Source organism: Enterobacter quasihormaechei, from assembly GCF_004331385.1.
Lineage (GTDB): Bacteria > Pseudomonadota > Gammaproteobacteria > Enterobacterales > Enterobacteriaceae > Enterobacter > Enterobacter quasihormaechei.
On the sequence record NZ_SJON01000014.1, the window covers coordinates 56,454 to 107,241 of the forward strand.

49 protein-coding genes and 4 tRNA genes (1 of these 53 running past the window's edge) are annotated in these 50,788 nt (G+C 56.1%); 22 read left to right on the forward strand and 31 right to left on the reverse strand.

From position 1 onward, the window contains the following. The 14 genes from rlmB to nnr form a co-directional block, all read right to left on the reverse strand. Positions 1–590, reverse strand: the 5' portion of a protein-coding gene (gene rlmB / locus E0L16_RS16740; RefSeq protein WP_003856001.1) for a 23S rRNA (guanosine(2251)-2'-O)-methyltransferase RlmB. Its footprint begins 142 nt before the window's first position; the window shows 590 of its 732 coding nt (coding positions 1–590); the start codon lies at positions 588–590; its stop codon lies off the left edge, out of view. 63 nt (positions 591–653) lie between these two features. Beyond that, entirely contained in the window at positions 654–3,095 is a 2,442-nt protein-coding gene (gene rnr / locus E0L16_RS16745) for a ribonuclease R (protein WP_064910249.1), read from the reverse strand. Positions 3,096–3,133: 38 nt separating this feature from the next. Beyond that, positions 3,134–3,559 (reverse strand): nitric oxide-sensing transcriptional repressor NsrR, encoded by a 426-nt coding sequence (gene nsrR, locus E0L16_RS16750; protein ID WP_063450982.1) that lies wholly within the window; start codon positions 3,557–3,559, stop codon positions 3,134–3,136. A 192-nt stretch (positions 3,560–3,751) separates the two neighbouring features. After that, a complete protein-coding gene (locus E0L16_RS16755; RefSeq protein WP_032628076.1) occupies positions 3,752–5,050 on the reverse strand; it encodes an adenylosuccinate synthase in 1,299 nt (432 codons plus the stop codon). Positions 5,051–5,154: 104 nt separating this feature from the next. Further along, positions 5,155–5,352 (reverse strand): DUF2065 domain-containing protein, encoded by a 198-nt coding sequence (locus E0L16_RS16760; RefSeq protein WP_063450929.1) that lies wholly within the window; start codon positions 5,350–5,352, stop codon positions 5,155–5,157. 71 nt (positions 5,353–5,423) lie between these two features. Continuing rightward, complete coding sequence (gene hflC / locus E0L16_RS16765; protein ID WP_063450930.1) at positions 5,424–6,428, reverse strand: protease modulator HflC; 1,005 nt, start codon at positions 6,426–6,428, stop codon at positions 5,424–5,426. A 2-nt stretch (positions 6,429–6,430) separates the two neighbouring features. Further along, positions 6,431–7,690 carry an FtsH protease activity modulator HflK gene (hflK, locus tag E0L16_RS16770; RefSeq protein WP_063450931.1) on the reverse strand — a complete coding sequence of 420 codons (1,260 nt, stop codon included), beginning with the start codon at positions 7,688–7,690 and terminating at the stop codon, positions 6,431–6,433. Positions 7,691–7,745: 55 nt separating this feature from the next. Beyond that, complete coding sequence (gene hflX / locus E0L16_RS16775; protein ID WP_003855991.1) at positions 7,746–9,026, reverse strand: ribosome rescue GTPase HflX; 1,281 nt, start codon at positions 9,024–9,026, stop codon at positions 7,746–7,748. A 74-nt stretch (positions 9,027–9,100) separates the two neighbouring features. Next, positions 9,101–9,412: an RNA chaperone Hfq gene (gene hfq / locus E0L16_RS16780; RefSeq protein WP_006810391.1), complete on the reverse strand. Its 312-nt coding sequence runs from the start codon at positions 9,410–9,412 to the stop codon at positions 9,101–9,103. 85 nt (positions 9,413–9,497) lie between these two features. Next, the gene (gene miaA, locus E0L16_RS16785) at positions 9,498–10,448 is read right to left on the reverse strand and encodes a tRNA (adenosine(37)-N6)-dimethylallyltransferase MiaA (protein WP_131637476.1); all 951 of its coding nucleotides are present in this window, start codon (positions 10,446–10,448) and stop codon (positions 9,498–9,500) included. Next, positions 10,441–12,285 (reverse strand): DNA mismatch repair endonuclease MutL, encoded by a 1,845-nt coding sequence (mutL, locus tag E0L16_RS16790; RefSeq protein WP_131637478.1) that lies wholly within the window; start codon positions 12,283–12,285, stop codon positions 10,441–10,443. The genes miaA and mutL overlap by 8 nt, the downstream gene beginning before the upstream one ends. Positions 12,286–12,294: 9 nt before the next feature. Beyond that, complete coding sequence (gene amiB, locus E0L16_RS16795) at positions 12,295–13,635, reverse strand: N-acetylmuramoyl-L-alanine amidase AmiB (protein WP_102750501.1); 1,341 nt, start codon at positions 13,633–13,635, stop codon at positions 12,295–12,297. A gap of 16 nt (positions 13,636–13,651) precedes the next feature. Continuing rightward, positions 13,652–14,113 (reverse strand): tRNA (adenosine(37)-N6)-threonylcarbamoyltransferase complex ATPase subunit type 1 TsaE, encoded by a 462-nt coding sequence (tsaE, locus tag E0L16_RS16800; protein WP_063450935.1) that lies wholly within the window; start codon positions 14,111–14,113, stop codon positions 13,652–13,654. Then, positions 14,106–15,629: a bifunctional ADP-dependent NAD(P)H-hydrate dehydratase/NAD(P)H-hydrate epimerase gene (gene nnr, locus E0L16_RS16805; RefSeq protein WP_131637480.1), complete on the reverse strand. Its 1,524-nt coding sequence runs from the start codon at positions 15,627–15,629 to the stop codon at positions 14,106–14,108. Before nnr ends, tsaE begins: the two co-directional genes overlap by 8 nt. Here nnr and queG point away from each other — a divergent pair. Then, positions 15,628–16,767 carry a tRNA epoxyqueuosine(34) reductase QueG gene (queG, locus tag E0L16_RS16810; protein WP_131637482.1) on the forward strand — a complete coding sequence of 380 codons (1,140 nt, stop codon included), beginning with the start codon at positions 15,628–15,630 and terminating at the stop codon, positions 16,765–16,767. The genes nnr and queG overlap by 2 nt on opposite strands. Positions 16,768–17,037: 270 nt before the next feature. Here queG and E0L16_RS16815 read toward each other — a convergent pair. From E0L16_RS16815 to orn, 4 genes are all read right to left on the reverse strand, one after another. Then, a tRNA-Gly gene (locus E0L16_RS16815) sits at positions 17,038–17,113 on the reverse strand. 45 nt (positions 17,114–17,158) lie between these two features. Further along, a tRNA-Gly gene (locus tag E0L16_RS16820) sits at positions 17,159–17,234 on the reverse strand. Positions 17,235–17,279: 45 nt separating this feature from the next. Further along, positions 17,280–17,355: transfer RNA gene (locus E0L16_RS16825), tRNA-Gly, on the reverse strand. A gap of 196 nt (positions 17,356–17,551) precedes the next feature. Then, positions 17,552–18,097 (reverse strand): oligoribonuclease, encoded by a 546-nt coding sequence (gene orn / locus E0L16_RS16830; RefSeq protein WP_003855965.1) that lies wholly within the window; start codon positions 18,095–18,097, stop codon positions 17,552–17,554. Between the two features lie 107 nt (positions 18,098–18,204). Here orn and rsgA point away from each other — a divergent pair, with 107 nt between their 5' ends. From rsgA to mscM, 3 genes are all read left to right on the forward strand, one after another. Then, positions 18,205–19,257, forward strand: a complete 1,053-nt coding sequence (gene rsgA, locus E0L16_RS16835; RefSeq protein ID WP_003855964.1) for a small ribosomal subunit biogenesis GTPase RsgA — start codon at positions 18,205–18,207, stop codon at positions 19,255–19,257. Between the two features lie 97 nt (positions 19,258–19,354). Continuing rightward, a complete protein-coding gene (gene asd / locus E0L16_RS16840) occupies positions 19,355–20,323 on the forward strand; it encodes an archaetidylserine decarboxylase (RefSeq protein WP_131637485.1) in 969 nt (322 codons plus the stop codon). A 19-nt stretch (positions 20,324–20,342) separates the two neighbouring features. Then, a complete protein-coding gene (gene mscM / locus E0L16_RS16845; protein ID WP_131637487.1) occupies positions 20,343–23,666 on the forward strand; it encodes a miniconductance mechanosensitive channel MscM in 3,324 nt (1,107 codons plus the stop codon). A 39-nt stretch (positions 23,667–23,705) separates the two neighbouring features. Here mscM and yjeM read toward each other — a convergent pair whose 3' ends face one another. Together yjeM and epmA are read right to left on the reverse strand one after the other, a co-directional pair. Further along, positions 23,706–25,205, reverse strand: a complete 1,500-nt coding sequence (gene yjeM, locus E0L16_RS16850; RefSeq protein ID WP_107534503.1) for a glutamate/gamma-aminobutyrate family transporter YjeM — start codon at positions 25,203–25,205, stop codon at positions 23,706–23,708. A gap of 168 nt (positions 25,206–25,373) precedes the next feature. Further along, entirely contained in the window at positions 25,374–26,351 is a 978-nt protein-coding gene (gene epmA / locus E0L16_RS16855; protein ID WP_063450943.1) for an elongation factor P--(R)-beta-lysine ligase, read from the reverse strand. A 309-nt stretch (positions 26,352–26,660) separates the two neighbouring features. Between epmA and frdA the strand changes: the two genes are divergently transcribed. Genes frdA through frdD form a run of 4 tightly spaced genes read left to right on the forward strand, consistent with a single transcriptional unit; the run spans position 26,661 to position 29,954 of the window. Continuing rightward, positions 26,661–28,451 (forward strand): fumarate reductase (quinol) flavoprotein subunit, encoded by a 1,791-nt coding sequence (frdA, locus tag E0L16_RS16860; RefSeq protein ID WP_131637490.1) that lies wholly within the window; start codon positions 26,661–26,663, stop codon positions 28,449–28,451. Beyond that, the gene (locus E0L16_RS16865) at positions 28,444–29,178 is read left to right on the forward strand and encodes a succinate dehydrogenase/fumarate reductase iron-sulfur subunit (protein ID WP_107534501.1); all 735 of its coding nucleotides are present in this window, start codon (positions 28,444–28,446) and stop codon (positions 29,176–29,178) included. The genes frdA and E0L16_RS16865 overlap by 8 nt, the downstream gene beginning before the upstream one ends. 10 nt (positions 29,179–29,188) lie before the next feature. Beyond that, the gene (frdC, locus tag E0L16_RS16870; protein ID WP_063867117.1) at positions 29,189–29,584 is read left to right on the forward strand and encodes a fumarate reductase subunit FrdC; all 396 of its coding nucleotides are present in this window, start codon (positions 29,189–29,191) and stop codon (positions 29,582–29,584) included. Positions 29,585–29,594: 10 nt separating this feature from the next. Further along, positions 29,595–29,954, forward strand: coding sequence for a fumarate reductase subunit FrdD (gene frdD, locus E0L16_RS16875; RefSeq protein WP_063450947.1), 360 nt, complete (start codon positions 29,595–29,597; stop codon positions 29,952–29,954). A gap of 29 nt (positions 29,955–29,983) precedes the next feature. On the opposite strand, the gene ampR is transcribed toward frdD, so the two are convergent. After that, positions 29,984–30,859, reverse strand: coding sequence for a LysR family transcriptional regulator AmpR (ampR, locus tag E0L16_RS16880; protein WP_063450948.1), 876 nt, complete (start codon positions 30,857–30,859; stop codon positions 29,984–29,986). Between the two features lie 132 nt (positions 30,860–30,991). Between ampR and blaACT the strand changes: the two genes are divergently transcribed. After that, complete coding sequence (gene blaACT, locus E0L16_RS16885) at positions 30,992–32,137, forward strand: ACT family cephalosporin-hydrolyzing class C beta-lactamase (RefSeq protein WP_131637492.1); 1,146 nt, start codon at positions 30,992–30,994, stop codon at positions 32,135–32,137. Positions 32,138–32,245: 108 nt separating this feature from the next. Further along, positions 32,246–32,776, forward strand: coding sequence for a lipocalin family protein (locus E0L16_RS16890; RefSeq protein ID WP_131637494.1), 531 nt, complete (start codon positions 32,246–32,248; stop codon positions 32,774–32,776). On the opposite strand, the gene sugE is transcribed toward E0L16_RS16890, so the two are convergent. Continuing rightward, positions 32,773–33,090 (reverse strand): quaternary ammonium compound efflux SMR transporter SugE, encoded by a 318-nt coding sequence (gene sugE, locus E0L16_RS16895; RefSeq protein WP_063450951.1) that lies wholly within the window; start codon positions 33,088–33,090, stop codon positions 32,773–32,775. The genes E0L16_RS16890 and sugE overlap by 4 nt on opposite strands. A 262-nt stretch (positions 33,091–33,352) precedes the next feature. On the opposite strand from sugE, the gene E0L16_RS16900 reads away from it, so the two are divergent. Next, positions 33,353–33,952 carry a helix-turn-helix transcriptional regulator gene (locus E0L16_RS16900; protein ID WP_063867109.1) on the forward strand — a complete coding sequence of 200 codons (600 nt, stop codon included), beginning with the start codon at positions 33,353–33,355 and terminating at the stop codon, positions 33,950–33,952. A gap of 36 nt (positions 33,953–33,988) precedes the next feature. On the opposite strand, the gene ecnB is transcribed toward E0L16_RS16900, so the two are convergent. The 3 genes from ecnB to efp all read right to left on the reverse strand — a co-directional run bounded on the left by ecnB (position 33,989) and on the right by efp (position 34,999). Continuing rightward, positions 33,989–34,135: a lipoprotein toxin entericidin B gene (gene ecnB, locus E0L16_RS16905; RefSeq protein WP_003855942.1), complete on the reverse strand. Its 147-nt coding sequence runs from the start codon at positions 34,133–34,135 to the stop codon at positions 33,989–33,991. A 108-nt stretch (positions 34,136–34,243) separates the two neighbouring features. Then, entirely contained in the window at positions 34,244–34,375 is a 132-nt protein-coding gene (locus E0L16_RS16910; protein ID WP_063450953.1) for an entericidin A/B family lipoprotein, read from the reverse strand. 57 nt (positions 34,376–34,432) lie between these two features. Further along, complete coding sequence (efp, locus tag E0L16_RS16915; RefSeq protein WP_003855940.1) at positions 34,433–34,999, reverse strand: elongation factor P; 567 nt, start codon at positions 34,997–34,999, stop codon at positions 34,433–34,435. A 40-nt stretch (positions 35,000–35,039) separates the two neighbouring features. On the opposite strand from efp, the gene epmB reads away from it, so the two are divergent. Continuing rightward, positions 35,040–36,068: an EF-P beta-lysylation protein EpmB gene (gene epmB / locus E0L16_RS16920; RefSeq protein ID WP_131637496.1), complete on the forward strand. Its 1,029-nt coding sequence runs from the start codon at positions 35,040–35,042 to the stop codon at positions 36,066–36,068. A gap of 63 nt (positions 36,069–36,131) precedes the next feature. Here the strand turns inward: epmB and E0L16_RS16925 are convergent, their stop codons facing one another. Continuing rightward, a complete protein-coding gene (locus E0L16_RS16925) occupies positions 36,132–36,485 on the reverse strand; it encodes a DUF4156 domain-containing protein (protein WP_003855938.1) in 354 nt (117 codons plus the stop codon). Between the two features lie 233 nt (positions 36,486–36,718). Between E0L16_RS16925 and E0L16_RS16930 the strand changes: the two genes are divergently transcribed. From E0L16_RS16930 to iadA, 3 genes are read left to right on the forward strand one after another with little or no spacing between them, the layout of a single operon-like run. Next, positions 36,719–37,366, forward strand: coding sequence for a nucleoside recognition domain-containing protein (locus E0L16_RS16930; protein WP_063867107.1), 648 nt, complete (start codon positions 36,719–36,721; stop codon positions 37,364–37,366). Further along, on the forward strand, positions 37,363–37,824 hold the full coding sequence (locus E0L16_RS16935; protein WP_107534496.1) for a YjiG family protein: 462 nt from the start codon (positions 37,363–37,365) through the stop codon (positions 37,822–37,824). The genes E0L16_RS16930 and E0L16_RS16935 overlap by 4 nt, the downstream gene beginning before the upstream one ends. Positions 37,825–37,834: 10 nt before the next feature. Beyond that, positions 37,835–38,998 (forward strand): beta-aspartyl-peptidase, encoded by a 1,164-nt coding sequence (gene iadA, locus E0L16_RS16940; protein ID WP_131637498.1) that lies wholly within the window; start codon positions 37,835–37,837, stop codon positions 38,996–38,998. 64 nt (positions 38,999–39,062) lie between these two features. Here iadA and groL read toward each other — a convergent pair whose 3' ends face one another. Then, positions 39,063–40,709, reverse strand: a complete 1,647-nt coding sequence (groL, locus tag E0L16_RS16945) for a chaperonin GroEL (protein WP_015572446.1) — start codon at positions 40,707–40,709, stop codon at positions 39,063–39,065. Positions 40,710–40,748: 39 nt separating this feature from the next. Next, the gene (locus E0L16_RS16950; protein ID WP_003855929.1) at positions 40,749–41,042 is read right to left on the reverse strand and encodes a co-chaperone GroES; all 294 of its coding nucleotides are present in this window, start codon (positions 41,040–41,042) and stop codon (positions 40,749–40,751) included. A 178-nt stretch (positions 41,043–41,220) separates the two neighbouring features. On the opposite strand from E0L16_RS16950, the gene yjeH reads away from it, so the two are divergent. Next, a complete protein-coding gene (gene yjeH / locus E0L16_RS16955; protein ID WP_131637500.1) occupies positions 41,221–42,468 on the forward strand; it encodes an L-methionine/branched-chain amino acid transporter in 1,248 nt (415 codons plus the stop codon). 24 nt (positions 42,469–42,492) lie between these two features. On the opposite strand, the gene E0L16_RS16960 is transcribed toward yjeH, so the two are convergent. Then, complete coding sequence (locus E0L16_RS16960) at positions 42,493–42,957, reverse strand: FxsA family protein (RefSeq protein WP_003855925.1); 465 nt, start codon at positions 42,955–42,957, stop codon at positions 42,493–42,495. 335 nt (positions 42,958–43,292) lie between these two features. Between E0L16_RS16960 and aspA the strand changes: the two genes are divergently transcribed. From aspA to E0L16_RS16985, 5 genes are all read left to right on the forward strand, one after another. Continuing rightward, positions 43,293–44,729 carry an aspartate ammonia-lyase gene (gene aspA, locus E0L16_RS16965; RefSeq protein WP_003855923.1) on the forward strand — a complete coding sequence of 479 codons (1,437 nt, stop codon included), beginning with the start codon at positions 43,293–43,295 and terminating at the stop codon, positions 44,727–44,729. Between the two features lie 116 nt (positions 44,730–44,845). Next, positions 44,846–46,147: an anaerobic C4-dicarboxylate transporter gene (locus E0L16_RS16970; RefSeq protein WP_003855921.1), complete on the forward strand. Its 1,302-nt coding sequence runs from the start codon at positions 44,846–44,848 to the stop codon at positions 46,145–46,147. Positions 46,148–46,260: 113 nt separating this feature from the next. Continuing rightward, positions 46,261–46,584, forward strand: coding sequence for a divalent cation tolerance protein CutA (gene cutA / locus E0L16_RS16975; RefSeq protein ID WP_003855908.1), 324 nt, complete (start codon positions 46,261–46,263; stop codon positions 46,582–46,584). Further along, positions 46,560–48,251 (forward strand): protein-disulfide reductase DsbD, encoded by a 1,692-nt coding sequence (locus tag E0L16_RS16980; protein WP_131637502.1) that lies wholly within the window; start codon positions 46,560–46,562, stop codon positions 48,249–48,251. The genes cutA and E0L16_RS16980 overlap by 25 nt, the downstream gene beginning before the upstream one ends. 49 nt (positions 48,252–48,300) lie before the next feature. After that, complete coding sequence (locus E0L16_RS16985; protein WP_022646797.1) at positions 48,301–48,876, forward strand: transcriptional regulator; 576 nt, start codon at positions 48,301–48,303, stop codon at positions 48,874–48,876. On the opposite strand, the gene E0L16_RS16990 is transcribed toward E0L16_RS16985, so the two are convergent. Together E0L16_RS16990 and E0L16_RS16995 are read right to left on the reverse strand one after the other, a co-directional pair. Beyond that, positions 48,873–49,463: a LysE family translocator gene (locus E0L16_RS16990; RefSeq protein WP_131637504.1), complete on the reverse strand. Its 591-nt coding sequence runs from the start codon at positions 49,461–49,463 to the stop codon at positions 48,873–48,875. The genes E0L16_RS16985 and E0L16_RS16990 overlap by 4 nt on opposite strands. Positions 49,464–49,499: 36 nt before the next feature. Then, a complete protein-coding gene (locus E0L16_RS16995; protein WP_102749857.1) occupies positions 49,500–50,345 on the reverse strand; it encodes an AraC family transcriptional regulator in 846 nt (281 codons plus the stop codon). A gap of 170 nt (positions 50,346–50,515) precedes the next feature. Here E0L16_RS16995 and E0L16_RS17000 point away from each other — a divergent pair. Next, positions 50,516–50,591 (forward strand) — tRNA-Phe (locus E0L16_RS17000). The last annotated feature ends 197 nt before the right edge of the window (positions 50,592–50,788 follow it).

Here is a 50,788-nt window from a genome sequence, read left to right on the forward strand (position 1 = left end):
GCACCCATCACCAGCGCCATGCGGCCGGTCATTTTGCTCTGATACAGGGTGTGATCCGCTTCACCGGCCGTGCCGACGATCCAGATATTCTCTTCCTGCAACAGACGCATGGTGCGCGCCAGGTTAGTCACGCGGATCAGCGGAACGTTTTCCGCCGCGCCGCAGGCCACTTTTTTAGCGGTTGCGTTAAGCTGCGCGGAACGATCTCTTGGCACAATCACCGCATGCACGCCTGCTGCATCGGCGCTACGCAGGCACGCACCCAGGTTGTGCGGGTCGGTTACGCCATCAAGGATCAGGAAGAACGGGTTATCCAGTTCAGCGATCAGATCCGGCAGATCGTTCTCCTGATACTGACGGCCCGGCTTCACGCGCGCGATGATGCCCTGGTGCACCGCGCCTTCGCTTTTCTCATCCAGATACTGGCGGTTCGCCAGCTGGATCACGACGCCCTGCGCTTCCAGCGCGTGGATCAGCGGCATCAGACGTTTGTCTTCGCGCCCTTTCAGAATAAAGACTTCCTGAAAACGCTCCGGTGCGCGCTCCAGCAGGGCCTGCACCGCGTGGATGCCGTAAATCATTTCACTCATTGATGGTTCTCGTAATAAATATTTCCCCTCTCCCGTTGGGGAGAGGGTCAGGGTGAGGGGAAATTACTCCGCCTGCTGTTTCTTCGCCGCGCGCTTCGCTTTGGTCGCGGCCGCTATTTTCTGGGTTTTAGTCGACGGCTTTTTCGCTTTTCGGGCGTCTTTTTTTGCCGCCTTGGGCTTCTGCTTCTTTTCGCCACGGAAGGCGCTGTCTGGCTCAAAGTTTACTCTTTTACCTGCCTGACGTCGCTTGCCGCCCGCTTTACCGTTGCCGCCTTTTTTCGCTTTCTCACGCTCGGTTTTGCCGACGTTACGCGGAGCACGCTCGCTGGAGATGAGGCTGAAGTCGATCTTACGGTCGTCCATATTTACGGCTTCAACCTTCACTTCCACCCGATCGCCCAGACGGTAGGTCTGGCCGCCGGATTCGCCGATCAGACGTTGACCGACCTGATCGAAACGGTAGTAATCATTATCGAGGCTGGAAACGTGCACCAGACCGTCGATAAACAGCTCATCCAGACGCACGAAGAAACCAAAGCCGGTGACGCTGGCAATCACGCCTTTAAAGACGTTACCAACCTGATCCAGCATAAAGTCACACTTCAGCCAGTCCGCCACGTCGCGCGTCGCTTCATCCGCACGGCGCTCGGTCATGGAACAGTGCTGACCCAGTTGCAGCATCTCTTCCATGGAGTAGTGATACCCACCGGTTTCAGTCGTGTTGCCTTTATGGCCCTGCTCGTGCGCCAGCAGATACTTGATCGCACGGTGCAGTGACAGATCCGGATAACGGCGGATCGGCGAGGTAAAGTGCGCGTAAGACTGCAACGCCAGACCAAAGTGGCCCCGATTTTCCGGATCGTAAATCGCCTGCTTCATGGAGCGCAGCAGCATGGTTTGCAGCATTTCCGCGTCAGGACGATCGCTGATGGATTCCAGCAGCTCGGCGTAATCGCGTGGCTCAGGCTTATTGCCGCCAGGCAGCTCCAGGCCGAGCTCAGCCAGCACGGAGCGGAATGAGGTCACGGCTTCCGTGGTTGGCTTGTCGTGGATACGGAACAGCGCAGGCTCTTTGGCTTTCTCAACGAAACGGGCCGCCGAGATGTTCGCCAGGATCATACACTCTTCAATCAGCTTGTGGGCATCGTTACGCTGGGTCTGCTCGATACGCTCGATGCGACGCTCGGCGTTAAAGATGAACTTGGCCTCTTCACTCTCAAACGAGATCCCACCGCGCTCTTCGCGCGCCTGATCCAGCGTTTTGTAGAGGTTGTGCAGTTCTTCAATGTGTTTAACCAGCGGCGCGTACTGTTCGCGCAGATCCTGATCGCCCTGCAACATATGCCAGACCTTGGTGTAGGTCAGGCGCGCATGGGAGCTCATCACCGCTTCGTAGAACTTGTAGCCCGTCAGTCGACCTTTGCTGGAGATGGTCATTTCGCAGACCATACACAGGCGGTCCACCTGCGGGTTGAGGGAACAGAGGCCGTTAGAGAGCACTTCCGGCAGCATCGGTACCACCTGCGACGGGAAGTACACCGACGTACCGCGGCTGCGCGCTTCGTTATCCAGCGGCGTGTGCGGACGCACGTAATAGCTTACGTCAGCGATAGCCACCCACAGACGCCAGCCACCACCGCGTTTTTTCTCACAGTACACGGCGTCATCGAAGTCGCGGGCGTCTTCACCATCAATGGTGACCAGCGGCAGGGAGCGCAGATCGACGCGGCCAGCTTTGGACTCTTCCGGCACTTCTTCACGCAGGTTTTCAATTTGATCTTCAACCGCTTTCGGCCAGACGTACGGAATTTCATGGGTACGCAGCGCCATATCAACGGCCATGCCGGTGCCCATATTATCGCCCAGCACTTCGACGATTTTACCCACCGCTTTGGTGCGACGGGTTGGGCGCTGGGTGAGTTCTACCACCACTACAAAGCCCATGCGCGCGCCCATCACCTCTTCAGGTGGGATCAGAATATCGAAGCTCAGACGGCTGTCATCCGGCACCACAAAGCCGACGCCCGCATCGGTAAAATAGCGGCCTACAATCTGGCTGGTTTTTGGCACCAGTACGCGCACCACGCGCGCTTCGCGGCGGCCTTTACGGTCTGCACCCAGCGGCTGCGCCAGGATCTGGTCGCCGTGGATACACATCTTCATCTGTTCAGATGAGAGGTACAGATCGTCTTTACGGCCTTCCACGCGCAGGAAGCCAAAGCCGTCGCGGTGACCAATAACGGTGCCTTTCAGCAGGTCGAGGCGTTCCGGCAGCGCGTAGCACTGGCGGCGGGTAAAGACCAGCTGGCCGTCGCGCTCCATGGCGCGCAGGCGGCGGCGAAGGGCTTCAATTTGCTCTTCACCTTCAATGTTTAATTCAACGGCAAGTTCTTCACGATTGGCGGGTTTTTCGCGTTTTGTTAAGTGTTCAATGATGAACTCGCGGCTGGGGATAGGATTCGCGTATTTTTCGGCTTCGCGTTCCTGGAAAGGATCTTGTGACATGTCGGTTCCTCCGTTGTCAGCTCCGGTGGAAATTTTCTTCATTCCACCAGCAATAATTTATAAAGCGGTTGATTCTCTTCAACCAAATCGGCCAGCGTGTAGTTATCCAGTTCCATGAGAAAACTTTGCACGGCCTTTGAAAGCGCCTGTTTCAGGCGGCAAGCGGGCGTAATGTGGCAGAACGCGCTGCTACAGTTCACCAGAGATAGTGGCTCCAGTTCACGTACCACATCGCCAATACGGATACTCTGTGCCGGTTTACCGAGACGGATCCCTCCATTCTTCCCGCGGACGGCAGCAACGTATCCGGCACGACTAAGTTGATTGATTATTTTGACCATATGATTACGGGACACACCGTATACCTCTGTGACTTCAGAGATACTGGTCATCTTCCCATCGGGTAACGACGCCATATAAATCAGCGCGCGTAAGCCGTAATCGGTGAAACTTGTTAACTGCACATCAACCTCAGGAAAAAGGGAAAACGCGGTCAAACCGCAGAGATATTCATTAATGATGATAAACCAGCCAGATAGTTAGCGGCTAATTTATTTGACAGACGGGGCGAAAAAGCGGAGATCCAGGAGCGGTCGCCGGATGGCGCTGCGCTTATCCGGCCTACGGGTCTCCCCGCAGGCCAGCAGTCACGAAGATTATGCGTCGAACGGGTCGCGCAGGATCATCGTTTCAGTACGATCCGGGCCGGTAGAAATAATATCGATCGGCACTTCGGTCAGTTCTTCAATACGCTTGATGTAGTCCAGCGCAGCTTTTGGCAGGCCGCTACGCTCTTTCACACCGAAGGTAGTCTCAGACCAGCCCGGCATGGTTTCGTAGATTGGCTCAATGCCTTCCCAGTCGTCAGCGGCCAGCGGCGTGGTGGTCACTTCGCGGCCATCCGGCATACGGTAGCCTACGCAGATTTTCACTTCTTTCAGGCCGTCCAGTACGTCCAGCTTGGTCAGGCAGAAGCCAGACAGGGAGTTGATCTGCACGGCGCGACGCACGGCAACCGCGTCCAGCCAGCCGGTACGACGACGACGACCGGTGGTCGCGCCAAACTCGTTACCCTGCTTGCACAGGAACTCGCCGGTTTCATCAAACAGCTCGGTCGGGAATGGACCCGCACCCACGCGAGTGGAGTACGCTTTGATGATGCCCAGAACGTAATCCACATAACGTGGGCCCAGGCCGGAGCCGGTTGCCACGCCACCCGCGGTGGTGTTAGAGGACGTTACGTACGGATAGGTACCGTGGTCGATGTCCAGCAGCGTACCCTGCGCGCCTTCAAACATGACGAAATCGCCACGCTTGCGCGCCTGGTCCAGCAGATCGGACACATCAACAACCATACCGGTCAGAATGTCTGCGATCGCCATGACGTCATCCAGCACTTTCTGGTAGTCAACAGCGTCAGCTTTGTAGAAGTTCACCAGCTGGAAGTTGTGATATTCCATCACTTCTTTCAGTTTTTCAGCGAAGGTCGCTTTGTCGAAGAGGTCGCCCACGCGCAGACCGCGACGTGCAACTTTGTCTTCGTAAGCCGGGCCGATACCACGACCGGTGGTGCCGATGGCTTTCGCGCCACGCGCTTTTTCACGCGCCACGTCCAGCGCCACATGATAGTCCAGGATCAGCGGGCAGGCTTCGGAGAGCAGCAGACGCTCACGAACAGGGATACCACGGTCTTCCAGACCTTTCATCTCTTTCATCAGCGCAGCGGGAGACAGCACAACGCCGTTACCGATGATGCTGGTGACGTTTTCGCGAAGAATGCCTGATGGAATAAGATGGAGGACGGTTTTTTCACCGTTGATTACGAGAGTATGGCCTGCGTTGTGACCGCCCTGGTAGCGTACAACATATTTAGCCCGTTCAGTCAGAAGATCGACAATCTTCCCTTTACCTTCGTCACCCCATTGGGTGCCCAGTACGACGACGTTGTTACCCATTTTTTTCAAAATCACCGTTTGCTTAAAAATGGATTCTACCATCGCTTTTTCAGATATACAGCACTTTTTGACCCTAAAATATGCCAATTGCGGTTAGTTTTTGATCAGCCAATCGTTTTCCTCAACATGTAGTAGATAACGATACCGGCAACCACAAGACCGCCGCCGAAACGACGCAAAATAGTGTCCGGCAGTTGGCTCATTGTCGCGATCATCCGACGCCAGGCGCGCGGATAGAGCATAGGGCCGAGGCCTTCCAGCACCAAAACCAGAGCCAGCGCGAGCCAGATCGTAGAATTCATTTTTCATCCTCATAAAAGAAAACCACCGCTCCGTGAAGAGCGGTGGTTTGAATACTCAAACGAGCCTGAGTTTATCGCGTTGCGTTGGCCGGCGTCTTCATATAACGGAAGAAATCGCTGTCCGGGCTGAGCACCATCACATCCTGGTTGCTCTTGAAGCTATTCTCGTAAGCACGCAGGCTACGGATGAAGGCGTAGAAGTCTGGATCCTGACTGAATGCATCGGCAAACAGCTTCGCCGCTTCGGCATCACCTTCACCGCGCAGGATACGACCCTGACGCTCAGATTCCGCCAGCGTCTTGGTGACTTCATAGTCCGCTGCCGCGCGCAGTTTTTCCGCTTCTTCCTGACCCTGTGAACGGTGACGACGGGCTACCGCTTCACGCTCGGCGCGCATACGGTTGTAGATCGCCTCGGACACTTCCGCTGGCAGGTTGATCTGCTTGATACGCACGTCAACCACTTCGATACCCAGTGCCGCCATACTGTTCGGGTTGATCACCGGCACTTTACCGTTGGTTTCAGCCTGAACGCGTTCAGCCGCTTTGGCAATCGCATCATCCGCCGCCGGGGTTTCGACTTCATCTTCAGTGCCCGCAGAACCGGAGTTCAGCGCATCACGCACTTCCAGCGTCAGACGACCGCGAGAGTCTGTCACGATGTCTTTCACATCCAGACGACCAATCTCAGAACGCAAACGGTCAGAGAACTTACGCTTCAGCAGCACTTCTGCCTGAGAAACGTCACCACCGCCCGTTGCCAGGAAGTAGCGGCTGAAATCGCTGATGCGCCATTTGATGTAGGAATCAACGATCAGGTCTTTTTTCTCTTTGGTCACGAAACGGTCGGCCTGGTTATCCATGGTCTGGATACGCGCATCAAGCGTTTTCACTGACTGAATGAACGGGATCTTGAAGTGCAGACCCGGCTCATAAATCACCGGACGCTTGTCACCGTCACGCACGACGCTGCTGAACTGGAACTTGATCCCACGCTCGCCCTCTTTCACCACAAAGATTGAGGTGTAGAGCACGACCAGTGCGATAATGATGATCGCAATAACTGACTTACGCATCCTTATTCCCCCTGACGCTGGTAGTCGTTACGCTGCGCGTTAGCGCGGCGTTGGTCCATAATGTCACCATCGTTCGAAGAAGGCGTTGTGTTCGCGCTGGTGCTGCCAGACGAGGCTGGCGGCAGACGCAGCAGGTTGTTCGCACCGCTGTTGTCTTTCGCTGCCGGTGCAGAACCGCCTTTCAGCATCTGATCCAGCGGCAGAACCATCAGGTTTCCGCCCTTGCTGTCGTTAACCAGCACTTTGCGGGTGTGGCTCAGCACTTTTTCCATGGTCTCGATATAGAGACGCTCACGGGTAATTTCCGGAGCCGCTTTATATTCCGGCAGGATGCGCGCGAAGCGAGCCACTTCACCCTGTGCTTCCAGGATGGTCTGGGTCTTATACGCGCGCGCTTCTTCCAGAATACGCTGCGCCTGACCGTTAGCACGCGGCTGAACTTCGTTGGTGTACGCTTCCGCTTCACGGATGTACTGCTGTTCGTTTTCACGTGCGGCAATCGCATCGTCAAACGCGGCCTTCACCTCTTCCGGCGGACGTGCAGCCTGGAAGTTGACGTCCAGCAGAGTAATACCCATGTTGTACGGACGGATGGTCTCTTCCAGCTCGCGCTGGGTATCGCTACGAATAACGGTACGACCTTCGGTCAGAATACGGTCCATGGTGTATTTACCGATAACGCCACGCAGGGCGCTGTCGGTCGCCTGACGCAGGCTGTCATCCGCGCTGGTCACGCTAAACAGATAACGTTCTGGATCGGTCACGCGGTACTGCACGTTCATTTCAACGCGCACCACGTTCTCGTCAGACGTCAGCATCACGCCGGAGGCAGCCAGTTCACGGACGGACTCCACGTTAACCGCGGTCACGTCATCGATGAAGGTCGGCTTCCAGTTCAGGCCCGGCTCAACCAGATGGCTGAACTTACCGAAACGGGTTACCACGCCGCGTTCTGCTTCTTTAATGGTGTAGAACCCGCTGGCTGCCCAGATGATTACCACCGCAGCGGCGACAATGCCCACCACACGGCCACCCATCGGCGGGCGCGGACTCTGAGTGGAATTACCACCCGAGCCAGAACCTTTTCCTCCGCCAAGGCCACCAAGCTTTTTGCTCAGTTTGCGGAAGATATCATCCAGATCCGGCGGCCCCTGCTCGCGACCACCTTTGTTGCCATTTCCCCCAGAGTTGCCGCCTTGATTATTGCTGCTTCCCCACGGGTCGCGGTCTTGTCCGTTATTACCGGGCTGATTCCACGCCATGTATATGCTCCATATTTGTTATGCAAGGGCGAATTTTCAGGCTTCCCCTTTCTGATCAGACGATATAGTCCGCCAGCGCAGGTTCTTGTTTACAGAGGCGACGCCAGTCAACGATCGGCATACGCACCTGCATCCCCACGCTGCCGTCATCCTCCATCCACTCTTTTTCTATCGCCTGAAGCTGATAAAACCGGCTGCGCAGCCTGCCTTCCTGTGGCGGCAGTCGCAGCGTGTGCTGAGCTACCTCACCGGAAAGACGTTCTGTCAAAGCCTGGAAAAGCAGTGGCACACCAATCCCGGCCTGAGCAGACAGCCAGACCCGAATCGGTTTGTTCTCTTCATCACGGTCGATACGCGGCTCGAAATCGTCCAGCATATCGATCTTGTTCATCACCAACAGGGTGGGAATTTCGTGGGCGTCGATCTCTTCGAGCACCACGTTCACCGCGTCGATGTTTTCCTGTACGCGTACGTCAGCCGCATCAATCACGTGCAGCAGCAGGGTCGCCTGACGCGTCTCCTGCAACGTCGCTTTAAACGCCGCAACCAGATCGTGCGGCAGATGGCGGATAAACCCGACGGTATCCGCCAGCACCGTTTCACCGACGTCTGCAACGTCAATACGGCGCAGCGTTGGGTCCAGGGTCGCAAACAGCTGGTCTGCGGCATACACCTGGGCCTCGGTTATCTGGTTAAACAGGGTGGATTTACCGGCGTTGGTATAGCCCACCAGCGACACCGTTGGAATGTCGGCTTTGGTTCGCGCCCGACGCCCCTGCTCGCGCTGTTTCTCTACACGTTCCAGACGTGAAAGGATCTGGGTAATACGCCCACGCAGTAAACGGCGGTCGGTTTCGAGCTGGGTTTCACCCGGGCCGCGCAAACCAATCCCGCCTTTTTGTCTTTCAAGGTGTGTCCAGCCACGCACCAGACGCGTCGCCAGATGGCGCAACTGCGCCAGCTCAACCTGCAACTTACCCTCGTGGGTACGCGCACGCTGAGCAAAAATATCTAAGATCAACCCCGTGCGATCGATAACACGGCATTCGCAGAGAGCTTCCAGGTTACGTTCCTGAGCCGGAGACAGCGCATGATCAAACAGCACAACAGATGCGCCGGTTGCTTTTACGGCATCCGCAATTTCTACTGCTTTACCTTCACCAACAAAATACTTCGGGTGCGGCGCTTTACGGCTACCGGTAATCACCTGCATTGCTTCGACACCGGCGGAAGAGACCAGAGATTCAAACTCCTGGAGGTCTTCCATATCTTTGTCTTGCGAAAAATAGATGTGTACCAGCACCGCCTGCTCACCGGCGTCATAACGGTCAAACAAGCGTAAACCTCTCTAAAAAGATCAGCGGGGAACGCAGGATCCCTGGCTCCCCGTGTGGAAAACAGCCCAAAACCTTATTCGGTTTCTTCGCTGTCCTGCGCAGGAGCAGATGAACCCTGCGCGTTGCTGCCATGATGGTAGTTACTGCCTGTGCCGCCGCCAGCGTTATTGCTGTGATGAGATACCGGACGGGACGGAACAACAGTAGAAATCGCGTGCTTGTAGACCATCTGGCTGACCGTGTTTTTCAACAGGATCACGAACTGATCGAAAGACTCAATCTGACCTTGCAGCTTAATACCATTCACCAAATAAATAGAAACTGGAACACGTTCCCGACGCAATGCGTTCAGGAACGGATCTTGTAAAGATTGCCCCTTAGCCATTCTATCTTTTCCTTATATGCTTGTTTTGTACTTAGAACCTTGCGATTCTGAAAAATTGCGCACGATACGGCTTAATTGTACACATTCAGTCAGCGATATCACCAATAACCTCAATCACTTCGTTTAACGCCTGTTGTGGTTTTTCACTGTCTAACCAGTGAACGCCCTCCCAACCGCGCAACCAGGTGATCTGGCGCTTCGCTAACTGTCTCGTGGCGCAAACACCTCGATAAACCATTTCATCGTATGAAATCTCGCCTTCAAGATAAGACCACATCTGGCGGTATCCCACACAACGAATGGAAGGCATGTCCGTATGCAAATCTCCACGGGCAAAAAGCGCCCGCACTTCTGCTTCAAAATCTGAAGCCAACATCTGATGAAAACGCTGCTCAATTCGTTGATGGAGCAGTTCACGGCTCGCCGGGGCGATGGCGAACTGATGCACCTGATACGGCAGAGCGTCTCCTGACGTTTGCGTCAGTTCCGTTAAAGTTTTACCCGAAATGAAAAAAACTTCCAGTGCCCGGGAAAGCCTTTGCGGATCGTTGGGGTGGATCCGCGCTGCGGCAACCGGGTCAATCTCTTCCAGTTGCTTGTGCAAAACGTCCCACCCCTGCTCAGCCGCCTGCTGCTCAATCTTCGCTCTTACTTCCGGATCGGCCGATGGCAGAGGCGATAACCCCTCCAGCAGCGCCTTGAAGTAGAGCATCGTGCCGCCCACCAGCAGCGGTATGCGTCCCGCAGCGGTAATCTTGGCCATCTCGGCCAGGGCGTCGCGGCGAAAATCTGCTGCGGAATACGCCTGTGCCGGGTCGAGAATATCCAGTAAACGGTGCGGCGCCGCACGCAGTTCTTCTGCGCTGGGCTTCGCCGTGCCGATGTCCATCCCTCGGTAAATGAGGGCTGAATCAACGCTAATCAACTCTACTGGCAAAACTTTACGTAACTCAATGGCTAACGCCGTTTTGCCGGAGGCCGTTGGCCCCATTAAAAAAATCGCCTTTGGCAGGCTCGCCTTACTTACGTCAGTCATGTTTCAGGGCGGTCATCGCCGTTTGTAAATCAACAGGTTGTAACAAACCACCCGGCGGCGCTTTCACCAGCTGCGGGCAGAGGCGTTCTACCTCCGCCAGCACGGTAATCGCCTGCGCCATACTCCACGATGAATGTTCGCTGGCCAAATGGCGGGCGATCCACTGCGCGGTGTCGGCGGCATCAAACGTCGTTTGCTGCGCCAGGTAGCCTATCAGTTCAGGAATCAAGTTTTGTAAATTTTGTTGGCGTAAGGGTAAAGGCACTGCGCGAATTGTCACATGCTGCGCGTCCAGTACGATTTCTATGCCCATTTCAGCCAGCTGAGACTGTACGCGCCACAAAACCCCTGTTTCTTCAGGGGATACTTTCAGGCGCACGGGGATCAGCAGCGGCTGCGCGCAGGCGGCATTGACCCCCGGGGTTAGCTGCGCCTGTTTGAGCCAGCGCTCCGCCACGGAAAGCGCCAGCAGCAGCAGTTTTCCCTCGCGTTCAAGCAGCGCCATGTCGGGAGCAACAATGGTCAGAACCCGACCAAAACTCTGGCTATGTCCATCCAGCGAAGGCGTTGAAACTGTAATGTGCTCTTTATGCTCAACGGACGGGGTATCCAGCAGCTTACGGTACAGCGCCCCCTGCTGTTTTTGATAGCCCGGCTGGGCGTTGGGATAGTTAGCGCCGGTCGGTCGCGGCGCGTTGCCCGTCGAGGCTAAACGCGGGGCAGCCGGCTCGCGCGCTACCGCCGGTTCGGCAAAATGGTTACGTCCCGCCGCCACGCGGTTTTCCGGCAACGGACGCGGCGCGGGCGCTTCTTCTGCCAGCGGCAACGCCGGCTCGCCCCGCTGCTGCAATACCGCAGCAACGCCCTGATAGATAAAATCGTGCACCAGGCGCGACTGGTGGAAGCGCACCTCATGCTTGGCGGGGTGTACGTTCACGTCGACCTGATGCGGGTCGATCTCCAGATAAAGCACAAAGGCGGGCTGCTGATCGGCGCCGAGCTTGTCTTCGCAGGCCTGGCGAATGGCGTGGTTAATCAGGCGGTCGCGCATCATGCGGCCGTTGACGTAGCAATACTGGATCTCAGCAAAGGCGGCGCTGCTGGCGTTCGGATCGGCAACCCAGCCGCGAAGGGCCAGATCGCCATGCTGCCACTCAATGGCCAGCGCTTTTTCCAGGAACGGTGCGCCGCAGATAGCGCCCAGCCGACGCTCCTTTTGCCCGCCTTCCGCCACCGCGCGATACTGGCGCATCACCTTGCCGTTATGGCTAAGGTTGATCGTGACATCAAAGCGCGCCAGCGCGATGCGGCGGATGATCTCGTCGATATGTCCGAATTCGGTCTTCTCGGTTCGCATAAACTTGCGGCGAGCGGGCGTGTTATAGAAGAGATCCAGCACTTCCAGCGTGGTGCCGACCGGGTGCGCCGCAGGTTTAACCGTGACGTCCATATCGCGCCCTTCGGCGTAGGCCTGCCAGGCTTCCTGCTGGTCGGCCGTGCGGGAGGTCAACGTTAAGCGAGAAACGGAGCTGATACTGGCCAGCGCTTCGCCGCGAAAACCCAGGCTGATAATCGCTTCCAGATCGTCAAGGGAAGCAATTTTGCTGGTGGCATGACGCGCCAGCGCCAGGGCCAGCTCGTCCTTATTGATGCCACAGCCGTTATCACGAATGCGGATGAGCTTAGCGCCCCCGCGTTCAATATCGATATCAATGCGGGTCGCCCCGGCATCAAGGCTGTTTTCCACCAGCTCTTTCACCACCGATGCAGGGCGTTCCACCACCTCACCGGCGGCGATTTGGTTCGCGAGCTGCGGCGGTAGAACCTGAATCGGCATGAACTCTCCTTAATTAGTCGCGGTCATCTCACCCGGCAGCGCGGCGCTCGCCGTCTGGGCTGCCCCACCCTGCGGCGCAGACTGAAGCGGATGCGCGTCAAAGTATTTACGCAGACCGTTGTAAATCGCTTCGGCAATTTGCTGCTGATAGCTGTCGCTGCCCAGTAAACGCTCTTCACCGTGATTACTGATAAAGCCCGTCTCGACCAGGATCGACGGAATATCCGGGGAGCGCAGCACGCCGAGGCTTGCATGTTCCGGACGACGCTTATGTAGCGATCCGACGCTTTGCAGCTGGTTCAGTACGTTAGTGGCGACATCATACCCGACGCGCTGAGAATGACCGAACTGTAAATCCAGTACCGCCTGGCTGAGATACGGATCGGCCTGGCTGTTTGCCAGCACATCGCCCGCCCCGCCTAACAGTTCAGACTGCTTCTCGTGCTCTTCAAGCCAGTTCGCCATTTCACTGTTGGCGCGGCGGTTGGACAGCACCCAGACCGACGCGCCGGTGGCGTTACGGTTCGGCGCAGCATCCGCATGAATCGAGACCAGGAAGTTGGCGTTTTGCTTACGCGCCACATCCGAGCGTCCCATCACCGAAATAAAGTAATCGCCATCGCGGGTCATCACCCCTTTAAACATCGGATCGTCATTCAGAAGCGCACGCAGCTTACGGGCAATGGCGATGGTGACATTTTTCTCCCGCGTACCGCCCGGGCCAATGGCGCCAGGATCTTGCCCACCGTGTCCGGCATCGATGGCGATAATCACCTTATCGCCACTCACCGGCGTACGCCGCGCGCTAACCGCCGGACGCGTCACCGTGTTGCTGCTGGTCACCGCGGTAAGACGGTCATTTTGTGATTTGAACGGATTACGGGCCGGCTCAGACGGCCTTGGGGTATAAACCGGCGCTTCCACGCGTTTTGCCACAACGGGTGCAGGCGGAGGCGGCGGCGGAACATCAGCATTAATGGTAAAGACCACCGTATAATTCGCGCCGTTTTGCTGCTTAACCGCCTTCGTTTTGCCTTTTTCGGTGAGATCGACCACAAGGCGCAGAGACTGCGCATCTTTCGGCGTCCCCGAACGGATGCTTTTCACCAGGTTGTTGCCGCTAAACTGGAGCGGCAGCCCCTGGATCACCCCGGACTGTTTAATATCGAGCGCCACGCTGCGGCTGTCGATTTGTGAGAAAGCATATTCAGGATCGCCCATAAAGCTGAACGTAATGCGGGCCTGGCTATCGCCGTTCGACACCTGAATATCCGAGAGGCTGGCCGCCCCGGCCTGCGCGCACAGCAGGACCGTGGCAGCTAACACCCAACCTTTAACGCGATTAATCATCCCGTTATCCCTACGCTCAACCGGCTAAACGCGCCAGTAAGGAACAGCCTGATGAGGAAACCGCACTGATGCGCGCCTCACGCCCTTGTGCCTGGTAATCTAAGTGAATTTCGACATCCGGGTCAGGCAGCACACCCGCACCTTGTTGCGGCCACTCCACCAGGCAAATGGCGTCGTTGGCAAAGTAATCGCGGATCCCCATAAATTCCAGCTCCTCCGGGTCCGCAAGACGATATAAATCAAAGTGGTACACCATGATATTTTCAAGCGTGTACGGTTCTACCAGCGTATAGGTCGGGCTTTTTACGTTCCCGTTATGGCCTAACGCCTGCAAAAAGCCACGGCTGAAGGTTGTTTTACCCGCGCCTAAATCTCCATACAGATAAATGACGGTCGCCCCCTGACAGGCCTGCGCCACGCGCGTGCCGAGATCTAAAGTGGCTTGTTCATCAGGTAAAGGAATCGCTCGATTAGTCATTTTCTACGTCAATCACATCCGGGTTAACAACACGCCGCAGCGTGCAAAAAAGATCGGTGGCCAGCATACCGCGCGTTCCATAACGAGCAGCCAGGCCGTCAGCCGCCGCACCGTGGGCCACGCAGCCGGCACAGGCTGCATCATAAAGGGGAAGTTTCTGTCCGAGCAATGCGCCAATGATGCCGGAGAGCACATCGCCCATGCCACCGCTCGCCATGCCTGCATTACCGGCATCAATAATGCCCATGGCATCATCGCTGGCGATAACGGTCCCCGCCCCTTTCAAAACGGCAACACCTCCGTAACGTTTTACCAGACGTTGGGCAGAAAGTAAGCGATCGCTTTCAATTTCTGCCACGCTACAGTTAAGCAGCCGTGCGGCTTCGCCGGGGTGCGGCGTCAGAATGCGATTGTGACGCTTATCCGGATTTATTGCCAGAAGGTTAAGCGCGTCGGCATCCCATAACATCGGTTTACGAAAATTCGCGGCCTTTTGCAGGGCTTGTTTACCCCAGCTCTGTTGCCCAAGCCCCGGACCAATCACCACCACGTCCGCCCACTCCAGGCCCTCTTCAATCGCCTGCGGGGTAAGCTCGTGGACCATCAGCTCCGGCCGCGCAGTAATGATGGGGGGAATGTTTTCGCTGCGGGTCAGCACGCGCACTAATCCGGCGCCGCAGCGCAACGCGGCCTCTCCTGTCATACGAATCGCACCCGCCGTGCCATGATCGCCACCAATAATCAGCAGTCGGCCATGGTCACCTTTATGGGAGGTGGGACGACGCGGCGGTAGCCACTGTGCAAGCTGAGACGCATCAAAGCGGGTGATGTGGGTATCCTGTCCCGCCAGCCAGTTTTCAAGCCCCAGGGCGTTGTGGTGTAACGTGCCCACGACATCCCGCGCTTTTCCGGTAAGCAGCCCCGGCTTCAGGGCGATAAAGGTCACGGTGTGCGCAGCCTCAATCGACACGTCCGGCGTCGCGCCGGTTTGCGCCATCAGGCCGGAGGGAATATCCAGCGCCACCACCGGTGCGGGGTGCGCGTTGGCGCGCGTAATCAGCGCGGCGACGTCATCGCGAGGCGCGCGCATCAGTCCCGTCCCCAGCAGACCATCAACAATCACGTCTACGTCATCGGGCCAGACGATATCAGGCGCATGGATAACGCCTCCCGCATTCAGCCAGGCTTCTCTCGCCATGCCTGCTTCTTCCGGTAGGAGCTTGTCGCTCTCCAGCGCCAGCAGGGTGACGCGCAGCCCCGTCGCTACGGCAAGACGCGCCACCACGTAGCCGTCGCCACCGTTATTGCCGTGACCGCACAGTATCAGGTAGTGCGAGGCATCCGGGTAAGCCGTGCGCGCCACGTTAAATGCCGCCTCGCCTGCACGCTGCATCAGTTCGTAAAGGGTAATGCCCATGCTGTCTGCGGCCTCTTTTTCGGCCCGACGAAGGTCATCTGCATGCCAGATGGAGTGTGGTATACTCGCGGGGTTTTTCTTCACAGTATGGTCCGTCATGTCACAGCCCCTCGATCTCAATGAATTAGCGCAAAAAATAAAACAGTGGGGTGCTGAACTGGGCTTCCAGAAGGTCGGTATTACTGACACCGATCTCTCTGCCAGCGAGCCTAAGCTACAGGCATGGCTGGATAAACAATACCACGGCGAAATGGAGTGGATGGCGCGTCACGGTATGATGCGTGCCCGCCCCCACGAGCTGTTGCCGGGTACGTTGCGCGTCATTAGCGTACGCATGAACTATCTGCCCGCTAACGCGGCCTTTGCGCGCACGCTAAAAAATCCCTCACTGGGTTACGTCAGCCGGTACGCTCTGGGACGTGATTACCACAAACTTCTGCGCAACCGTCTAAAAAAGCTCGGGGAAACCATCCAGCAGCACTGTGTTTCGCTGAATTTTAGACCCTTTGTTGATTCTGCGCCTATTCTTGAGCGTCCGATCGCTGAAAAAGCAGGGCTTGGCTGGACAGGTAAGCACTCACTTATCTTAAGCCGCGACGCGGGGTCATTCTTTTTCCTGGGTGAGCTACTGATTGATTTACCCCTGCCGGTAGACGGTCCGGTGGAAGAAGGCTGTGGCCGCTGCGTGGCCTGTATGACCATCTGCCCTACGGGCGCGATTGTTGAACCCTATACCGTTGATGCGCGCCGCTGTATCTCTTACCTCACTATCGAGCTGGAAGGCGCCATTCCAGAGGAATTTCGCCCGCTTATCGGCAACCGCATCTACGGCTGCGATGACTGCCAGCTGATTTGTCCGTGGAACCGCTATTCACAGCTGACGGACGAAGAAGACTTCAGCCCGCGTAAAGCGCTGCATGCGCCACAGCTTATTGAACTGTTCGCCTGGACCGAAGCCTGGTTCCTGAAGGTAACGGAAGGGTCTGCCATACGTCGTATCGGCCACCTGCGCTGGCTGCGTAATGTGGCCGTTGCGCTGGGCAATGCCCCGTGGGATGAAGCCAATCTTCAGGCGCTCGAAAGCCGCAGAGGTGAGCACCCACTTCTTGATGAGCACATAGAATGGGCGATTGCGCAGCAAATTGAGAAGCGAAATGCCGGCGTGGTTGAAGTCCAGTTACCGAAGAAACAGCGTCTGGTCAGGGTGATTGAAAAAGGGCTTACGCGAGATGCGTGATATATTCACAGCCTGTGAATAAAAATAAAAAGTGAGGCGCCATAAGGCTTAGCAAACAGGTCAAGTGATCTCAATAACATTTTGAAATCAAAATTTCTTCATATAATACAGAGGATTACGAAGATATTATTCACCCTGCTAACATTTTGTACAGACTGGTTTGATCGTGGTTTCTGTGGATAACTCTGTTTACAAGAGTATTTCAGATACAACAGAAAACGTCCCCAACGAAGCATTTCGCTGTGGATAGTTTGAATATGAAGAAGAATTTGGAGCGGGAAACGAGACTCGAACTCGCGACCCCGACCTTGGCAAGGTCGTGCTCTACCAACTGAGCTATTCCCGCTTGGGTGTTCTGGTGCTGTGCGTATCTTGCGATACTTTCAAATTTTGGAGCGGGAAACGAGACTCGAACTCGCGACCCCGACCTTGGCAAGGTCGTGCTCTACCAACTGAGCTATTCCCGCTTGGGTGTTCTGGTGCTGGCGTATCTTGCGATACTATTCAAATTTTGGAGCGGGAAACGAGACTCGAACTCGCGACCCCGACCTTGGCAAGGTCGTGCTCTACCAACTGAGCTATTCCCGCAAATCTGTACTGCTTTTGTTGCTGTCGTAACGTGTAATTCTCTGTCGTTACGGGAGGCGCATTATACGAGAAATCCGTTTAGCTGCAACCCCCCTCAAAGCGATTTTTTTGAAATTCAGTTTAAGTGCTTATTAAATCGGCAAGCTGAACAATTTAACGACAAAATACAGGCCGCGCAACGCGCCGGATCGCAAAATCAGAGCTTAATAAAGTTTTCGCGATAGTACGCCAGCTCCGCAACAGACTCGCGGATGTCATCCATCGCCTGGTGCGTCCCCTGCTTTGTGAAGCCGTCGAGAATTTCCGGTTTCCAGCGACGGGCCAGCTCTTTCAGGGTGCTCACATCCAGATAGCGGTAGTGGAAGTAGGACTCCAGCTCCGGCATGTACTTAAACAGGAAACGACGATCCTGACCAATGCTGTTGCCACAGATAGGCGATTTTCCTGCCGGCACCCACTGCTTCAGAAACTCAAGCGTCGCCAGCTCCGCTTCGCGGTCGCCCAGGGTGCTAGCCTTCACGCGTTCCACCAGCCCGCTGCCGGTATGGGTACGCACGTTCCACTCATCCATCAGCGCAAGCTGATCGTCGGACTGGTGCACGGCAATCGTTGGGCCTTCCGCCAGAATATTGAGGTTGGCATCGGTGACCAGTGTGGCGATCTCAATAATGCGATCGCGCTCGGGATCCAGGCCGGTCATCTCCAGATCGATCCAAATCAGGTTGTTTTCGTCCGCGCTCATGTTATTTTCCACCCTTCTCGCTTAACCGGCAGTAGCAGGTTAATTAGTATTAATTAGAGTGTATCATAGAGGTTTTGCCCGCTATGGGCGACCAGGAGCCAGCGCGATTGAGTAAAAATAAACTCTCCAAAGGGCAGCAGCGCCGCGTGAATGCAAATCACCAGCGCCGTCTTAAAACCACTACGGAGAAGCCCGATTACGACGACAACCTGTTTGGCGAAGCGACAGAAGGCGTGGTGATCAGCCGCTTCGGCATGCACGCCGATGTCGAATCCGCCGACGGGGATATCCACCGTTGCAATATCCGTCGCACCATCCGTTCACTGGTGACCGGGGACCGCGTGGTCTGGCGTCCGGGCAAGGAGGCGGCGGAAGGGGTAACGGTTAAAGGCATCGTTGAAGCCGTGCATGAACGCACGTCGGTCCTTACCCGCCCTGATTTCTACGACGGCGTGAAGCCCATTGCCGCCAACATTAACCAGATCGTGATCGTTTCGGCGATTTTACCCGAGCTTTCTCTTAATATTATCGACCGTTATCTGGTGGCCTGCGAAACGCTACAGGTTGAGCCGCTCATCGTGCTGAATAAAATCGATCTGCTGGATGACGAGGCCATGGCCTTTGTAAATGAGCAGATGGATATCTACCGCAACATTGGCTATCGCGTTTTGATGGTTTCCAGCCGCACCAAAGACGGCCTGAAGCCGCTGGAAGATGCGCTGACCGACCGCATCAGCATCTTTGCTGGGCAGTCCGGCGTGGGTAAATCGAGCCTGCTTAACAATCTGCTCGGCCTTCAGCAGGAGATCCTGACCAACGATGTGTCGGACGTCTCCGGGCTGGGCCAGCACACCACCACCGCCTCACGTCTCTATCACTTCCCGCACGGCGGCGATGTGATTGACTCCCCGGGCGTGCGCGAATTTGGTCTTTGGCATCTCGAACCGGAACAAATCTTTAACGGATTTGTCGAATTCCATGACTATTTAGGCGCTTGCAAATACCGCGACTGTAAACATGACAACGATCCGGGCTGCGCCATCCGTGAAGCGGTGGAGAACGGTGAAATTGCGGAAACCCGTTTCGAAAATTATCACCGCATTCTCGAAAGCATGGATCAGGTAAAAACGCGTAAAAACTTTTCTGATTCTGATAACTGACAACTAAGCTAAGCGTCGCTAAAATCGTCCCCTTTTTTCAGGTTCCGGCAGCGCGCTGCCGGATCAGGAACGACAAAACAATGGCCTGGAGGCTACCTTGTTAAACTCATTTAAACTTTCGCTTCAATACATTCTGCCTAAACTGTGGCTCACTCGCCTGGCGGGCTGGGGCGCGAGCAAACGAGCGGGCTGGCTGACCAAACTGGTCATCGACCTGTTCGTGAAATACTACAAGGTCGACATGAAAGAAGCGCAGAAGCCGGATACGGCAAGCTACCGCACCTTCAACGAATTTTTTGTGCGTCCGCTGCGCGACGAAGTGCGTCCGCTGAATACCGACCCGAACGTGCTGGTGATGCCTGCTGACGGCGTGATCAGCCAGCTGGGTAAAATTGAAGACGACAAAATTTTGCAGGCGAAAGGCCATAACTACAGCCTGGAAGCGCTGCTGGCCGGTAACTACCTGATGGCGGATCTGTTCCGCAACGGTACGTTCGCCACCACCTATCTCTCCCCGCGCGACTATCACCGCGTTCATATGCCGTGTAACGGTATCCTGCGCGAGATGATCTACGTGCCGGGCGATCTGTTCTCCGTAAACCACCTGACGGCGCAAAACGTCCCGAATCTGTTTGCCCGCAACGAGCGCGTCATCTGCCTGTTTGATACTGAATTTGGTCCAATGGCGCAGATTCTGGTGGGTGCGACCATCGTAGGCAGCATCGAAACCGTCTGGGCGGGCACCATTACGCCGCCGCGCGAAGGCGTGATCAAGCGCTGGACCTGGCCTGCCGGCGAAGATGAAGGTTCTGTGGCCCTGCTGAAAGGCCAGGAGATGGGCCGCTTCAAGCTGGGCTCAACGGTAATCAACCTGTTCGCACCGGGCAAAGTTAACCTGGTCGAGGAGCTGAAAAGCCTGTCCGTGACCAAACTTGGCCAGCCTCTGGCCGTATCGACTGAAATCTTTGCAACGCCAGACGTTGCGCCAGCCCCATTGCCGGAAGAAGAGATTAAGGCCGAGCACGACGCCAGCCCGCTGGTTGACGACAAAAAAGACGAAGGCTAACAACAGAAGGATCGCTGACGTGCGCCCGATTATCGTATTACTGATGGCCTGGTGCCTCAGCATGGGGGCGTACGCAGCGACGGCCCCCGACGCCAAACAGATAACCCAGGAGCTGGAGCAGGCAAAAGCGGCGAAACCCGCTCAGCCGGAGGCCGTTGAGTCGCTCCAGTCTGCACTGAACGCGCTTGAGGAACGGAAAGGCTCCCTTGAGCGCGCACAGCAGTATCAGCAGGTTATCGACAACTTCCCCAAACTCTCTCAGACCCTGCGTTCGCAGTTAAACAACCTGCGCGATGAACCGCGCCAGGTACCCGCAGGGATGACGTCCGAGGCGCTGAATCAGGAGATCCTGCAAGTCAGCAGCCAGCTTCTGGAAAAGAGCCGCCTGGCTCAGCAGGAGCAGGAGCGGGCGCGTGAAATTGCCGACTCCCTCAGCCAGCTTCCACAGCAGCAAACCGACGCCCGCCGTCAGTTAAATGAGGTGGAACGCCGCATCGGGACGCAGACGGGCAACACGCCGCAGAATCAGGCGCAAAATCTTGGGCTACAGGCTGAATCCGCCAGACTGAAAGCGCTGGTCGATGAACTGGAGCTGGCACAGCTTTCTGCCAACAACCGCCAGGAGCTGTCGCGGATGCGTTCCGAGCTGGCGCAGAAGCAGAGCGAACAGCTTGATGCGTATCTCCAGGCGCTGAGAAATCAGCTCAACAGCCAGCGTCAGCGTGAAGCTGAACGTGCCCTGGAAAGCACCGAGTTATTGGCCGAAAACAGCGATAACCTGCCTGAAGGCATCGTCGCCCAGTTTAAGGTTAACCGCGAACTTTCTGCGGCGCTGAATCAGCAGGCGCAGCGTATGGATTTGGTCGCGTCGCAGCAGCGTCAGGCCACCAATCAAACCCTTCAGGTGCGTCAGGCGCTCAACACGCTGCGCGAACAGTCCCAGTGGCTTGGCTCGTCTAACCTGTTGGGCGAAGCGTTACGCGCGCAGGTCGCGCGTCTGCCGGAGATGCCAAAACCGCAGCAGCTTGATACTGAGATGGCGCAGCTGCGCGTTCAGCGTCTTCACTATGAAGACCTCCTCAATAAGCAGCCGCAAATCCGCCAGATCCGTCAGGCTGACGGACAGCCGCTTACCGGCGAGCAGAGTCGTATTCTGGAAGCGCAGCTGCGCACCCAGCGCGAGCTGCTGAACTCCCTGTTACAGGGTGGCGATACGCTGATCCTTGAGCTGACCAAGCTGAAAGTATCAAACAGCCAGCTGGAGGATGCGCTGAAGGAGGTCAACGAGGCCACGCACCGTTATCTCTTCTGGACGTCCGACGTGCGGCCGATGACCTTCGCCTGGCCGATTGAAATCGTGCAGGATCTGCGCCGCCTTATTTCGCTGGATACCTTCAGCCAGTTGGGCCTTGCCAGCGTGATGATGATAACCAGTAAGGAGACCATCTTCCCTCTGCTGGGAGCGCTGATTCTGGTGGGCTTCAGTATTTATTCCCGTCGCCACTTCACCCGTTTCCTCGAGCGCTCCAGCGCCCGTGTGGGAAAAGTGACCCAGGATCACTTCTGGCTGACGCTGCGCACGGTGTTCTGGTCAATTCTGGTCGCGTCCCCGCTGCCGGTGCTGTGGATGACGCTCGGATACGGCCTGCGTGAAGCCTGGCCTTATCCCCTTGCCGTCGCGATTGGCGACGGCGTAACCGCCACCGTCCCGCTGCTGTGGGTCGTGATGATTTGCGCCACGTTCGCGCGGCCAAACGGTCTGTTCATCGCTCACTTTGGCTGGCCGCGTAATCGCGTTGCGCGGGCGATGCGTTATTACCTGATGAGTATCGGGCTGATTGTGCCGCTGATTATGGCGTTGATCATGTTCGATAATCTCAATGACCGGGAGTTCTCCGGCTCGCTGGGACGTCTGTGCTTTATGCTGATCTGCGGGGCACTGGCGGTGGTAACGCTCAGCCTGAAGCGCGCCGGGATCCCGCTCTATCTCGATAAGAGCGGCAGTGGCGATAACATGTTTAACCGTCTGCTGTGGAACCTGCTGCTCAGCGCGCCGCTGGCGGCAATGCTGGCGGCAGCTGTCGGCTACCTCGCTACGTCGCAGGCGCTGCTGGCGCGACTGGAAACGTCGGTGGCCATCTGGTTCCTGCTGCTGGTGGTTTACCACGTTATTCGCCGCGGCATGCTGATCCAGCGTCGTCGTCTGGCGTTTGACCGCGCCAAACATCGTCGCGCAGAAATTCTGGCCCAGCGTGCGCGCGGCGAAGAAGAGCCGAACCACGTCAACAGCACGGAAGGGGCTGCGGAAGCAGACGACGTTGAACTGGATCTGGATGCTATCAGTACCCAGTCCCTGCGGCTGGTGCGCTCAATTCTGATGCTGGTTGCCCTGCTGTCGGTGATTTTCCTGTGGTCGGAAATTCACTCCGCGTTTGGCTTCCTGGAGAACATTTCGTTGTGGGACGTGACGTCCACGGTGCAGGGAGTCGAAAGCCTGGAGCCCATCACATTAGGGGCCGTGCTGATTGCGATTCTGGTGCTGATCATCACCACGCAGCTGATACGTAACTTCCCTGCTCTGCTGGAGCTGGCGCTGTTGCAGCATCTGGATTTAACCCCCGGCACGGGCTATGCGATCACCACTATCACCAAGTATTTAATCATGCTGTTTGGTGGGCTGGTGGGCTTCTCGATGATTGGTATCGAATGGTCAAAACTGCAATGGCTGGTTGCCGCCCTGACCGTAGGCCTGGGCTTTGGTTTACAGGAAATCTTCGCCAACTTCGTGTCTGGTCTGATCATTCTGTTTGAAAAACCGATTCGAATTGGCGATACGGTGACCATCCGCGATCTGACCGGCAGCGTCACCCGAATCAACACCCGCGCTACCACCATCAGCGACTGGGACCGTAAAGAGATCATCGTCCCGAACAAAGCGTTTATCACCGAGCAGTTTATCAACTGGTCGCTGTCTGACTCCGTCACGCGTGTGGTGCTGACCGTACCGGCCCCGTCGGATGCCAACAGCGAAGAGGTGACGCAGATCCTCTATACGGCTGCTGAACGCTGTTCGCTGGTAATCGATAACCCGCCGCCGGAAGTCTTCCTGGTTGATTTGCAGCAGGGGATCCAGATTTTCGAGCTGCGTATTTACGCCGCCGAGATGGGCCACCGTATGCCGCTGCGCCATGAGATCCACCAGCTGATTCTGGCTGGCTTCCGCGAGCACGGGATCGATATGCCGTTCCCACCGTTCCAGATGCGTCTGGAAACGCTGGACGGACGTAAGACGGGAAGAACCTTGACGTCAGCGGCGCGTTCGCGCCCGGCGGGAAGTTTGTAATCCCTTTCCCCCTCCCTGTCGGGAGGGGTTTTTTATTCGCTATGCCACTTCCGCCACGCAGATCGTCATGCGACGGCGATAGTTTTCATAAATCCCCATTGCCAGCATTGAGAAGAAAATCGGTCCGCCAACCATCCACAGCGTGCTGTTCCAGTCATTTGCCTCAACCACGGGCTGAATGACGGTAAAAATGTTGGCGAACGCAACGACCAGCACCACAACGGTGGTCGCCACCAGCGTCGCCGCGCGGGTTTTGAAGATCACAAACGGACGCTCCAGATCCTGCTTCGCCTTAAAGAACGGAAACGCCAAGGCCAGGAAAAGGTACGGAAGCGTCATTGACACGTTCGCCATCAGGGTCAGCTTGTTATAGAAGGCCGACGCGGTATCGCCGCCAAAGGACACCAGCAGAATGAACACGCACACCAGCAGGCACTGCATCCACATGGCGTTAGCAGGCATACCGGCAGCATTGAGCTGGGTCATCCGTGCGGGCCACAGCGCCTTTGGCGTGCCCTGAATAATCGCTTTCAGCGGCGAGTAGATCAGCGTGAAGAACGCGCCGGTATAGGCGAGGAACATCGACAGGCCGGTAATGCGCGCAAACCAGATCCCCAGGGTAGCCGATGCTTCCGGCGTCAGGTGCATGGCGTTACCGAGCGTCATCCCCAGGCTTTTCATCAGCACGTAGGTGATGTTCCCGAGGTTGGTGGTGTTATTGCTCAACACCTGCTGCCAGTTGGTGCTGACGCCCCAGAGGAAAATCGCCAGCGAGTAGCCAATGGAAATGACGATGGCGGCAAAGATAATGCCTTTGGCGAAGTTCTTTTCCGGGTTTTCGGTTTTGTCGACCAGCCCGCCTACGGCTTCAATACCGCCGTAAGCAAAGATGGCAAACACCACGAACGAGAGCATGGCCAGCCCGGACTGATACCCCGGATTAGGCGATGAAACAAAGTTGACTTCCTGGGCGAAATGCCCGCCGTTCAGGCACAGAATGGCGATACTGGCCAGCAGCAGCACCAGATTCAGACACATCACGGAAATCCCGCCAACCGCGGTGATACGGGCTATTTTGTTGATGCCTTTGGAGGCCACCAGCGTGACCACCACCATCCAGCACACCGCCAGAATACCCACCACCTGCGTGGAGCTCAGCCCCGCCAGGGACCAGACCTGCGTTTTGTCCGCACCGAAGAGAAACGTCGAGAACGGCACCCAGACCTTGGCTGCCGTGCTGACCATCCAGACCACGTAGGATGAAAACCACATGAAGGTACCGATAAATGCATAGCGTGGACCGACGCTGTTGTTCATCCACGAATAGATGCCGCCCTCTTCTTTCCGGTAAGCCGAGCCCATCTCCGCCATCATCAGCGCAAACGGGATAAAGAAGAACAGAGCGGAAACGATATAAAACGGCGTCGCGCTGTAGCCCATCAGATAAAAAGCGGACGGGCTATTGGCAAAGCCAAAGACTGACGTAAAAATCATCAGGATGAGCCCGGTAAGGGTCATTTTTTTGAGTGAGTGGGACATATAACCATCCGAAACGGAATTAAACTGCGCGGATGGTAGCAGATGACCAGACAAATATTGTGGCTATACGAGTCAAATTAAGAAAAAGACCCGTGCAGAGAGAAAATAGCAGTTTTTAATATGGCAAGTTAAATGGCCGGGTAAGCGACAGCGCCACCCGGCAACTCTTTAAGCGCGATCGACCGTAAAGGCGATCACGTCGCCCAGCTGTTCCGCGCCCAGCGCGAGCATCACCAGTCGATCCACGCCCAGCGCCACGCCGGAGCAGTCCGGCAAACCGGCCTTAAGCGCTTCCAGCAGGTTGGTGTCAATCGGCTGCTGCGGCAGACCGCGCGCGTTACGCTTGCGGTTATCTTGCTCGAAACGCTGCTGCTGTTCGCGCGCGTCGGTCAGCTCGTGGAAACCGTTCGCCAGCTCAATGCCTTTAAAGTACACCTCAAAACGCTCCGCCACGCGGTGATCTTCGGTGCTGATCTGCGCCAGCGAGGCCTGGCTGGCCGGGAAGTGATAGACAAACGTCGGGCGATCTTTACCAATTTGCGGTTCAACCCCAAAGGTGAACAGCAGTTGCAGCAGCGTGTCGCGGTCCTCTTCGGTATCCGCCACGTTGCTCAGATCCAGTTTTGCCGCCACCTCACGCAACTGGGTTTTATCAGCCGACAGCGGATCGATTTCCAGATGGCGCTGGAAGGCCTGCTGATAGGAGAGCGTTTCAGCTTCCGCGCAATCCAGCACCTGTTGCAGCAGATCGTCGACTTCGTTCATCAGGCGATACATGTCGTAGTGCGGGCGGTACCACTCCAGCATGGTGAATTCCGGATTATGGTGCCGGCCCATCTCTTCATTGCGGAAGCTACGGCACAGCTGATAAACCGGGCCACATCCGGCCGCCAGCAGACGCTTCATATGGTATTCCGGGCTGGTCATCAGATACAGATTCATGCCCTGAGAGTGGCCAGGGCCAACAAAACGGGTTTCAAACGGGACCAGATGAATATCCGTGACCGTCGCCTGACTCATGCACGGCGTTTCCACCTCCAGGACGCCGCGATCTGCAAAGAAGCGGCGGATCTCCGCCATAATTGCTGCGCGCTTCAACAGGTTTGGAATGGATGCGCTCGGCTGCCAGGTGGCCGTTTCGCTCATGAGTTTTTCTCCGTTTTCAGACAAGGGCACGAAGTCTACTCGTAAGCCGGGGCAGAGACAAATTTTGCACAGTAAAAGTCCTTTTTCATTACACAGAAAAATACTGTGACGCCATTCATCAATCACGATGATAAATCACCGCACAGAACAGCAAAAAAATCGAACGCGTCAAATTTCCCTCACATCTACGCGGTTATACTGTTATACCCATAAAGGAGCAGTGGAATCGCTTCCGCAATCGCCCGTTCGGGCAGGTGAACGTCCTTTAGTCCATCGCGTTGCGGGAAAACAAAAATCTGGAGGAATGTCGTGCAAACTTTTCAAGCCGATCTTGCCGTAATAGGCGCTGGCGGGGCTGGATTACGCGCTGCAATTGCTGCGGCACAAGCCAATCCGAACGCTAAAATCGCATTGATTTCAAAAGTCTATCCGATGCGCAGCCACACGGTAGCCGCAGAAGGAGGATCCGCCGCCGTCGCGCAGGATCATGACAGCTTCGAATACCATTTCCACGACACGGTTGCAGGGGGCGACTGGCTTTGCGAACAGGATGTCGTTGATTATTTCGTTCACCATTGCCCAACGGAAATGACCCAGCTGGAACAATGGGGATGCCCGTGGAGCCGCCGTCCGGACGGGAGCGTCAACGTTCGCCGCTTCGGTGGCATGAAGATCGAACGCACCTGGTTTGCCGCCGATAAGACCGGCTTCCACATGCTGCACACCCTGTTTCAGACCTCCCTCCAGTTCCCACAAATCCAGCGCTTTGACGAACATTTCGTTCTCGACATTCTGGTCGACGACGGTCATGCGCGCGGGCTGGTGGCGATGAACATGATGGAAGGCACGCTTGTCCAGATCCGCGCGAATGCAGTGGTCATGGCGACCGGCGGTGCGGGCCGCGTGTACCGCTATAACACCAACGGCGGCATCGTCACCGGTGACGGTATGGGCATGGCGCTCAGCCACGGCGTGCCGCTGCGCGATATGGAGTTCGTCCAGTATCACCCAACCGGCCTGCCCGGCTCCGGTATTCTGATGACGGAAGGCTGCCGCGGTGAAGGCGGTATTCTGGTCAACAAAAACGGTTACCGTTATCTACAGGATTACGGTATGGGCCCGGAAACCCCGCTCGGCGAGCCGAAAAACAAATACATGGAACTTGGCCCACGCGACAAAGTTTCTCAGGCTTTCTGGCACGAGTGGCGCAAAGGCAACACCATCTCAACGCCGCGCGGCGACGTGGTGCATCTCGACCTGCGCCATCTCGGCGAGAAAAAACTGCTGGAGCGTCTGCCGTTTATCTGCGAGCTGGCGAAAGCCTATGTGGGCGTCGACCCGGTGAAAGAGCCGATCCCGGTGCGTCCAACCGCGCACTATACGATGGGCGGAATCGAAACCGACCAGCAGTGCGAAACCCGCATCAAAGGGCTATTTGCGGTGGGCGAGTGTTCCTCCGTGGGTCTGCATGGCGCAAACCGTCTGGGCTCAAACTCGCTGGCTGAGCTGGTGGTCTTTGGCCGCATGGCGGGCGAACGCGCAATGGAGCGTGCCGCAACCGCAGGCGACGCCAACAGCGCGGCGCTGGATGCGCAGGTTGCAGACGTCGAAAAACGGCTGAAAGACCTGGTGAACCAGGAAGGTAACGAAAACTGGTCGAAGATCCGCGACGAAATGGGCCTGTCGATGGAAGAAGGCTGCGGGATCTACCGTACGCCAGAGCTGATGCAGAAAACCGTCGACAAGCTGGCGGAGTTGCAGGAGCGCTTCAAGCGCGTGCGCATCACCGACACCTCCAGCGTCTTTAATACCGACCTGCTCTATACCATTGAACTGGGCCACGGCCTGAACGTCGCGGAATGTATGGCGCACTCTGCCCTGGCGCGTAAAGAGTCGCGCGGCGCGCATCAGCGTCTGGACGAGGGCTGCACCGAACGTGACGACGTCAATTTCCTTAAACACACTCTAGCCTGGCGCGATGCGGATGGCACCACCCGCCTGGACTACAGCGACGTGAAAATCACCACGCTGCCACCAGCGAAACGCGTTTACGGTGCAGAAGCAGAAGCCGCCGATAAGAAGGAGAAGGCGAATGGCTGAGATGCAAAAACTGAAAGTTGAAGTGGTGCGCTACAATCCGGAAGTGGACGCCGCGCCGCACAGCGCTTTCTACGAAGTCCCTTACGACGAGCAAACCTCCCTGCTGGATGCGCTCGGCTATATTAAAGACAACCTGGCGCCAGACCTGAGTTACCGCTGGTCCTGCCGCATGGCAATCTGCGGCTCCTGCGGCATGATGGTCAACAAAGTGCCGAAGCTGGCGTGTAAAACCTTCCTGCGTGATTACACCAAAGGCATCAGGGTTGAAGCGCTGGGCAACTTCCCGATTGAGCGCGATCTGGTGGTCGACATGACCCACTTTATCGAAAGCCTCGAAGCGATAAAGCCGTACATCATCGGCAACCCGCGTACGCCGGATCAGGGGCCAAACACCCAGACGCCCGCGCAGATGGCGAAATACCATCAGTTTTCCGGCTGCATCAACTGCGGCCTGTGCTACGCCGCCTGTCCGCAGTTTGGCCTGAACCCTGAGTTTATCGGCCCGGCCGCCATTACCCTGGCGCACCGCTATAACGAGGACAGCCGCGACCACGGCAAAAAAGAACGTATGGCGCAGCTTAACGGCCAGAACGGGGTCTGGACCTGCACGTTTGTGGGTTACTGCTCTGAAGTCTGTCCGAAGCATGTCGACCCGGCCGCCGCCATTCAGCAGGGAAAAGTGGAAAGCTCGAAAGACTTTCTTATCGCTACCCTGAAACCACGCTAAGGAGTGCATGATGACGACTAAACGCAAAGCCTACGTGCGGCCAATGCCGTCCACCTGGTGGAAAAAACTGCCGTTTTATCGCTTCTATATGCTGCGTGAAGGCACGGCAGTTCCCGCGGTCTGGTTCAGCCTCGAACTGATGTACGGGCTTTATGCTCTCAAGCACGGCCCGGAAACCTGGGCCAGTTTTGTGGGCTTCCTGCAAAACCCAATCATCGTGGTTCTGAATCTGATTGTGCTCGCAGCCGCGCTGCTGCATACCAAAACCTGGTTTGAACTGGCGCCAAAAGCGGCAAACATCATTGTTAAAGGCGAGAAAATGGGACCGGAGCCGGTTATCAAAGGGCTCTGGGCGGTGACCGCAGTTGTCTCTGTGGTCATTCTGTTTGTCGCGCTGTTCTGGTAAGGAGACTACTGTGATCAATCCAAATCCAAAACGTTCAGACGAGCCGGTCTTCTGGGGGCTGTTTGGCGCAGGCGGCATGTGGAGCGCCATTGTTGCCCCGGTCATCATCCTGCTGGTCGGGATCATGCTGCCGCTGGGGCTGTTCCCGGGCGATGCGCTGAGCTACGAGCGCGTGCTGGCCTTTGCGAGCAGCTTTATTGGCCGCGTATTTCTCTTCCTGATGATCGTCCTGCCGCTGTGGTGCGGCCTGCACCGTATCCACCATGCGATGCACGATCTGAAAATCCATGTGCCAAGCGGTAAATGGGTCTTCTACGGTCTGGCGACCATTCTGACGGTGGTCACGCTGATTGCCGTGGTCACCATCTGACTGCACTGGCCCGCCGTCCGGCGGGCTTTTTACTTTTTCATCTTTCCTGCCAGCCACCCGGAAAATTCCCGCATTGCGGGCGTTTCTGCCCGGGACTGCAATCGGGTCAGCCAGTAACTGCCGAGCTCAATTTGCGTTGCAAAGGGCTGCACAATGCGCTCGCTGGCTAACAGATGGGTAAACATATCGACAGGCGCGATGGCAATGCCCACTCCCGCCTGAGCGGCCTCCAGCATGGTCACGGACGAATCAAACACCATTACACGGTGCGTTGGCGAAGGGGGATGCTCGCCGGCCGCCTGCATCCACGCGGACCACTCATCGCGCCGGTAGGAGCGCAGCAGCGTAAACCTGAGGATATCGGCCGGACTGTGCAGACGGGCGGCAATATCCGGCGTACACAGCGGCGCGAGCGGCGCATGACAAAGAAATTCAGCCTCGGTGCCGTGCCACGCCCCGCCGCCGTAGCGGATCGTGTAGTCAAGCCCTTCGGCGGCCGGATCGACGCGGTTATTATGGGTAGAAAGCTGAAGATCGATATGCGGATAGCCACGGCGAAAATCGTCCAGCAGTGAGAATAACACCCCGGTCGCGAACGTGCCCACCACGCCGATTTTCAGCTTCTCCTGCGCACGATGGTTAGCGAAGCGATCCAGCATGCCGGCTATACGATCGAACGAATCATTCAGCACCGGCAGTAAATTTTCGCCCTCGGTAGTCAACATCAGCCCGCGCGAAACGCGAACGAACAGCTGACAGTTCAGGTGTTGCTCCAGCGTCTTCACATGCTGGCTAATGGCGGAATGGGTCACGTTCAGCTCAATGGCCGCATGCGTAAAGCTGAGATGTCTTGCGGCGGCTTCAAAGGCTCGAAGCGAATTGAGGGGGAGATAGCTTCGCGTCATGGTCTCTTCCGTTAGAAAAATTAACAGCTAATGCTAAATTTAACCGTTTGTCAGGTGCAGTCAAATCTAACAGACTACGCCTGTCTGACGGGCCCGGACATCTCCTTGACTCGCTATTACGGAAGATTACTGATGATGAAAAAAACCCTTTGCTGCGCCGTGCTGCTCGGCATCTCTTGCTCTGCCCTCGCCGCGCCAGTGTCCGAACAACAGCTGGCGGAGGTGGTCGCGAAGACGGTTACGCCGCTGATGAAAGCCCAGTCTATTCCAGGTATGGCGGTGGCCGTTATTTATCAGGGTAAACCGCACTATTACACGTTTGGCAAGGCCGATATCGCAGCCAACAAACCGGTTACGCCTCAGACCCTGTTCGAGCTGGGCTCTATAAGTAAAACCTTCACCGGCGTTTTAGGTGGGGATGCCCTTGCTCGCGGTGAAATTTCGCTGGACGATCCGGTGACCAAATACTGGCCTGAGCTGACGGGCAAGCAGTGGCAAGGGATTCGGATGCTGGATCTCGCGACCTACACCGCCGGTGGTCTGCCGCTACAGGTGCCCGATGAGGTGACGGATGACGCCTCCCTGCTGCGCTTCTATCAACACTGGCAGCCACAGTGGAAGCCAGGCACAACGCGCCTTTATGCCAACGCCAGCATCGGCCTGTTTGGCGCGCTGGCGGTTAAGCCTTCCGGCATACGCTACGAGCAGGCGATGACCGAGCGAGTGTTCAAACCGCTGGCGCTGCATCACACCTGGATTAACGTGCCGAAAGCGGAAGAGGCGCATTACGCCTGGGGCTATCGTGACGGCAAAGCGGTACACGTTTCGCCGGGTATGCTGGATGCACAAGCCTATGGCGTGAAAACCAACGTGCAGGATATGGCGAACTGGGTCATGGCAAACATGGCGCCAGAGAACGTTGCTGATGCCTCACTTAAGCAGGGCATCGCGCTGGCGCAGTCGCGCTACTGGCGTATCGGTTCAATGTACCAGGGCCTGGGCTGGGAGATGCTCAACTGGCCCGTGGAGGCCAAAACGGTGGTCGAGGGCAGCGACAGTAAGGTGGCGCTGGCCGCCTTGCCTGCGGTGGAAATAAATCCTCCGGCTCCGCCTGTAAAAGCCTCCTGGGTGCACAAAACCGGGTCGACGGGCGGGTTCGGCAGCTACGTGGCCTTTATTCCTGAAAAGCAGATCGGCATCGTGATGCTCGCGAATAAAAGCTATCCGAACCCGGCACGCGTTGAGGCGGCATACCATATCCTCGACGCGCTACAGTAAAACATTGCCGGGTGGCGGCTTCGCCTTACCCGGCAAAACCCGCTGCACAATCTTCCGCATTTTTCCTGCTGTCATCTACACTTAACAAAAAACGGTAAGGAAACTTCTATGCGCATTCTGCCTGTTATTGCCGCAGTAACAGCCGCGTTTTTAGTGGTTGCTTGCAGTTCCCCAACTCCTCCGCCTGGCGTCACGGTAGTCAGTAATTTTGACGCACAGCGCTTCCTCGGCACATGGTATGAAATCGCCCGCATGGATCATAAATTCGAACGGGGCTTAGAAAAAGTAACGGCCTCCTACAGCGCGATGGATGACGGCGGGATCCAGGTCGTCAACCGCGGCTATAATCCGGACCGGCAGATGTGGCAGCAGACGGTGGGTCAGGCCTATTTCACCGGCGCGCCTAACCGCGCGGCAATGAAAATCTCTTTCTTCGGCCCATTCTACGGCGGATATAACGTTATTGCGCTGGACAAAGAGTACCGCCACGCGCTGGTGTGTGGGCCGGATCGCAACTATCTTTGGATACTCTCCCGCACGCCAACGATCACGGCGGAAATGAAACAGCAGATGCTGGACGTTGCGACCCGGCAAGGGTTTGACGTGACGAAATTAATCTGGGTAAAACAGCCGCATTAGTGCGTACTCAGTTTTAACCCAATGATGCCCGCGACGATTAACGCGAGACTGGCAATGCGCGCCAGGCTCGCAGATTCCCCCAGCAGCAGAATGCCGGTAATAGCAGCCCCTACCGCGCCAATTCCCGTCCAGACAGCGTAAGCCGTTCCCACTGGCAAGGTCCGCATTGACCATGACAGCATAACGATACTGACAATCATCGCGGCGATGGTAATGACGCTGGGCGTCAGGCGGGTAAAACCGTGGGTGTATTTCAGACCAATTGCCCATACCACTTCGAGCAAACCGGCGATAACAAGAACGATCCAGGACATTTCAGGCTCCTTAACTTTACGACAAGTTGGGGCCGTCCCCGATGAGTGACGCGCTTACGGGTCGTCCCGCAAGGCAGAAGTTGCACCTTATATTTTGGTTAGCGCGGTATTTTTTTTCAAACTTTTTTTGCTGAACGCGTTAAGGCAAGAAATAGCCTCAGTAAGGCGCGCAGTTCAGGCATTTATAACTCATCCGACTTCTCTATGATGTTATGCTTTCTAATGGCAGGAAGCCAAACCACTAGCCGACTGCGAATATTGTATGTTCAAAATTCTTTTGATTGACCGCTGTCACTTCACCCGCGCGGGATTTGAAGCATGGGCCAATCATTCAGACCTGCTGTCAGGTCATTTCGTCGTAACCGGGGTGAATAACCTTTTCCTCGCCAGAGAGCATATTCTGCAATGGAAACCTGCACTGGTCATCGCTGATTTATCTGGCTTCCGGCAGGATTTACACCATTTTCAGCAACTGTCCTCCCTGCTGATTGCCAGCGAAACGCTGCCTTTTATTTTGCTGCAATCTGGGCAGGAACAGGCGTTGACGGATTATCTGGCGCAATACCCGATATGGTCTTCACTCTCTAAAAATACCGATCTGGAAGGACTGGCCGCAGTGATTAACGACGCGCTAACGTCATGCGCAACCCCGGAGCTTCCGGAAATGGCAGCACCGTTACTGACGCGTCAGGAAGAGAGAGTTCTGACATTATGGATGGAGGGCGCAAGCAACCAGAAGATTGCCAGTCATCTGCGCATTAACGGCAAAACGGTGTACACATACAAACGCAATATCCGCATGAAGCTTCATATGGATACGCGCTACTCCCCGTTTTTAACGCTACAGGAAGTGGAGAATTGACGGTACGGTGAATTCACTGCCGTACCGTCGTTGTCATTAGTTCTGAGCTTTAGTTGCTGCGCCAGAAATAGCGTTACCACCGTCGGAGATATCTTCCCCTACGCCACGGGTGGTGTTACATGCAGTCAGTACCGAAGAAAGCACCAGAACAGAAAAGATCGCTGCAATTGTTTTCTTAACCATAATATCTTCCTTTTATAGCCAAAGTTATTTTGTGTATAGCAACTTAAGAATAGACAAGATCTTGTCGTTTGACGGAAAAGGAAGAATTTTTAGGAAAATTAGACGGAATTAGCTGGCCGCATGGGAAATGATATGGCCGAGATCCTGGATATCTTCACCCACGCCACGCGCGGTGTTGCAACCGGAGAGCATTGCGCTGGAGAGCGCGAACAGAAGCAGAATTTTAACGGTACGTTTCATCTTCCCTGCCTGCAAAATCAGGCGCAGCGGGCGCTGCGCCTTACATCACGACGTAAATTACTTCACGCGGGATACGTATTCGCCGGAGCGGGTATCCACTTTGATCACTTCACCGATCTGTACGAACAGCGGTACTTTCACCACTGCGCCGGTAGACAGGGTAGCTGGCTTGCCGCCGGTACCTGCGGTATCACCTTTCAGACCTGGATCGGTTTCAACGATTTCCAGCTCAACGAAGTTCGGCGGGGTAACAGCGATAGGCTGACCGTTCCACAGGGTCACGATGCACTCAGCCTGATCCAGCAGCCACTTAGCGTTATCGCCAATGGCTTTCGCGTCAGCAGACAGCTGCTCGAAGGTTTCGTTGTTCATGAAGTGCCAGAACTCACCGTCGTTGTACAGGTAAGTCAGGTTCATATCGACAACATCAGCGCCTTCAGCGGAGTCAGTAGATTTGAAGGTTTTCTCAACACGGGTACCGGTCAGCAGGCGACGCAGCTTAACGCGCGCAAATGCCTGGCCTTTACCTGGTTTAACGAATTCGCTGGCTTCAACCGCGTACGGTTCGCCGTCCATCATGATTTTAAGACCAGCACGAAAATCGTTGCTATAGTACGTTGCCATAAGGCCCTCTAAATTTGTTAACTGGTAGCTAAGCCACAAAATGGCGCATATTGTAACCCTAAACACCCCGTCCAGAGAAGATTGGTTATCGCAACTTGCCGATGTAATCACCAGTCCTGATGAATTGCTGCGTCTTTTAGACCTCGATCAGCACCCGGAGTTGCTTGCTGGCCGTGAGGCAAAGCGACTTTTCGCCCTGCGCGTTCCCCGCGCGTTTGTCGCCCGAATGGAAAAAGGCAACCCTGACGATCCATTGCTAAAACAAACGCTGACCTCTCAGGATGAGTTTATCACTGCGCCGGGATACAGCACCGATCCGCTGGAAGAGCAGAACAGTGTGGTACCGGGTTTGCTGCATAAATACCGCAACCGTGCGCTGCTGCTGGTTAAGGGCGGCTGTGCGGTAAATTGCCGCTACTGCTTCCGCCGTCACTTCCCGTACGCTGAGAATCAGGGTAATAAGCGCAACTGGCAGGTGGCGCTGGACTATATCGCGGCGCACCCGGAACTGGATGAAATCATCTTCTCCGGCGGCGACCCGCTGATGGCAAAAGATCATGAGCTGGACTGGCTGCTGACTCAGCTTGAGACCATTCCGCACATTAAGCGTCTGCGCATTCACAGCCGTTTACCGATCGTCATCCCGGCGCGTATCACCGACGCCCTGGTAATGCGCCTGGAGCAGTCCCGTTTGCAGGTGCTACTGGTGAACCATATCAACCACGCGAATGAAATTGACGCGGACTTTCGCGCGGCGATGGCGCGGCTGCGAAAAGCGGGCGTGACGCTGCTCAACCAGAGCGTATTACTGCGCGGCGTGAACGACAGCGCCAGGGTGCTGGCCGATCTCAGCAATGCCTTATTTGATGCGGGCGTCATGCCCTATTATCTGCACGTTCTTGATCGCGTTCAGGGCGCGGCGCACTTCATGGTGACGGATGAAGAGGCCCGACAGATTATGCGCGAACTGTTAACGCTGGTTTCAGGTTATATGGTGCCGAAGCTGGCACGCGAGATTGGCGGAGAGCCGAGTAAGACGCCGCTGGATTTGCAGCTGCGGCAGCAGTAAAAGGCAGGTGGCGCTACGCTTACCTGGCTACAGATCAAGCGGCAGCGCCATCAAAAGTTTAGGTCAGTTCGGGCACTTATAGACCTGGCCGTTCATCTGGCTGGCAGTTGGCACAAAGCTGGACAGCATACCCTGCGTCGGGCTGCTTACCCCGTAAATCACGTTGCCGCCCATAGCCGCCGCCTGATTACGCAGGGCATTGGCCGCACCGCGCATAGAGCCGCCCTCTTCGCCGTGCTGCCCCGACATCCAGTTGCTCTGCTCGCCAGTGGCGGTGCCTAACAGCTGGCATTCGCTGCCCGGCTTATCTTCCACAAAGCGAACGCTCTGGCCCGCTGCCGTCAGTTCATTGCTGGTGCTACACCCCGCCAGCAGCAATGCTGCACCTACAATCCCTGCACAGACTTTAATGCGCATGTTATTCCTCGTTTTCAATAAGCTGGACAGTAGTTGTCCGCGTGTAAACCTTATACTAAAAAGATGACCAAAAGAAAAATGCTGAGCATTTCTGCGAGCCAGATTCCGCTGGCACTCCTCCGACATCTTAAATGAATTCTGATAATAACCTTTGGGATATCGTGTTTTAGCCCCCGATCGTTTTTAGTGATGCGACGTACAACTTTTGTACGCATCTCAAAAAAGGGGGTTTCATGAGTGCATCATCCTCAGGAGAGGAAAAAGTGACCTGGGTGGGCTATCTGGCGTTCGTGCTCACCATCGTATTTTTCTCAGGCTTTTTCGCCAAAAGTACCGAATGGTGGCGCGTGCTGGATTTTACCGTCTTAAACGGCAGTTTTGGACCGGTGAACGGCGCGCTGACGTTTCGCGGCGAGGGCGGGACGGGAGCGAAAGACGGTTTTTTGTTTGCTCTTGAGCTGGCCCCCTCGGTCATTCTGTCGCTCGGGATCATTGCCGTCACCGAGGGGCTGGGCGGGCTGCGCGCCGCACAACAGCTCATGACGCCCATTTTACGCCCGCTGCTCGGCGTGCCGGGTATCTGCTCTCTGGCGCTTATCGCCAACCTGCAAAACACCGATGCCGCCGCCGGGATGACCAAAGAGTTGACCGACGAAGGGGCGATTACCGACCGTGAACGCGCCATTTTCGCCACCTTCCAGACCAGCGGTAGCGCCATCATTACCAACTATTTTTCGTCCGGTGCCGCACTTTTTGCCTTCATTACCGTCCCGGTAATCGCGCCGCTTGCCGTCATTCTGGTGTTTAAATTTGTTGGCGCGAACTTTTTGCGTCTGTGGATCGCGCACAGGGAAGTTCGCCGCGTTCAGGAGGAAAAATGATCGCCCAGCCGCGTAAAAATATCATGGACCTGTTTATCGATGGCGCCCGTCGCGGCTTTACCATCGCCACCACCAGCCTGCTGCCGAACGTGGTTATGGCGTTTGTTATCATTCAGGCGCTCAAGGTCACCGGCCTGCTGGATATCGTCGGCAGCGTCTGTGAACCGATCATGTCGCTGTGGGGGCTTCCGGGTGCGGCGGCAACCGTCCTGCTGGCCTCGGTGATGAGCATGGGCGGCGGTGTGGGGGTCTGCGCCAGTCTGGTCGCTGCCGGCACGCTCAACGGGCACGATGCCACTATCCTGCTGCCCGCCATCTATCTGATGGGCAATCCGGTGCAAAACACCGGCCGTTGCCTTGGCACCGCAGGCGTTAACCCGAAGTATTATCCGCACATTATTACCGTCTGCGTTATTAACGCCCTGCTCTCAATGTGGGTGATGCAGCTACTCTTCTGAGGAGATAAAAATGGATTTTTCAGTGCTGGAACCGCATCTTTTCCGCAATGCGCATCTTTACGCGCCGGAGGATCGGGGGCGTTGCGATCTGCTGATCGCAGGGGGAAAAATCGTCGCGATTGAAAAAACGGGCCACGCCACAACAAAGCCAGACTGTCCTGAACGCGATCTCGCCGGAGCAGTGGTTTGTCCGGGGTTTATCGATCAGCACGTACACCTGATCGGCGGCGGCGGGGAAGCTGGCCCGCACACCCGGACGCCGGAGGTACGGTTGTCCGCGCTGGTGGCGGCGGGCATCACCTCCGTTGTTGGCCTGCTGGGCACCGACGGCGTGACCCGCCATCCCGAGTCGCTGCTGGCAAAAACGCGGGCGCTAGAACATGAAGGGATCAGCGCGTGGATGCTGACAGGCGCGTACGGGCTGCCTTCTGCGACGATTACCGGCAGTGTCGAAAAGGATGTGGCGCTGATTGATAAAATCATCGGTGTGAAATGCGCGATTTCCGACCATCGCTCTTCCGCACCAGCGGATGATCGGCTCGCAAATATGGCCGCCCAGTCGCGCGTCGGTGGGCTGCTGGGCGCCAGGGCGGGGATATCCGTGTTTCATCTCGGCAACAGCCCGAAACTGCTCGAGCCGCTGCTTAACATCCTGAATAACGCCGACGTGCCCCGCACGAAGCTGCTGCCAACCCACGTCAACCGCACCCGGCCACTGTTCCTCGCCGCGCTGGATTATGCCCGCGACGGGGGCTATATCGACATCACCACCAGCATCAATGAGCCCATTGATGCCGCCACCGCCATCGCGACGGCCCGCGAAGCGCAGGTGCCGTTTAACCGGCTTACGCTCAGCTCGGACGGTAACGGCAGCCAGCCGATTTTTGACGCAAACGGCAACCTGGTGGGCATGGGCGTGGCGGGATTCGAGTCCCTGCCGGAAACATTACAAAAGCTGGTCAGTCAATATCACCTGCCGCTGGAGGAGGCACTTCTGCCGTTTACGCGTAACGTGGCGGAGTTTCTCGGCCTGGAGCATAAGGGGCGGCTCGCGCCCGGATGCGATGCCGATTTGCTGGTGCTGACGGATGACCTGAAGATCCGCGAGGTCTGGGCGAAAGGCCGCCAGATGGTGCGCGAAGGCGTTGCATGCGTGAAGGGAACATTTGAGTAGCGGCAATAAAAAACCCCGGGCATTGCTGCCCGGGGTTCGTTCTGAGAGGTTCAGAACAACATGATTACATCATGCCGCCCATTCCACCCATGCCGCCCATACCACCAGCAGCACCTAAGTCAGGCGCATCGCCTTTAGGCAGGTCGGTCACCATGCACTCGGTCGTGATCATCAGGCCAGCTACAGATGCCGCGTATTGCAGAGCAGAACGGGTCACTTTAGTTGGATCCAGGATACCGAAGTCGATCATGTTGCCGTATTCTTCAGTTGCCGCGTTGTAACCGTAGTTACCTTCACCTGCTTTCACGTTGTTCGCAACCACAGACGGCTCTTCACCGGCGTTGGACACGATCTGACGCAGCGGAGCTTCCATCGCGCGCAGCGCAACTTTGATACCCACGTTCTGGTCTTCGTTCTGAGCAGTCAGGCCAGCCAGCTTAGCGGCTACACGCACCAGCGCGACACCACCACCAGCAACCACGCCTTCTTCTACCGCAGCACGGGTCGCGTGCAGGGCGTCGTCAACGCGTGCTTTTTTCTCTTTCATTTCAACTTCGGTCGCAGCACCAACTTTGATTACCGCAACGCCGCCTGCCAGTTTCGCTACGCGCTCCTGGAGTTTTTCACGGTCGTAATCGGAAGTGGCTTCTTCGATCTGCTTACGGATCTGACCAACACGGCCCTGAATAGCGGCCTCTTCACCCACACCGTCGATGATGGTGGTGGTGTCTTTGTTGATCACAACGCGTTTCGCCTGGCCCAGGTCTTCCAGGGTCGCTTTTTCCAGCTCCATACCGATCTCTTCGGAGATCACGGTACCACCGGTCAGGGTAGCGATATCCTGGAGCATCGCCTTACGACGATCGCCGAAGCCAGGCGCTTTAACCGCAGCCACTTTCACGATGCCGCGCATGGTGTTAACCACCAGGGTCGCCAGCGCTTCGCCTTCAACATCTTCAGCAATGATAACCAGCGGCTTGCCTGCTTTCGCAACGGCTTCCAGCACTGGCAGCATTTCGCGGATGTTGGAGATTTTCTTATCAGCCAGCAGGATGAACGGGCTTTCCAGCTCAACAGCGCCAGTTTCTGGCTTGTTGATGAAGTATGGGGACAGGTAACCGCGGTCGAACTGCATACCTTCAACCACGTCCAGTTCGTCTTCCAGACCGGTACCGTCTTCAACGGTGATCACGCCTTCTTTACCGACTTTATCCATCGCTTCAGCGATCAGTTTACCTACGGTTTCGTCGGAGTTAGCGGAGATAGTACCAACCTGAGCAATAGCTTTAGAGTCAGAGCACGGTACGGACAGCGCTTTCAGTTCTTCAACAGCAGAGGCGACAGCTTTGTCGATACCACGTTTCAGATCCATCGGGTTCATGCCCGCAGCAACGGCTTTCAGACCTTCGGTGATGATGGCCTGCGCCAGTACGGTCGCGGTGGTGGTACCGTCACCGGCAGCGTCGTTCGCTTTAGAGGCAACTTCTTTCACCATCTGTGCACCCATGTTTTCGAACTTGTCTTCCAGCTCGATTTCACGTGCAACAGAAACACCATCTTTGGTGATGGTTGGCGCGCCGAAGGATTTGTCCAGCACTACGTTACGGCCTTTCGGGCCCAGAGTGACTTTCACTGCGTCTGCCAGTACGTTTACGCCGCGGAGCATTTTTACACGAGCGTCGTTACCGAATTTTACGTCTTTAGCTGCCATGTTCTTATTTCCTCAAATTCGTACAGTTTCGTGCGTTAATTACGCTTCAACAATTGCCAGAATGTCGCTCTCGGACATGATCAACACTTCTTCATTGTCGATCTTCTCGGATTTCACGCCGTAGCCATCGTTGAAAATGACGATGTCACCAACTTTAACGTCCAGTGGCTGCACAGTTCCGTTTTCCAGGATGCGGCCCTTACCGACAGCGATGATTTCGCCACGCGTTGATTTTGCTGCTGCTGAACCGGTCAGAACGATGCCGCCAGCAGACTTGGTTTCAACTTCTTTACGTTTGACGATCACACGATCATGTAACGGACGAATACTCATTGATAGCTCTCCTTTGAGAAAGTCATTATCAGTTATGGATGACGCCGGTCCGCATGCGGTTTTCCGGCTAGTGCCCTGAGAGATGGGGATAGCTTTTTACCCCTTCAAGGGGTAACCGAAAAAAAATTTGCGAAAGTGTTACCATCCACTCTCTTTTGATGGTGGCGGGACGAGGCAAATGAGTGGACTCAGGCAGGAGTTGGGGCTGGCGCAGGGTATTGGCTTACTCTCAACGTCCTTGTTAGGCACGGGAGTATTTGCGGTTCCCGCACTGGCGGCGCTGGTTGCCGGCAATAACAGCCTTTGGGCATGGCCGGTACTGATCGTGCTGGTGTTCCCGGTGGCGATTGTGTTTGCCATACTCGGGCGGCACTTCCCCAGCGCGGGCGGCGTAGCGCATTTTGTCGGCATGGCATTTGGCCCACGAATGGAACGCGTCACCGGCTGGCTGTTTTTATCGGTGATCCCGGTCGGCCTTCCGGCAGCCCTGCATATCGCTACCGGCTTCGGACAGGCGCTGTTTGGCTGGCACGACGAACAGCTGTTGCTGGCTGAGCTCGGTACGCTGGCGATTGTCTGGTGGGTGGGCTCACGCGGGGCCAGTTCCAGCGCCAATCTGCAAACACTGGTCGCAGCGTTGATCGTCGCGCTGATCGTCGCCATCTGGTTTGCGGGTGACATTACCGTGGCGGATATTCCTTTCCCCGCGATTAACGACGTCGACCATGTACAGCTTTTCGCGGCATTATCCGTCATGTTCTGGTGTTTCGTCGGTCTGGAGGCGTTTGCTCACCTGGCATCCGAGTTTAAACAGCCCGAGCGTGACTTCCCCCGCGCGCTGATGATTGGCCTGCTGCTGGCGGGCACCGTGTATTGGGCCTGTACGGTACTGGTGCTGCACTTTAACGCCTTCGGCGAAGAGAAAGCCGCTGCCGCGTCGCTGCCGGGCATCGTGGTGCAGCTGTTCGGCGTTAAAGCCCTGTGGGTGGCCTGCGTGATTGGCTATCTCGCCTGCTTTGCCAGCCTCAATATCTATATCCAGAGCTTCGCCCGGCTGGTGTGGTCTCAGGCACTTTATAAACCTGATAGCCGACTCGCACGCCTGTCTAAACGTCAGCTTCCGGCGAATGCGCTGAATACCGTACTGGGCTGCTGCGTGGTGAGTTCCCTGGGCATTTATCTGCTCGACATCAACCTTGACGCGCTGATTGTCTACGCCAACGGTATCTTCATCATGATCTACCTGCTGTGCATGCTGGCGGGCTGTCGGCTGCTGAAAGGACGCTTTAAGGCGCTGGCGGCGGTCGGGTGTGTGCTGTGCCTGCTGCTGCTGGCGATGGTGGGGTGGAAGAGCGTGTACGCCATTATCATGCTGGCGGGGCTGTGGCTGTTTTTACCGAAGCGGCAAAATTCGCAGGCCCGGTAAGCGAAGCGCCACCGGGCCACAAACTCACCGATCGTCTTTATGATCTAACCGGTCGCGCTGCTCATCCTTACGCTGGTATTCCCCTTCAAAGGTATCCCCCGGGCCGGTGCTGAAACCACCGCCCGGCATACGGCTAAAACGCAGGTGCGGCAGCAGCTTCATGGTCAGGTGCTTCTGTACCGGCGGCAACAGCAACAGCAGGCCGAGGAAGTCGGTGAAGAACCCAGGCAGGATCAGCAGCAGGCCAGCAATAATCAGCGACACGCTTTTGATCATCTCGGCTGCCGGGCTTTCGCCTGCGGCCATCTTCTGCTGCATTAACAGGAAATTTTTGAAACCCTGATTGCGCACCAGCGACATGCCGATGACGGAGGTGAAGATCACCAGAATCAGCGTCAGCAGGACGCCCAGCACGTGGGCAACCTGGATGAAAATCGAAATTTCAATGTAAACATAAAGAAAGAAAGCAATAAACGGTATCCAGCGCACTGGCATCTCCTGTGTGGCAGGTGCCTTCTGGCCCCTGTCTGAATGTGTTCGCGAAGCGCGTAGATAAGAGATGGTGACGGTTAGCCAAAATTCAATCGGTTTGCACGGATATTTTTTTTGGAAATATTAAAGCGGTGACCCATTTCACAGATTAATAATTATCATGAAATCGGGTCGATAATAAGTGATCCAGCTTACGGCAATTCGCTATCATCAGCATATGATCTCGAACATCTGGCCGATTGAGGGAATAATCGTCGGTCAGAAAATATTCAAAACCACATATATACTGTGTGTTTAGTACAATCCATCGGCAGCTTGAAAAGAAGGTTCACATGTTAAACAACATTCGTATCGAAGAAGATTTGTTGGGTACCAGGGAAGTTCCAGCGGATGCCTACTATGGTGTTCACACTCTGAGAGCGATTGAAAACTTCTACATCAGCAACAGCAAAATCAGCGACATCCCTGAATTTGTGCGTGGCATGGTGATGGTAAAAAAAGCCGCGGCTCTGGCGAACAAAGAGCTGCAAACCATTCCTAAAAGCGCTGCAAATGCGATTATCGCCGCATGCGATGAAGTGCTGAACAACGGCAAATGCATGGATCAGTTCCCGGTTGACGTCTATCAGGGCGGCGCAGGCACCTCCGTCAACATGAACACCAACGAAGTGCTGGCGAACATCGGCCTGGAGCTGATGGGGCATCAGAAAGGTGAATACCAGTACCTGAACCCGAACGACCACGTTAACAAATGTCAGTCCACCAACGACGCGTACCCAACCGGATTCCGCATCGCGGTGTATGCTTCTGTCGTCAAACTGGTCGACGCGATCAATCAGCTGGGCGATGGCTTCCAGCGTAAAGCCGTTGAGTTCCAGGACATCCTGAAAATGGGCCGTACCCAGTTGCAGGACGCGGTCCCCATGACCCTCGGACAGGAATTCCACGCGTTTAACGTGCTGCTGAACGAAGAGACCAAAAACCTGCTGCGCACGTCCGAGCTGCTGCTGGAAGTGAACCTGGGCGCAACCGCCATCGGTACACGTCTGAATACGCCGGATGGCTATCAGCAGCTGGCGGTACAGAAGCTGGCTGAAGTGTCCAACCTGCCGGTTGTGCCTGCGGAAGACCTGATTGAAGCTACCTCCGACTGCGGCGCCTACGTGATGGTGCACAGCGCGCTGAAGCGTCTGGCGGTGAAACTGTCCAAAATCTGTAACGACCTGCGCCTGCTCTCCTCCGGTCCACGCGCTGGCCTGAATGAAATCAACCTGCCAGAGTTGCAGGCGGGTTCGTCCATCATGCCAGCTAAAGTTAACCCGGTGGTGCCGGAAGTGGTGAACCAGGTTTGCTTCAAGGTTATTGGTAACGATACGACCGTCACCATGGCTTCCGAAGCCGGTCAGCTCCAGCTGAACGTGATGGAGCCAGTGATTGGCCAGGCGATGTTTGAATCCATCCATATTCTGACCAATGCCTGCTACAACCTGCTGGAAAAATGCATTAACGGCATCACCGCCAATAAAGAGGTGTGTGAAGGTTACGTGTATAACTCAATCGGCATCGTCACCTACCTCAACCCGTTCATCGGCCACCACAACGGCGACATCGTCGGTAAGATTTGTGCCGAAACCGGTAAGAGCGTGCGTGAGGTCGTTCTTGAGCGAGGATTGTTGACCGAAGCCGAGCTGGACGATATCTTCTCCGCCCAGAACCTGATGCATCCGGCCTATAAAGCGAAACGATATACCGATGAAAGCGAACAGTAACCGTTCAGGCTAAGCTTCCGAAAGGCACGTCACTTGTGACGTGCCTTTTTTCTTTATGGGCGTTACCAAAACACAACAATTCAATATCAACTTGTTAATAAGCAAGGCAGGTCTTTATGTTTGGAGCAGAACTCGTCATCGTCCTGTTGGCGATTTATTTGGGCGCACGACTCGGGGGTATCGGCATCGGTTTTGCCGGCGGTCTCGGGGTGCTCGTACTTACCCTGATCTTTCAGATTAAACCCGGCGCAATCCCTTTTGACGTTATCGAAATCATCATGGCGGTTATCGCTGCCATTGCGGCCATGCAGGTCGCTGGCGGTATGGACTATCTGGTGAGCCTGGCGGAGCGTATGCTGCGTCGCCATCCTAAATACATCACCTTCCTTGCCCCGCTGGTGACGTGGTTTATGACCATTCTCGCCGGCACTGGCCACACCGCGTTCTCCACGCTGCCGGTGATCACCGAAGTGGCCAAAGAGCAGGGCATTCGCCCGTCTCGCCCTCTCTCTATTGCCGTGGTGGCGTCCCAGATTGCGATCACCGCCTCGCCAATCTCAGCCGCCGTGGTCTTTTTCGCGGGGATCCTTGAGCCGATGGGCGTGAGCTACCTGACGCTGCTGGCGATCTGTATTCCGGTCACGCTGATTGCGGTGATGATCACCGCCGTGCTGTGTAACTTCCTCGGCGCCGAGCTGAAAGACGATCCGGTTTACCAGGAGCGCCTGGCAAAAGGCGAAGTGAGCCTGCGCGGAAGCCAGGTCTTCGAGCTGAAGCCGCACGCGAAACGCTCCGTGCTGCTGTTCCTGATCGGTATCGTCGCCGTGATGTTTTACGCGACCGCCATCAGCGATACGGTAGGTCTGATCCAGAACCCGGTTCTGCCACGTAACGAAGCCATTGTGGTCTTCATGCTGACCATCGCGACGCTGATTAGCATCACCTGTAAAATCGACACCAGCGAAGTGCTGAACGCCAGCACCTTCAAATCCGGTATGAGCGCCTGCGTGTGCGTGCTGGGCGTGGCGTGGCTCGGTGATACCTTCGTCAAAGCACACATCAGCGATATCCAGACCGTTGCAGGCGACCTGCTGCACAACTATCCGTGGCTGCTGGCGGTGGTGCTGTTCTTCGCGGCGACGCTGCTGTATTCCCAGGCCGCGACCACCAAAGCGCTGATGCCTGCGGCACTGATGCTGGGCGTTACGCCGCTGACGGCGATTGCCTCTTTTGCGGCCGTTTCCGCCCTGTTCGTGCTGCCAACCTACCCAACCCTGCTGGCCGCGGTTGAGATGGATGACACCGGCTCAACCCGCATCGGTAAGTACGTGTTTAACCACGCGTTCCTGATCCCGGGCGTGGTGGCGATTACGCTCTGCGTGATCCTCGGCTTTATCATCGGTGGCATTGTGCTGTAAACGGTTAGCCGTTGTAAAAATAGTTAAAATCGGGCCGCTCTGCGGCCCGTTTCATTAATGACCAATCGCATGGCGTGATATAGTGAAGACTTTCGTGATGAGGAGGTCGACTTGTGAACACGCCTGATGCTGTTGTTGTACTGTGTACCGCCCCTGATGAAGCCTCTGCCCAGGATCTCGCCGCCAAAGTGCTGGCCGAAAAACTGGCTGCCTGCGTCACGCTTTTACCCGGCGCAACCTCCCTTTATTACTGGGAAGGCAAGCTGGAGCAAGAGTACGAAGTCCAGATGTTGCTCAAAACCAATCTGACTAACCAGCAGGCGCTCCTCGACTGCCTCAAGTCTCATCATCCATACCAAACCCCGGAGCTGCTGGTGCTGCCAGTAGTCCACGGCGATAACGATTATCTCTCATGGCTCAACGCTTCTTTACGCTGATCCTGCTGCTGTGCAGCACGTCAGTTTTTGCCGGGTTGTTTGACGCACCCGGCCGTTCGAACTTTATTCCAGCCGACCAGGCGTTCGTTTTCGACTTTCAGCAAAACCAGCACGATCTCAGCCTCACCTGGCAGGTGAAAGAGGGTTACTACCTCTACCGCAAGCAGGTCAGCATCACGCCAGCAAAGGCTGACGTTGGCGCATTGCAGATGCCCGCTGGCGAATGGCACGAGGACGAGTTCTACGGCAAAAGTGAAATTTATCGCCAGCGCTTAAGCGTGCCCGTCACGGTGAATCAGGCGGATAAAGGCGCTACCCTGACGGTGACGTATCAGGGGTGTGCCGACGCCGGGTTCTGCTATCCGCCGGAAACAAAAGTCGTGCCGCTGAGTGAAGTCAAAGGCGTAGCCGCGGCTTCTCCGCCTCTTGCGAGCGAAGAGGCCAAAGGCCGCGCTGACCTGCCTTTCTCCGCGTTATGGGCGTTACTGATTGGTATCGGCATCGCCTTTACGCCCTGCGTACTGCCCATGTACCCGCTTATCTCTGGCATCGTGCTGGGCGGCAAGCAACGTCTTTCCACCGCCCGTGCGCTGGTGCTGGCCTTTATCTACGTGCAGGGCATGGCGCTAACCTATACCGCGCTTGGCCTCGTGGTCGCCGCTGCTGGATTGCAGTTCCAGGCAGCCCTTCAGCACCCTTATGTGCTTATCGGGCTGTCAGCGGTGTTTATTCTTCTGGCGCTGTCGATGTTTGGCCTGTTTACCCTGCAACTGCCCTCTTCCCTGCAAACCCGTCTGACGCTGATGAGCAACCGTCAGCAGGGTGGCTCTGCGGGCGGTGTGTTCGCTATGGGTGCCATCGCCGGTCTGATTTGCTCTCCCTGCACCACCGCGCCGCTGAGCGCCATCCTGTTATACATTGCCCAGAGCGGCAACCTGTGGCTCGGCGGCGGCACGCTGTACCTCTACGCGCTCGGCATGGGCCTGCCGCTGATCCTGGTGACGGTGTTTGGCAATCGTCTGCTGCCGAAGAGCGGCCCGTGGATGGAGACAGTGAAAACCGCGTTCGGTTTTGTCATTCTGGCGCTCCCGGTATTCCTGCTGGAACGCATCATCGGTGACGTCTGGGGTACACGTCTGTGGGCGATGCTCGGCGTGGCCTTCTTCAGCTGGGCGTTTATCGTGAGTCTGGGTGCGAAGAAGCCGTGGATGCGTCTGGTACAGATCCTTCTGCTGGCGGCCGCGCTGGTGAGCGTCCGTCCTTTGCAGGACTGGGCGTTTGGCACCCCGACAGGTCAGACGCAGGCTCATCTGAATTTTATACAGATTAAGAACGTGGATGACCTTAACCGCGCCCTGGCGCAGGCAAAAGGCAAACCGGTCATGCTTGATCTCTATGCCGACTGGTGCGTGGCCTGCAAAGAGTTTGAAAAATACACCTTCAGCGATCCGCAGGTACAACACGCGCTGAGCGATACCGTTCTGCTTCAGGCGAACGTTACCGCCAACAGCGCGCAGGATAAGGCTCTGCTGAAGCAACTTAACGTTCTCGGTTTGCCTACCATCCTGTTCTTCAATGAACAGGGGGCAGAACAGCCGACGCAGCGTGTAACCGGGTTTATGGACGCGACGGCATTCAACGCGCATTTGCGCAATCGCCAACCGTAAACAACACTTTAGACGGGACAAACCGTTGGGAATAGCGGAGGAGATAACCGTGCAACGCGAAGACGTACTGGGACAAGCCCTGCAATTACTTGAGATTCAAGGGATCGCCAGCACCACGCTTGAGATGGTAGCCGACCGTATCGATTACCCTCTGGATGAACTTAAGCGCTTCTGGCCGGATAAAGAGGCGCTGCTTTATGATGCCCTGCGCTATCTCAGCCAGCAGGTGGATATCTGGCGCAGGCAGCTGATGCTGAATGAAGAACTGACCACCGAGCAAAAGCTGCTGGCACGCTATACCGCGCTGACGGAGTGTGTCACCAACAACCGTTACCCTGGCTGCCTGTTTATCGCCGCCTGCACCTACTTCCCCGATCCCGGGCACCCTATCCATCAGCTGGCAGATCAGCAAAAACGTGCGGCGCACGAGTTCACACACGAGCTGCTGACCACACTTGAAGTGGATGACCCGGCGATGGTCGCGAAGCAGATGGAGCTGGTGCTGGAAGGTTGCCTGAGCCGTATGCTGGTGAACCGTAGCCAGGCTGATGTGGATACGGCGCACCGTCTGGCGGAAGATATTTTGCGGTTTGCACAGTGCCGTATGGGTGGCGCACTGACCTAAGCCAGCATTCCCGTCCAGGCGGAGATAAACAAACACAGCGCCATTACGCGCTGAAATCGCACCATCGCCACGGTGGTGCGGAAAATCCGGTTTACCGCCTTTCCCAGCCACGCCCAGCACAACAAACAGACCACTGAGATCGCCAGGAACCATAGCGCCATCAGCGCAATATCCCGTAATGCATGGTCGCTTGCCGGTGCAAACAGACTGACAACTGCCAGCGCCATCATCCAGGTTTTCGGATTCACAACCTGTAATAACGCCGCCGCCCGGGCGGTAAATCGTACAGGGCGTCTGGAGGAGAGATTTGCGGCCGGGGCGCTAAACAGCTGCCAGCTCATCCAGGAAAGCCATAGCACACCCGCCCAGCTCATCACCTGACGTATCAGCGGATACTGGCGTAACGCTTCTCCTGCCCCTGCGCCGGAAACCAGGACAATAGCGCTGGCGGCAATACACCCACCGAGGATCGCAGGTACCGTATTTTTTACGCCAAAGTGCTGACTGTTAGTCAGTACCAGAATATTGGTTGGCCCCGGCGTAATGGAGGCGACAAACGCAAACAACAGAAAGGATAATAAATTCACAGGTGGCTCCTTTTTAGTAGAGCCATGAATGTGCCGTTATTTTCTGGAAACGTCTGGAAGGTTTGTGCACAACCGACGGTAGTGTGCCGGAGAAATACGGTACGCCCGCTGGAACCAGCGACCAAGATGGCTTTGATCGGCAAAACCCACTGCCGTGGCAACATCAACAGGCAGTCCCCCACACGCCAGCATCTGTCGGGCCTTTGCCAGACGCAGCTGGATAAGCCAGGCGTGCGGCGCGAGGTGAAACTCGCGCTTAAAGCAGCGAGTGAGGGTAAAGCGATCCGTCCCCGTCTCACGCGCAAGGTCTGATAGCCCCACGTTTTCGCCGATATGCGCATAGAGATAGTCACGGGCACGATGCGCCACGGCGGAGCTTTGTAACTGAGACGGGAGTCTCTTACGCCAGTGGCAGTGGGCTGTAATCTGAGAGAGCAGGTTATCCATTGTGCTTTGCTGTACGATTTTCATTTCATCGTTATGCAACGAGGCGAACGTATCACCGATAGAGCGCACCAGCTGAGGCTCCCGCGTCAGCGTTTGGGCAAAGTGGAGGGTGTAGCTCCCGGGAGTCGCGTCGTACAGACCCTGAAGCGTACGGGTGAGCCAGCGTTCATCGAGATAAAAGGTCAGATAAGTAAAGCCACCCTCTACCGGCGCATCACCGTCATGGATTTCACCAGGCTCAAGTAAAAAAGCATCGCCCGGCTGGCTATGGTGCCGTTCACGCCGACAGTGGAACTGCTGCGTGCCGGAAAGGGTTATTCCGACCAGATAGCTGTCGTGCCAGTGGGGATCAAAGGCATGCCCTTCGAAATGTGCCTTGATTGTTTCAATACCTGTTTCTGCATGCTGACGCAGCTCAAGCCAGTCATTTGCCATACTGCCCTCCTCTTTACCGTCAGCATTGTCATAGCTTGCCTGAACTGTCTGGAAGATTTGTGCAATTTCAGCGCACAAACGGACAGATTGCCGCAAACTTAAGCAGTTGAACAGCTTTTCCCGAAATAATGTTGACGATCGCGCGCGATTGCGGTTTAATGCGCTCCGTTGCCCGGATAGCTCAGTCGGTAGAGCAGGGGATTGAAAATCCCCGTGTCCTTGGTTCGATTCCGAGTCCGGGCACCACTATTCAAAGAACCCAGCCTATGGCTGGGTTTTTGCTTTTCTGCGTTTATCAAAACCTTACCTTATTTTTATTCCTGTTATCTCTTTCCGGTAAGATCGTGCGGTGCGTATTGCCCGGTGGCGCTGCGCTTACCGGGCCTACAAAACCTGTAGGCCGGATAAGGCAGTACCGCCATCCGGCTTGAATTCTGACGCAC

Bases quoted from the DNA above. Each gene is read 5' to 3' on its own strand.
- rnr (WP_064910249.1), bottom strand. From the start codon at position 3,095: ATGTCACAAGATCCTTTCCAGGAACGCGAAGCCGAAAAATACGCGAAT.
- E0L16_RS16755 (WP_032628076.1), bottom strand. From the start codon at position 5,050: ATGGGTAACAACGTCGTCGTACTGGGCACCCAATGGGGTGACGAAGGT.
- E0L16_RS16760 (WP_063450929.1), bottom strand. From the start codon at position 5,352: ATGAATTCTACGATCTGGCTCGCGCTGGCTCTGGTTTTGGTGCTGGAA.
- hflC (WP_063450930.1), bottom strand. From the start codon at position 6,428: ATGCGTAAGTCAGTTATTGCGATCATCATTATCGCACTGGTCGTGCTC.
- hflK (WP_063450931.1), bottom strand. From the start codon at position 7,690: ATGGCGTGGAATCAGCCCGGTAATAACGGACAAGACCGCGACCCGTGG.
- hfq (WP_006810391.1), bottom strand. From the start codon at position 9,412: ATGGCTAAGGGGCAATCTTTACAAGATCCGTTCCTGAACGCATTGCGT.
- miaA (WP_131637476.1), bottom strand. From the start codon at position 10,448: ATGACTGACGTAAGTAAGGCGAGCCTGCCAAAGGCGATTTTTTTAATG.
- mutL (WP_131637478.1), bottom strand. From the start codon at position 12,285: ATGCCGATTCAGGTTCTACCGCCGCAGCTCGCGAACCAAATCGCCGCC.
- amiB (WP_102750501.1), bottom strand. From the start codon at position 13,635: ATGATTAATCGCGTTAAAGGTTGGGTGTTAGCTGCCACGGTCCTGCTG.
- tsaE (WP_063450935.1), bottom strand. From the start codon at position 14,113: ATGACTAATCGAGCGATTCCTTTACCTGATGAACAAGCCACTTTAGAT.
- queG (WP_131637482.1), top strand. From the start codon at position 15,628: ATGTCACAGCCCCTCGATCTCAATGAATTAGCGCAAAAAATAAAACAG.
- nnr (WP_131637480.1), bottom strand. From the start codon at position 15,629: ATGACGGACCATACTGTGAAGAAAAACCCCGCGAGTATACCACACTCC.
- orn (WP_003855965.1), bottom strand. From the start codon at position 18,097: ATGAGCGCGGACGAAAACAACCTGATTTGGATCGATCTGGAGATGACC.
- yjeM (WP_107534503.1), bottom strand. From the start codon at position 25,205: ATGTCCCACTCACTCAAAAAAATGACCCTTACCGGGCTCATCCTGATG.
- epmA (WP_063450943.1), bottom strand. From the start codon at position 26,351: ATGAGCGAAACGGCCACCTGGCAGCCGAGCGCATCCATTCCAAACCTG.
- E0L16_RS16865 (WP_107534501.1), top strand. From the start codon at position 28,444: ATGGCTGAGATGCAAAAACTGAAAGTTGAAGTGGTGCGCTACAATCCG.
- frdC (WP_063867117.1), top strand. From the start codon at position 29,189: ATGACGACTAAACGCAAAGCCTACGTGCGGCCAATGCCGTCCACCTGG.
- ampR (WP_063450948.1), bottom strand. From the start codon at position 30,859: ATGACGCGAAGCTATCTCCCCCTCAATTCGCTTCGAGCCTTTGAAGCC.
- blaACT (WP_131637492.1), top strand. From the start codon at position 30,992: ATGATGAAAAAAACCCTTTGCTGCGCCGTGCTGCTCGGCATCTCTTGC.
- E0L16_RS16890 (WP_131637494.1), top strand. From the start codon at position 32,246: ATGCGCATTCTGCCTGTTATTGCCGCAGTAACAGCCGCGTTTTTAGTG.
- sugE (WP_063450951.1), bottom strand. From the start codon at position 33,090: ATGTCCTGGATCGTTCTTGTTATCGCCGGTTTGCTCGAAGTGGTATGG.
- E0L16_RS16900 (WP_063867109.1), top strand. From the start codon at position 33,353: ATGTTCAAAATTCTTTTGATTGACCGCTGTCACTTCACCCGCGCGGGA.
- ecnB (WP_003855942.1), bottom strand. From the start codon at position 34,135: ATGGTTAAGAAAACAATTGCAGCGATCTTTTCTGTTCTGGTGCTTTCT.
- E0L16_RS16910 (WP_063450953.1), bottom strand. From the start codon at position 34,375: ATGAAACGTACCGTTAAAATTCTGCTTCTGTTCGCGCTCTCCAGCGCA.
- efp (WP_003855940.1), bottom strand. From the start codon at position 34,999: ATGGCAACGTACTATAGCAACGATTTTCGTGCTGGTCTTAAAATCATG.
- epmB (WP_131637496.1), top strand. From the start codon at position 35,040: ATGGCGCATATTGTAACCCTAAACACCCCGTCCAGAGAAGATTGGTTA.
- E0L16_RS16925 (WP_003855938.1), bottom strand. From the start codon at position 36,485: ATGCGCATTAAAGTCTGTGCAGGGATTGTAGGTGCAGCATTGCTGCTG.
- E0L16_RS16930 (WP_063867107.1), top strand. From the start codon at position 36,719: ATGAGTGCATCATCCTCAGGAGAGGAAAAAGTGACCTGGGTGGGCTAT.
- E0L16_RS16935 (WP_107534496.1), top strand. From the start codon at position 37,363: ATGATCGCCCAGCCGCGTAAAAATATCATGGACCTGTTTATCGATGGC.
- iadA (WP_131637498.1), top strand. From the start codon at position 37,835: ATGGATTTTTCAGTGCTGGAACCGCATCTTTTCCGCAATGCGCATCTT.
- groL (WP_015572446.1), bottom strand. From the start codon at position 40,709: ATGGCAGCTAAAGACGTAAAATTCGGTAACGACGCTCGTGTAAAAATG.
- E0L16_RS16950 (WP_003855929.1), bottom strand. From the start codon at position 41,042: ATGAGTATTCGTCCGTTACATGATCGTGTGATCGTCAAACGTAAAGAA.
- yjeH (WP_131637500.1), top strand. From the start codon at position 41,221: ATGAGTGGACTCAGGCAGGAGTTGGGGCTGGCGCAGGGTATTGGCTTA.
- aspA (WP_003855923.1), top strand. From the start codon at position 43,293: ATGTTAAACAACATTCGTATCGAAGAAGATTTGTTGGGTACCAGGGAA.
- E0L16_RS16970 (WP_003855921.1), top strand. From the start codon at position 44,846: ATGTTTGGAGCAGAACTCGTCATCGTCCTGTTGGCGATTTATTTGGGC.
- E0L16_RS16980 (WP_131637502.1), top strand. From the start codon at position 46,560: ATGGCTCAACGCTTCTTTACGCTGATCCTGCTGCTGTGCAGCACGTCA.
- E0L16_RS16995 (WP_102749857.1), bottom strand. From the start codon at position 50,345: ATGGCAAATGACTGGCTTGAGCTGCGTCAGCATGCAGAAACAGGTATT.